This is a genomic window from Psychrobacter sp. 4Bb, assembly GCF_002836735.1.
GTDB lineage: Bacteria > Pseudomonadota > Gammaproteobacteria > Pseudomonadales > Moraxellaceae > Psychrobacter.
On sequence record NZ_PJAS01000075.1, the window covers coordinates 1 to 57,671 of the forward strand.

The 57,671-nt window shown below is 42.4% G+C and carries 48 protein-coding genes and 1 tRNA gene (1 of these 49 running past the window's edge); 30 read left to right on the forward strand and 19 right to left on the reverse strand.

The features are described 5' to 3' along the window. Positions 1-586: 586 nt before the first annotated feature. The 3 genes from CXF60_RS12740 to CXF60_RS12750 all read left to right on the forward strand — a co-directional run bounded on the left by CXF60_RS12740 (position 587) and on the right by CXF60_RS12750 (position 2,861). Complete coding sequence (locus CXF60_RS12740) at positions 587-1,546, forward strand: energy transducer TonB (protein ID WP_102092236.1); 960 nt, start codon at positions 587-589, stop codon at positions 1,544-1,546. 108 nt (positions 1,547-1,654) lie between these two features. Further along, positions 1,655-2,344: a MotA/TolQ/ExbB proton channel family protein gene (locus CXF60_RS12745; RefSeq protein ID WP_101205179.1), complete on the forward strand. Its 690-nt coding sequence runs from the start codon at positions 1,655-1,657 to the stop codon at positions 2,342-2,344. A gap of 115 nt (positions 2,345-2,459) precedes the next feature. Beyond that, positions 2,460-2,861, forward strand: coding sequence for an ExbD/TolR family protein (locus CXF60_RS12750; RefSeq protein WP_025651314.1), 402 nt, complete (start codon positions 2,460-2,462; stop codon positions 2,859-2,861). A gap of 225 nt (positions 2,862-3,086) precedes the next feature. Here CXF60_RS12750 and CXF60_RS12755 read toward each other — a convergent pair whose 3' ends face one another. Further along, positions 3,087-3,626 carry a DUF2799 domain-containing protein gene (locus CXF60_RS12755; protein ID WP_228707131.1) on the reverse strand — a complete coding sequence of 180 codons (540 nt, stop codon included), beginning with the start codon at positions 3,624-3,626 and terminating at the stop codon, positions 3,087-3,089. A 357-nt stretch (positions 3,627-3,983) separates the two neighbouring features. Here CXF60_RS12755 and CXF60_RS12760 point away from each other — a divergent pair, with 357 nt between their 5' ends. Both CXF60_RS12760 and topA read left to right on the forward strand, forming a co-directional pair. After that, a complete protein-coding gene (locus CXF60_RS12760) occupies positions 3,984-4,580 on the forward strand; it encodes a hypothetical protein (protein ID WP_102092237.1) in 597 nt (198 codons plus the stop codon). Between the two features lie 283 nt (positions 4,581-4,863). After that, positions 4,864-7,530 (forward strand): type I DNA topoisomerase, encoded by a 2,667-nt coding sequence (topA, locus tag CXF60_RS12765; protein ID WP_102092238.1) that lies wholly within the window; start codon positions 4,864-4,866, stop codon positions 7,528-7,530. A gap of 235 nt (positions 7,531-7,765) precedes the next feature. On the opposite strand, the gene CXF60_RS12770 is transcribed toward topA, so the two are convergent. Continuing rightward, positions 7,766-8,323 (reverse strand): superoxide dismutase family protein, encoded by a 558-nt coding sequence (locus tag CXF60_RS12770; RefSeq protein WP_057761216.1) that lies wholly within the window; start codon positions 8,321-8,323, stop codon positions 7,766-7,768. A 359-nt stretch (positions 8,324-8,682) separates the two neighbouring features. After that, a complete protein-coding gene (gene lon, locus CXF60_RS12775; RefSeq protein ID WP_228707132.1) occupies positions 8,683-11,286 on the reverse strand; it encodes an endopeptidase La in 2,604 nt (867 codons plus the stop codon). A gap of 434 nt (positions 11,287-11,720) precedes the next feature. Between lon and CXF60_RS12780 the strand changes: the two genes are divergently transcribed. Continuing rightward, positions 11,721-13,082, forward strand: a complete 1,362-nt coding sequence (locus CXF60_RS12780) for a Na+/H+ antiporter family protein (RefSeq protein WP_101205176.1) — start codon at positions 11,721-11,723, stop codon at positions 13,080-13,082. Between the two features lie 118 nt (positions 13,083-13,200). Here the strand turns inward: CXF60_RS12780 and CXF60_RS12785 are convergent, their stop codons facing one another. From CXF60_RS12785 to CXF60_RS12795, 3 genes are all read right to left on the reverse strand, one after another. Then, the gene (locus tag CXF60_RS12785; protein ID WP_101205175.1) at positions 13,201-13,617 is read right to left on the reverse strand and encodes a hypothetical protein; all 417 of its coding nucleotides are present in this window, start codon (positions 13,615-13,617) and stop codon (positions 13,201-13,203) included. A 157-nt stretch (positions 13,618-13,774) separates the two neighbouring features. Beyond that, positions 13,775-14,023, reverse strand: a complete 249-nt coding sequence (locus tag CXF60_RS12790) for a hypothetical protein (protein ID WP_102092239.1) — start codon at positions 14,021-14,023, stop codon at positions 13,775-13,777. After that, positions 14,023-14,733 (reverse strand): 5-formyltetrahydrofolate cyclo-ligase, encoded by a 711-nt coding sequence (locus tag CXF60_RS12795; RefSeq protein WP_228707133.1) that lies wholly within the window; start codon positions 14,731-14,733, stop codon positions 14,023-14,025. Before CXF60_RS12795 ends, CXF60_RS12790 begins: the two co-directional genes overlap by 1 nt. A 212-nt stretch (positions 14,734-14,945) precedes the next feature. On the opposite strand from CXF60_RS12795, the gene fumC reads away from it, so the two are divergent. Beyond that, the gene (fumC, locus tag CXF60_RS12800; RefSeq protein ID WP_102092240.1) at positions 14,946-16,349 is read left to right on the forward strand and encodes a class II fumarate hydratase; all 1,404 of its coding nucleotides are present in this window, start codon (positions 14,946-14,948) and stop codon (positions 16,347-16,349) included. Positions 16,350-16,724: 375 nt separating this feature from the next. Next, positions 16,725-17,093: a hypothetical protein gene (locus CXF60_RS12805; protein WP_228707134.1), complete on the forward strand. Its 369-nt coding sequence runs from the start codon at positions 16,725-16,727 to the stop codon at positions 17,091-17,093. A 94-nt stretch (positions 17,094-17,187) separates the two neighbouring features. On the opposite strand, the gene CXF60_RS12810 is transcribed toward CXF60_RS12805, so the two are convergent. The 5 genes from CXF60_RS12810 to CXF60_RS12830 all read right to left on the reverse strand — a co-directional run bounded on the left by CXF60_RS12810 (position 17,188) and on the right by CXF60_RS12830 (position 23,194). Then, a complete protein-coding gene (locus CXF60_RS12810) occupies positions 17,188-18,000 on the reverse strand; it encodes a MipA/OmpV family protein (protein WP_102092242.1) in 813 nt (270 codons plus the stop codon). Positions 18,001-18,147: 147 nt separating this feature from the next. Continuing rightward, a complete protein-coding gene (locus CXF60_RS12815) occupies positions 18,148-19,233 on the reverse strand; it encodes a rhomboid family intramembrane serine protease (RefSeq protein WP_102092243.1) in 1,086 nt (361 codons plus the stop codon). A 106-nt stretch (positions 19,234-19,339) separates the two neighbouring features. Next, positions 19,340-20,527: an alpha-hydroxy acid oxidase gene (locus CXF60_RS12820; RefSeq protein ID WP_102092244.1), complete on the reverse strand. Its 1,188-nt coding sequence runs from the start codon at positions 20,525-20,527 to the stop codon at positions 19,340-19,342. 94 nt (positions 20,528-20,621) lie between these two features. Next, positions 20,622-22,391 (reverse strand): L-lactate permease, encoded by a 1,770-nt coding sequence (locus CXF60_RS12825; RefSeq protein ID WP_102092245.1) that lies wholly within the window; start codon positions 22,389-22,391, stop codon positions 20,622-20,624. A 488-nt stretch (positions 22,392-22,879) separates the two neighbouring features. Then, the gene (locus CXF60_RS12830; RefSeq protein ID WP_102092246.1) at positions 22,880-23,194 is read right to left on the reverse strand and encodes a glutaredoxin family protein; all 315 of its coding nucleotides are present in this window, start codon (positions 23,192-23,194) and stop codon (positions 22,880-22,882) included. A 297-nt stretch (positions 23,195-23,491) separates the two neighbouring features. Between CXF60_RS12830 and mtgA the strand changes: the two genes are divergently transcribed. The 6 genes from mtgA (at position 23,492) to CXF60_RS12855 (ending at position 28,009) form a co-directional block, all read left to right on the forward strand. After that, the gene (mtgA, locus tag CXF60_RS12835; protein WP_102092247.1) at positions 23,492-24,178 is read left to right on the forward strand and encodes a monofunctional biosynthetic peptidoglycan transglycosylase; all 687 of its coding nucleotides are present in this window, start codon (positions 23,492-23,494) and stop codon (positions 24,176-24,178) included. Positions 24,179-24,390: 212 nt separating this feature from the next. Then, positions 24,391-26,535 (forward strand): polyphosphate kinase 1, encoded by a 2,145-nt coding sequence (ppk1, locus tag CXF60_RS12840; RefSeq protein WP_228707140.1) that lies wholly within the window; start codon positions 24,391-24,393, stop codon positions 26,533-26,535. Positions 26,536-26,851: 316 nt separating this feature from the next. Then, positions 26,852-27,022: a hypothetical protein gene (locus CXF60_RS14505; RefSeq protein ID WP_180958152.1), complete on the forward strand. Its 171-nt coding sequence runs from the start codon at positions 26,852-26,854 to the stop codon at positions 27,020-27,022. 63 nt (positions 27,023-27,085) lie between these two features. Next, on the forward strand, positions 27,086-27,343 hold the full coding sequence (locus CXF60_RS12845) for a hypothetical protein (protein WP_102092249.1): 258 nt from the start codon (positions 27,086-27,088) through the stop codon (positions 27,341-27,343). Positions 27,344-27,409: 66 nt separating this feature from the next. Continuing rightward, the gene (locus tag CXF60_RS12850; protein WP_102092250.1) at positions 27,410-27,736 is read left to right on the forward strand and encodes a hypothetical protein; all 327 of its coding nucleotides are present in this window, start codon (positions 27,410-27,412) and stop codon (positions 27,734-27,736) included. A gap of 72 nt (positions 27,737-27,808) precedes the next feature. Then, positions 27,809-28,009, forward strand: coding sequence for a hypothetical protein (locus tag CXF60_RS12855; RefSeq protein WP_102092251.1), 201 nt, complete (start codon positions 27,809-27,811; stop codon positions 28,007-28,009). A gap of 178 nt (positions 28,010-28,187) precedes the next feature. Here the strand turns inward: CXF60_RS12855 and CXF60_RS12860 are convergent, their stop codons facing one another. After that, positions 28,188-28,985, reverse strand: a complete 798-nt coding sequence (locus CXF60_RS12860) for a MiaE family protein (protein ID WP_180958153.1) — start codon at positions 28,983-28,985, stop codon at positions 28,188-28,190. A 494-nt stretch (positions 28,986-29,479) separates the two neighbouring features. On the opposite strand from CXF60_RS12860, the gene CXF60_RS12865 reads away from it, so the two are divergent. From CXF60_RS12865 to CXF60_RS12920, 12 genes are all read left to right on the forward strand, one after another. After that, the gene (locus CXF60_RS12865; protein WP_102092252.1) at positions 29,480-31,678 is read left to right on the forward strand and encodes a malate synthase G; all 2,199 of its coding nucleotides are present in this window, start codon (positions 29,480-29,482) and stop codon (positions 31,676-31,678) included. Between the two features lie 611 nt (positions 31,679-32,289). Continuing rightward, positions 32,290-33,399 carry a porin gene (locus CXF60_RS12870; RefSeq protein ID WP_102077670.1) on the forward strand — a complete coding sequence of 370 codons (1,110 nt, stop codon included), beginning with the start codon at positions 32,290-32,292 and terminating at the stop codon, positions 33,397-33,399. Positions 33,400-33,698: 299 nt separating this feature from the next. Then, positions 33,699-34,835 carry a porin gene (locus tag CXF60_RS12875; RefSeq protein WP_068036869.1) on the forward strand — a complete coding sequence of 379 codons (1,137 nt, stop codon included), beginning with the start codon at positions 33,699-33,701 and terminating at the stop codon, positions 34,833-34,835. Positions 34,836-35,065: 230 nt separating this feature from the next. Then, positions 35,066-36,700: a CTP synthase gene (locus CXF60_RS12880; protein ID WP_057761184.1), complete on the forward strand. Its 1,635-nt coding sequence runs from the start codon at positions 35,066-35,068 to the stop codon at positions 36,698-36,700. Between the two features lie 215 nt (positions 36,701-36,915). Further along, on the forward strand, positions 36,916-37,791 hold the full coding sequence (gene kdsA, locus CXF60_RS12885; RefSeq protein ID WP_102092253.1) for a 3-deoxy-8-phosphooctulonate synthase: 876 nt from the start codon (positions 36,916-36,918) through the stop codon (positions 37,789-37,791). A gap of 27 nt (positions 37,792-37,818) precedes the next feature. Further along, positions 37,819-38,076, forward strand: coding sequence for a heavy-metal-associated domain-containing protein (locus CXF60_RS12890; protein WP_102092254.1), 258 nt, complete (start codon positions 37,819-37,821; stop codon positions 38,074-38,076). Positions 38,077-38,330: 254 nt separating this feature from the next. Further along, on the forward strand, positions 38,331-38,555 hold the full coding sequence (locus CXF60_RS12895) for a heavy-metal-associated domain-containing protein (protein WP_057761178.1): 225 nt from the start codon (positions 38,331-38,333) through the stop codon (positions 38,553-38,555). 245 nt (positions 38,556-38,800) lie between these two features. After that, positions 38,801-41,161 (forward strand): heavy metal translocating P-type ATPase, encoded by a 2,361-nt coding sequence (locus CXF60_RS12900; protein WP_102092255.1) that lies wholly within the window; start codon positions 38,801-38,803, stop codon positions 41,159-41,161. Between the two features lie 323 nt (positions 41,162-41,484). Further along, entirely contained in the window at positions 41,485-42,801 is a 1,317-nt protein-coding gene (gene eno, locus CXF60_RS12905; protein ID WP_057761174.1) for a phosphopyruvate hydratase, read from the forward strand. Positions 42,802-42,967: 166 nt separating this feature from the next. After that, entirely contained in the window at positions 42,968-43,276 is a 309-nt protein-coding gene (locus CXF60_RS12910; RefSeq protein ID WP_057761172.1) for an FtsB family cell division protein, read from the forward strand. Positions 43,277-43,479: 203 nt separating this feature from the next. After that, positions 43,480-44,208 carry a 2-C-methyl-D-erythritol 4-phosphate cytidylyltransferase gene (ispD, locus tag CXF60_RS12915; RefSeq protein WP_228707135.1) on the forward strand — a complete coding sequence of 243 codons (729 nt, stop codon included), beginning with the start codon at positions 43,480-43,482 and terminating at the stop codon, positions 44,206-44,208. 430 nt (positions 44,209-44,638) lie between these two features. Further along, on the forward strand, positions 44,639-45,250 hold the full coding sequence (locus CXF60_RS12920; RefSeq protein ID WP_102092257.1) for a BLUF domain-containing protein: 612 nt from the start codon (positions 44,639-44,641) through the stop codon (positions 45,248-45,250). A gap of 239 nt (positions 45,251-45,489) precedes the next feature. On the opposite strand, the gene CXF60_RS12925 is transcribed toward CXF60_RS12920, so the two are convergent. The 4 genes from CXF60_RS12925 to pyrC form a co-directional block, all read right to left on the reverse strand. Beyond that, positions 45,490-45,565 (reverse strand) — tRNA-Glu (locus tag CXF60_RS12925). Positions 45,566-45,617: 52 nt separating this feature from the next. Further along, positions 45,618-45,815, reverse strand: coding sequence for a hypothetical protein (locus CXF60_RS14345; RefSeq protein ID WP_134292217.1), 198 nt, complete (start codon positions 45,813-45,815; stop codon positions 45,618-45,620). 281 nt (positions 45,816-46,096) lie between these two features. Beyond that, positions 46,097-46,756: a ribonuclease T gene (gene rnt, locus CXF60_RS12930; protein ID WP_101206451.1), complete on the reverse strand. Its 660-nt coding sequence runs from the start codon at positions 46,754-46,756 to the stop codon at positions 46,097-46,099. Positions 46,757-47,047: 291 nt separating this feature from the next. After that, a complete protein-coding gene (gene pyrC / locus CXF60_RS12935; RefSeq protein WP_102092258.1) occupies positions 47,048-48,118 on the reverse strand; it encodes a dihydroorotase in 1,071 nt (356 codons plus the stop codon). Positions 48,119-48,453: 335 nt separating this feature from the next. Between pyrC and CXF60_RS12940 the strand changes: the two genes are divergently transcribed. Continuing rightward, entirely contained in the window at positions 48,454-49,692 is a 1,239-nt protein-coding gene (locus CXF60_RS12940; RefSeq protein WP_057761167.1) for an argininosuccinate synthase, read from the forward strand. 147 nt (positions 49,693-49,839) lie between these two features. Here CXF60_RS12940 and CXF60_RS12945 read toward each other — a convergent pair whose 3' ends face one another. After that, the gene (locus tag CXF60_RS12945) at positions 49,840-51,108 is read right to left on the reverse strand and encodes a hypothetical protein (RefSeq protein ID WP_102092259.1); all 1,269 of its coding nucleotides are present in this window, start codon (positions 51,106-51,108) and stop codon (positions 49,840-49,842) included. A gap of 140 nt (positions 51,109-51,248) precedes the next feature. Here CXF60_RS12945 and CXF60_RS12950 point away from each other — a divergent pair, with 140 nt between their 5' ends. Further along, the gene (locus CXF60_RS12950) at positions 51,249-51,764 is read left to right on the forward strand and encodes a L,D-transpeptidase (RefSeq protein ID WP_102092260.1); all 516 of its coding nucleotides are present in this window, start codon (positions 51,249-51,251) and stop codon (positions 51,762-51,764) included. A gap of 148 nt (positions 51,765-51,912) precedes the next feature. Here the strand turns inward: CXF60_RS12950 and CXF60_RS12955 are convergent, their stop codons facing one another. Together CXF60_RS12955 and CXF60_RS12960 are read right to left on the reverse strand one after the other, a co-directional pair. Beyond that, positions 51,913-53,511 (reverse strand): CYTH and CHAD domain-containing protein, encoded by a 1,599-nt coding sequence (locus CXF60_RS12955; protein ID WP_102092261.1) that lies wholly within the window; start codon positions 53,509-53,511, stop codon positions 51,913-51,915. 153 nt (positions 53,512-53,664) lie between these two features. After that, positions 53,665-55,251 (reverse strand): isocitrate lyase, encoded by a 1,587-nt coding sequence (locus CXF60_RS12960; RefSeq protein WP_101206309.1) that lies wholly within the window; start codon positions 55,249-55,251, stop codon positions 53,665-53,667. Positions 55,252-55,934: 683 nt separating this feature from the next. Here CXF60_RS12960 and CXF60_RS12965 point away from each other — a divergent pair. Together CXF60_RS12965 and CXF60_RS12970 are read left to right on the forward strand one after the other, a co-directional pair. Continuing rightward, on the forward strand, positions 55,935-56,924 hold the full coding sequence (locus tag CXF60_RS12965) for a LysR family transcriptional regulator (RefSeq protein WP_057761159.1): 990 nt from the start codon (positions 55,935-55,937) through the stop codon (positions 56,922-56,924). A gap of 403 nt (positions 56,925-57,327) precedes the next feature. Beyond that, on the forward strand, positions 57,328-57,671 hold the 5' end (the start) of the coding sequence (locus CXF60_RS12970; protein WP_102092262.1) for an NAD-dependent succinate-semialdehyde dehydrogenase. Its footprint extends 1,030 nt past the window's final position; 344 of the gene's 1,374 nt are visible here — the first part of the coding sequence; its start codon is at positions 57,328-57,330; the stop codon falls past the right edge of the window.

The following is a 57,671-nucleotide window of genomic DNA, read 5'->3' on the forward strand; positions in this document are numbered from 1 at the left end:
TTAAGTCTGAACGATGCTTGAGATAAAAAGCATAAAATAAATAGTCTACTTAGGGCGTGTCCTCAATTCAAACGAGTATCCTCTAAATGGGCTAAAAACAGCTAAATTTTGCCAAACATCGTCAAATAGTTGGTCAATATCTCGATATTATCTGCACTATTTTCCTCGTTTGACGGCAATTTATCTCATTTTTATCACCATTTTTAAAATGAGGACACGCTCTAGTACCACTCACTAATTTTTTATACGAATAGTTTTTATAAAAATAGTATGGGTAGACAGTACAGCGGTTATAATAAAGTAGTTGAGACTCATTATCAATATAAATGATAATGGTTTTTATTAACAGCACTTGTTATATTAAACGCAACGTATCATTTGATGTAAAGATAAGATTCATAGTAGTGAGGTATAAAAGTAGGTAACGTTCATAGAAATAAGCGTTCTGATAAATAAGGCTACTAAGCAATGTCACGTGTCAGAGATGTATTAAATAGCGAAAATATTGTAAATTATTATTGATAATAATTATCGTTTGCATTATTATCTACGCCATTCTACTCTGAGTAATAAACATTAGGCTGTTATGAGTTCAACGGATTTAGACGCGCCACCACTTAAATCGTTATTGCTAGCTATTGTTGCAGTCTTAGGACTCCATGTGCTTGCCGCAATTGCACTAGTGGCAATAAAAACGCCTGAACTCAAACCTGAGCCAAAAAAAGAGATGTCACCACTTGAGATAAAGTTTGTGTCATTACCGGCAAAAACGCTCTCAACTGAAGTAGAAAAGCAAACAGTCACAGCCAAAAAAGAAGTACAGCCTGAGGTACAAGTTCAGCCAGTGCCGCAACCTGAACCAAAGCCTAAAGAGCCGGTTAGAAAACCAAAAGAGACACCAGTAAAACCAAAAGAGCCTGTTGTAAAAAATATAGAGCCGAAAGTGACGCCTGTGATAGCGTCAGAAAAGCCTCGTCCTGATACCAGTCAAAAAGTAGCCCCAAAAGAGCCGCTACCGAAACCAAAGGTTGATAACTCAGCAGCTGAAGCACAACGTCAAGCAGCTGCCCAAGCTGAATCAGAGCGCCAAGCCAGAAAGGCTGAGCAAGAAGCGCAAGCTAGGGCAGAACAAGAAGCCAAAAGAGTCGCTGATGTCAGAGCTGCCGCTCAAGCGAAGGCTGCCGCAGAGGCCGCCGCTGCACAAGCAAGAGCTGAGGCAGAAGCAGCAGCTGCTTTAGCACAGAGTAATGAGCCTGTGAGCTTCACTGCTAGCTCAGCCAACTGGGCATCTGCGCCAAACTTTAGTTTTCCTGAGCGCGCTGCCCGTAGAGCTCGTTCTGGTGATACGCTCAACGTTGTCTTGGTATTACGAGTCAACAAACAAGGCGGCATCGATAACGTGCGAGTTGCTCAATCATCAGGTAATCCGCTAGTAGACAAAGAAGCCCGACGTCAAGTGCGATCTGGCAAGTTCAAACCCTTTACTAAGAATGGCGTACCCGTGGTAGGTGATGTAACCCTACCGATCAGTTACGCGGTTCCTTGATAGCTCATACTTTATAACAACGTATTTATTAATCATTTTTCATTATAAAACTAAACATGGTATTTACCTCAGTATCATGTAATGGCATTACACATTAAGGAGTCTGACATGGACTTTATGCAATACTGGCAGATCAGCGACATGGTGACAAAAACGTTGTTCTTTTTGTTGCTTGCGTTATCTATTCTCTCTTGGGTGACAGGTATCGTCCGCGTATTGCAAAGCCGTAAGCTGGCGACCAATGTAGCAGATGATTTGAGTCAGCAATTACAAGCCAAACAGTCTGACTTGGCTGGTACTGATGCTGCCACTCGCCGCTTGGTGACTGAGCAGACTTTGCTCAAGCATATCGGTCGCTATCGCTTTGCTAGTGAGCGCGGTCTGCCAATTCTTGGTACGACGGCAGCGATTGCACCGTTCATCGGCTTGTTTGGTACGGTATGGGGTATTTTCCATGCCTTGCACAATATCGGTATGAGTGGTCAGGCAGGATTGGGGCAGGTTGCAGGGCCAGTCGGTGAAGCTCTAATTATGACAGGTCTTGGTATTGCAGTAGCGATTCCAGCCGTGGTGTTTTACAACCTTGCAGTACGTATCAATCGCCGCATAATGTACCAAGCCAACGACAGAGCGCATGATCTATTGGCGCAATCAACGGGTCTTGTGGATACTACCAAGGTAACCGCGAGCCATGCTGCTAGCGCCTCACAAGTGCACGCTGCACCAAGCAGTCGTTCAACGACGAGCGAGACTCAGCATACCAATAACTACAGTAATTCTGTGCCAAAGCAGCTATAGATAGTGTTGATCTTGCAAGCATTAAATCTGCCAGCGCTAGGTCTGTAAAGGCTCAAACGACAGGTCAAAAAACGGCTTGGCTGTGTGAAAATAACCAAAAGCATTGAGAGTAACTATGGCATTTCAATTGGGTGATGATGACGTACGAAGCATGGATGAGATGAACCTCATTCCGCTGATCGATATCATGCTGGTATTGATGATTATATTTTTATTGACAGCGACCGTGCTGAATCCGACGGTGCCTTTAGATTTGCCAGAGACTAGTGCCGCGCTCAATGAAACGCCGCCAGAAGCGATCCAAGTCAGCATTGATAAGGACGCGGGAATATTCTGGGATAGCGACCCAATCAGCATGGAAGAGTTAGAGACACGCTTGCAGCAACAAGGCGCGACTGGTAAGAATCCAGCAGTACAGTTACGTGCAGATAAAGAAGGCAAGTACGATACGGTTGCTCAAGTTTTGGCAGCGGCAAGTAACGCTGGACTGACCAAAATCGCATTTGTGAATGAGTAGCTTAGTAGCTAAATACTGAATAACTTAAGCATTGAATAGTTTAATCACTGTGAGTTAGTACTAGTAGCTTTAACTTTATATGAGAAAACTGGCTAGATAAATCAATAGCCCAACCAGCAAGACAACCAACACCGCTATAATAAAAACAATTAAAATAATAAAATTTTCTCCAACCTCATTAACTACTTAAACCTCAAATTAAGTCGTTAGTGAGGTTTTCTTTTTTTACCAGCCGTAGCCAAATGGACGATAGCCGTAACCGAAGCCTGCATGTCTGTAGCCAAATGGGTAAGGTGAGCGTAAGTAGTCGAGATCGCGCTGACGAATATAATAGTAGCGCCCTTGAGAGTAAGCTTCTTCTAACTTCTCAATACCTTCTAACGGACAGACAGGTTGCCAGTCATAGCCTTCGCGGCCGAGCTTATAAGCATTCAGCTCGGTACAGTAGTTTTTGAGACCTTGTTGACGGCCTTGCTCCCATTGGATACGGTTAGGGCTAGCACCGCCGACACTAGCGCAGCTATTGGTATAGTGACCGAAGTAGGCACCTGAACGCCCTTGCGAGCCATCAGCGTAGCCAACTTCTTGCCAGTTACTGCTTTGACATTGCTGCGGCGTTAGGCTCTGAGTCGTGGCACAGCCTGATAATGTCAGTACGACCGCGCCAAGTAGCGATAGACTCATGCCTGTTTTGCTAATGACTCTACTCATCAGCTTGCGAGCGTGATAAGCGCCCGATGAGTTTGACTCAATAAGATAATTCATAATAAACCTGCGCGCGTTTAAAATTATGGTTTATCATAGCACTTTTTTGAGCTAACCACTTTTCATATCTGGTTTTTATAGCGTACTGTGCTCGGTAAGTTTATATACGCTAAATAATTGATTTTATAGTATAACTAGCTAAATTATCATATGCTTTGAAAGCACTTGCTGTACCGCAATTGGACGACAACGCTTGATTTTTAATGGTTCGTGCTCATTATAAGCCCTTATATATCGTTGTTTAATATCCTGCTAACCGCAAAACTATATGTACTATTTATAAATAACGGTTCATTAGCGATATTTACCGCTATATCTCTTAGTATCTTTTTCATTTAGTCAAAAGGCCAGACCATCATGGGAACATTGATTGGCGTTATCATTGTACTATTCGTATTAGGGAGTATGATGGCGCTCAAACCGAACGGTATCGATCAGCGTTTGGATAAGCTGCGTATGACCGCGCGTCGTTTACAACTCAATCCAAAGCTCGTTTCGTGCCCTGACTGGATCAAAGGCCGTGATAATGAGTATGGCCGCGGTATGCTTGGACAATACTGCCTGATATTTGAAGACACTAAACTGCCGCATACCCGTTATCAAGTGATTGATGGACAGTGGCGACCAGACAGCGGTTTTGTTGATACCAGTACAGATGATAAGACGCTTACTATTCCCAGTGCGATTCGTTCTAGTCAAATCAGCAATAATCCAGTAGTCAAAAAGACTGACTTTAGCTTGGATCAAGTGCCGTTGGAGCTGCCAGTAAGTATCGAACCGTTTGTTAAAGGTCTATTGACCAAGGCCAATAGCATTATTATTTATTGGGAAGATATTGCTTATGTACGTCCAGCATCTAATCCTACGTACCATCAAAAACGGATTGAAGCGGACTTATTAGTGCTCAAAGAAAACCTTGAGAAGTGGGCGCTACAGATGCAAAAACAAGCATAAACCTAGTAAAGCGTTTTTTCGTCTCCATTAAAGGGCAATATGCAAGCGGTTTGTCATATTCCAATTATTTAAAGTTGACAGTTTAACACTTAGCAGTGTAACGTCTTTATAACTATATCTTTATTTTATGGTTATTATTTGTTTTATAACCTTTTTTATCAGCAGCGATTATTACTATAAATAGCTGAACCATGGTCAAACCATGAGTATCCGCTTCCATAAATTGCCGTGCTGCTGAATTTAACCTTACTTTTAATTTACTTATATTATGGTGTCGTCAAACATGGCAAAAACCACAACCAAAAAAAGTCCAGCACCAGCTGCTGACAGCCCAAAGGGTAAGTCTTTGGTGATTGTAGAATCACCAGCCAAGGCAAAAACGATTAATAAATACCTTGGTGATGACTTTATCGTACGCTCAAGTATCGGTCACGTCCGTGATTTGCCGGTCAGTGCGAGCAAAAGCGCAAAGAAAGCAACAACCGCTAAAAAAGATGACAGTCTGACCAAAGAAGAAAAAGCGCAACAAGCACTGGTACGCCGCATGGGTATAGATCCAGAGCATGATTGGGCGGCAGTCTATGAAGTACTACCGAACAAAACCAAAGTCATCAAAGAGCTTAAAGCATTAGCCAAAGATGCTGACAAAATCTATCTAGCAACGGATATGGATAGAGAAGGGGAAGCGATTGCTTGGCATCTAAAAGAAGTCATCGGTGGCCCTGATAGCAAGTATCAACGTGTGGTCTTTAACGAGATTACCAAGTCAGCTATTCAAAGTGCGTTTAAACAGCCTTCAAAATTAGACATTGACCGCGTGAATGCGCAACAAGCGCGTCGATTCTTGGACCGTGTTGTCGGCTTTATGGTATCGCCACTATTATGGCAAAAGATTGCTCGCGGACTGTCTGCAGGCCGTGTACAGTCAGTCGCTATGCGCTTGGTCGTTGAGCGTGAGCATGAGATTCGAGCTTTTATTCCAGAAGAGTACTGGCAGATTCATGCGGACACGCACATTGCTAATGGTAAAGCCAAAAAGACCTCAGACGCTGAGCAAATTGGCATTCGATTAGAGGCGACCAAACAAGGTGGCAAAACGCTAAAGCTTGGTAATAAAGAGCAAACCGATAAAGTCCTAGAGATACTCAAAGCAAGCGATTTTATCGTCAAAGAGCGTGAAGAGAAACCAACGCAATCACGTCCAAGCGCGCCATTTATTACTTCAACCTTACAACAGGCTGCTAGCACGCGCTTAGGGTTCTCTGTTAAGAAAACCATGATTTTGGCGCAGCGTTTATACGAAGCGGGTCATATTACTTATATGCGTACCGATTCGACATTCTTATCAGGTGACGCGCTTGCTGCTGTCCGTGGTCATATCGAAGACAGCTATGGCGCAAAGTACGTACCAGAAAAACCAAATTTCTATGGTAACAAGCAGGGCGCACAAGAGGCGCATGAAGCGATTCGTCCTTCTAACGTCAATATGAAGTCAACGCAGCTCAAAGGTGTTGAGCGGGATGCAATACGTCTATACGAGCTAATCTGGCGTCAATTTGTAGCGTGTCAGATGTTACCTGCCAAATATTTATCAGTGAACCTGTTTGTAGGCGCAGATGATATCGAGCTAAAAGCCCGTGGTCGTACCATGGTATTTGATGGCTTTACTAAAGTCATGCCACCAGCGAAGACTGATGACACCTTACTGCCTGATGTCAAAAAAGGCGATAAGCTAAATCTAGATAAGCTAGATCCAAGTCAACACTTTACTAAGCCTGCACCTCGCTATACTGAAGCAAGCCTAGTAAAAGAGCTTGAGAAAAAAGGCATCGGTCGTCCATCGACGTATGCTTCAATTATCTCGACTATTCAAGATCGCGGTTATGTGAAGCTTGAAAATAAGCGTCTGTTTGCCGAAAAAATGGGTGATATTGTCACCGATAGATTGACGGCTAGTTTCCCAGACTTAATGGATTATACCTTTACTGCTGCGTTAGAGGACAAGCTCGATCACGTGGCAGAAGGTGATCAAGATTGGAAAGATGTGCTTGATAATTTCTATGGTGAGTTTAAAACCACTCTAGAGCGTGCCAAAGAAAAAGACGGTATGCGTCCAAACGATCCAACTGACGTGCCTGATGTCCATTGTGATATTTGCGATCGTCCGATGCAGTTGCGTACAGGGTCAACAGGTGTATTCTTGGGCTGTACTGGCTATAACTTGCCGCCAAAAGAGCGCTGTAAAGGTACCAAAAATCTAATGCCAGTCGAAGCATTCGCCAATCTAGATGATGCGGAAGGTGATGACGAAGCGGCAGAAGTTAAAGATTTGATGGAGAAAAAACGCTGTCCGAAATGTGGCACGGCGATGAATGGTTACATCGTAGATGGTGGTCTCAAACTACACATTTGCGGTAACAACCCTGATTGCGATGGTTATATTCTAGAAGAAGGCAAGTTTGAAGTTCCAGGCTCAGATGCACCAACTATTGACTGTAATAAGTGCGATGGGCAGATGGAGCTTAAGACAGGACGCTTTGGTCCGTACTTTGCTTGCCAGAACTGTGATAATACTCGTAAAGTACTAAAAACAGGCGAAGCAGCGCCGCCTCGTATGGATCCAATCCATCTGCCAGAGCTAAAGTCGACCAAGCATGATGATTATTTCATTTTGCGTGAAGGGGCGGCTGGGATGTTCTTAGCAGCGTCTAAGTTCCCGAAAGTGCGCGAGACACGTCCGCCAAAGCTGGCTGAGCTACGAGAAATTAAAGATAAAATGGAAGACAAGTTCCAGTATCTGTTTGCAGGGCCAGATGAAGATCCTGAAGGTAACCCAACCATCTTGCGCTGGTCACGTAAGAAAAAAGAGCAGTATATCGGCTCTGAAAAAAACGGCAAGGCCACACGTTGGGGTGTGTACTGGCGTAAAGGTGAATGGGTAGAAGAGTAACTATTGTGAAATCCAATATAGTGTTTTTATAGCGTCAGACTCATTTGATGTACTACAGGTACGATTTGCATTGGTCTTTCTTGTATTAGCTTTATATTGGCTTCAACGAACCTAATAGTTACTTCCAATAAAAAACCCTCTTATAATTTAAGAGGGTTTTTTTGTGCTTATAAGATTTCTTTTAAGCCATTTCTACGTTTGCAAACCTAGCTTAAGTCTATAGGTTTGGACAGTATTAGTTTTTTACGATGATACCGCAACCAATACGATCGCCTGCATTACCTGAAGGCTGACTGGTATAGTCGTCAACGCCAGCATGTACGATAAAGGCCAAACGATTTACGCTGTATTTACCTGCTTCAGTCGCTGCGATTTTCTTATTCACATAGTTAATAGTAGCAACACCATCTTCATTAGCAGTTAAGTTTGGCAAGTCACCAGCATGACCATTCATGTCATCTGGATTAGAGTGTGGCTTGTTGTCTGGGTTGAAGTGACCGCCTGCTGCTTTACCCATGACGTCACAGCTACCTGTTTCGTGGATATGTAATGAGACAGTTCTACCTGGCTGTAAGTTAGTGAGTTTACCGTAAACTTGGACGCCGCCATCAACTGGACGTAAGAAAACTTGACCGACTTCTTTCTTCTTACCATCTACTGTTTGTATGGTTGATTTTAGCGTTGGCTGTGCTAAAGGATTGCCTGTTTGCATTTGGCTTTCTACCGTTTGGCAACCAGTCATTGCTAACGCTGAACCGCATAATAGGGTACTTGCAAGTAATGTCTTATTCATTATTATCTCCAATTGTTTGAGTTGTTATTTTTAATCTTCATTAAAGCCACGAATATCTATCGTTATTGTTCTATAAAATCGTTGTCAATATTCGTTAACATCGGAGTCAGTATAGCCAAGCTAACTCTATATTTATTCATCAAATGCGCAACAATCAGTTAATAAATGTAAGTATTGTATGGGTTTGAAAAACGAAGTAGCATAAATAATTTTGAAATTAAATGGCTTTAAATGTGTGAGAACCCTATTAAGAAGGCTACGAACTGCAAGCAAATGAATAATAAACAGGCATAAAAAAGCCGCCCATCATTGTGATAAGCGGCTTCTTAATCTATAGGAGGAGTTTAATAAAAATTCAATTAATTGTGCAGTGCTTTACCAGAGGTTTTATCAACAGTCACTTTGGCAGGTTTGATTGGTGTTGGCATACTCACCAAAGCAACCTTTAAGATTTCCTCAATTGTGGCAACTGGCTGAATGGTTAGGCCTTCTTTCACGTTATCAGGGATATCAGCCAAATCTCGCTCATTGGTCGCTGGGATCAAGACGTGCTTGATACCGCCGCGATGTGCCGCCAGCAACTTCTCTTTAAGGCCGCCGATACGTAGGATTTTACCGCGTAAGGTAATCTCACCTGTCATCGCAATATCTGGACGGATAGCGATACCTGTCAACGCAGAGACGAGCGCTGTCGTCAGTGCACCACCAGCAGATGGGCCGTCTTTTGGCGTGGCACCTTCTGGCATATGGACATGGACGTCTGTTGTTTTAAATGTCTCGTAGTCGATACCTAAGCTGTCACCGCGAGCACGAACCACGCTCATGGCTGCGCGAATAGACTCTTTCATCACATCGCCGAGTGAACCAGTAAAGCTAAGCTCACCTTTACCTTTCATGCCGACTGCTTCGATGGTCAATAACTCACCACCGACTTGTGTCCAAGCAAGTCCAGTAATACGACCAATCTCAGGCTCTTCTTCAGCCAGACCGTAGTCATACTGATGTACACCTAGATAGTCATCGATGTTTTTGTCATCGACTGTCACTAGCTGACGTTCTGCTTTTTTCGGAGCACGCGCGCCATGAGTTTCAACCGAACCGCGAACCACTTTACGGCAGATCTTGTTCACTTCACGCTCAAGGTTACGCACACCTGCTTCACGGGTATAGCTACGCACGATACTGTGCAAAGCTGCTTCAACAATCTCAATTTCACCTTCTTTAAGACCGTTTTGCTTAATCGCTTTTGGCACGAGGTACTTCTGTGCGATATTGACCTTTTCTTCTTCGGTATAACCAGGTAAGCGAATGACTTCCATACGGTCAAGCAGCGCAGGCGGAATATCCATACTGTTAGCAGTACAGATAAACATCACTTGCGACAAATCTAAGTCCATATCTAAATAATGGTCGTTAAACGTATCGTTCTGTGATGGGTCCAATACTTCAAGCAACGCTGATGCTGGATCACCGCGGAAGTCTTGCGCCATCTTATCGATTTCATCCAATAAGAACAGCGGGTTTTTGACTTCTACCTTGGCAAGTGACTGAACAATTTTACCTGGCATCGCACCGATATAGGTACGGCGATGACCACGAATCTCTGCTTCATCACGTACGCCACCAAGCGCCATACGCACAAACTTACGACCCGTGGCACGGGCGATAGATTCGCCTAATGAAGTTTTACCAACACCTGGAGGACCGACGAGACATAAAATCGGGCCACGAAGTTTTTTCACGCGTGACTGCACGGCGAGATATTCTAAGATGCGGTCTTTTACATCTTGTAGACCGTAGTGGTCTTCGTCTAATACTGTTTTGGCTTTGTCTAAATTGATAGATACTTTGGTCGTCGCATTCCACGGCGTGTCCAAAATCCATTCAATATAGTTGCGTACCACTGACGATTCGCTTGATGCAGGTGGCATCATTTTGAGCTTTTTAAACTCTTGCTCAGCTTTTTTGCGCACATCTTCCGGCAGGTCAGCATCTTCTAAACGCTGCTCTAACTCAGCAACATCATCTTCACCATCGAACGCACCGTCATTCATATCTGACAGCTCATTTTTGATGGCTTTCATCTTCTCGTTCAAGAAGTATTCGCGCTGATTGTCTTCCATTTGCTGACGGACAGCATCTTGAATATCTTGTTCGATATTTTGCTCAGCACTTTGCTTGACTAGATATTCAGTCAAAGTGTTGATATGCGTTTTGATATCGTCTTCTTCTAAGAAAGACTGTTTGATATCAAGATCCATCGACACACGAGTTGAGATGAAATAAACCAACTCAAGCAAGTCGTCAATACGTTTGGCCACACGAGTCAGCTCACGTGCATTACGAAGTCGCGCATCTGCATAGCTTTCAAATAATGTAGTTAACGCTTGAATGGTGTTTTTCTGTTGGCTCTCATCCATGCTGACATCGAGGTCGGCACGTTCAAATCTCGCCATTAATAAATCATCATGACCTTCTATGTTATCGACACGAGCGCGGTATTGACCTTCGATCAATACCTTGATGCAGTTCTCATCGCTGTCATGTGGCATAGTGCTGACGATGCGACACACCGTACCGTACTGATACAAGTTATCTTGATCAATATCTTCGGTCAGTGAGTCTTTTTGCGCGACTACCAGTACTTTGTTGCCATACTCAGCCTGTGCCAACTCAACCGCTTTCACCGATGGCGCGCGTCCCACAAACAATGCAATCTGCATATGTGGATAGACGACGACGTCGCGTAATGCCAGCAATGGCAAATAGTTTTCATCTTCATTGTCTTTAACAGCGTCAGATGAGGCATTTAACGCATCCGTAGATGAGCTTTCTGTCTCATTATTCGCGTCAGCACTGATGTTAGCGTCAGTGTCAATATTTACATCAGACGTCGTGTCAGTGTTCAGGGCAGATGATACATCGATGTCGATGTTGTCTTTATCAATATTATGTTCACTCATATGTTTTTCCTCGTTCCCCAGACTTGTAAAGTCAAGTTCGTGGTTCATGTTTAGATAAATGGTGCTCACGAAAAAAATTGCAAGGCTGATTGGTGAAGTCGTCTGCTTATCTTTGTTAAATAGTTATCTGAGCGTCCAGTTATTAATGCAATTAATGTGGGTAACGATGTATCGTCAATGGTATGACTGGTCTATGAATAATAAAGACAGTCAGAAATTATAGAAGAGGGTTTAGATGTATAGGTGATATTTGGCTACCTATGATGATGTCTAATTGGTTCTATGCGTAGGCTTTATACCCAAAATAAGGTAAACTGGCGCGCGTCTAAAACAGGCTCTCATATTGAGACGTTTTAGACAACAGGGCGATATTCATTAGTTTCAATATTCATAGGTCTCACTAAGACCAAAGTATAAAGAACAAGGGGCAACACATGGCCATCAATGCAGTATTGCTAGCAGTTATTATTATGCTAGGACTGTCACTTTCGCGAGTGCACGTGGTGCTCAGCTTATTAATCGGCGCGCTGGCAGGTGGACTGCTAGCCGGTCTCGGCATTACTGATACGCTCAATGCTTTTCAAGAAGGCATCCGTAATGGCGCAGAAATTGCGCTGTCGTATGCACTGCTTGGGGCGTTTGCGGTAGCGATTGCTCATTCGGGCTTGCCGCAATCGTTGGCAGGCGCGGTCATCAAGCGTATTGATGCTGCTGGCACGAGTGGCATGATTAAGTACATGCTGTTTGCAGGCCTCATTACCATGAGCTGCTTTAGCCAAAACTTAATCCCTATTCATATTGCCTTTATTCCATTACTGGTACCGCCACTATTATTAGCATTTAATCGCATGCAGATCGATAGACGCCTGATTGCTTGTCTGATTACTTTTGGACTGGTCACCACCTATATGTTTATTCCTTATGGCTTTGGTGACATCTACCTCAATCAGATTATGCTAAAAAACGTGGGTGAAGCGGGTATTGATGTTGCCAATATTTCTGTGGTGCAAGCCATGGCGATTCCTGCGTTAGGTATGCTAATTGGTTTGCTGGTTGCCGTATTTATCAGCTACCGTAAGCCACGTGCATATCAGCAGATTGCAATAGATCAGCAAGCGCATGATGCCGTAGTAGAAGGTGATGCATTAAGCAAAACTGCCGCTGGTGCACAGTCGCAAAGCAAGCTAAAGACGCTAGTAGCACTGGCTGCTATCGTGACTGCTTTTGTGGTGCAGTTATATACTGATTCGCTACTACTTGGCTCAATGTTTGGCTTTGGCGTGTTTATGGCGACGGGCGTGGTGAAGTGGCGTGATGCTGATGGCGTCTTTAATGACGGTATCAAGCTGATGGCGATGATTGGCTTTATTATGATTACCGCGCAGGGTTTTGCTGAGGTAATGAAAGCCACTGAGCAAATTCAGCCATTAGTCGATGGGGCAGCGTCACTGTTCGCTGGTAATAAGGCAATGGCCGCATTTATTATGCTATTGATTGGTTTGATTGTGACCATGGGCATTGGTTCTTCATTTTCTACCATTCCTATTTTGGCTGCGATTTATGTACCGCTATGTATCTCGTTAGGGTTTTCGCCATTGGCTACTGTGGCGATTATCGGTACGGCTGGCGCGCTAGGTGATGCGGGTTCGCCTGCGTCAGATTCGACATTGGGGCCAACCTCTGGTCTAAACATCGACGGTCAACATGACCATATCAAAGACAGTGTGATACCAACATTTTTGCATTACAATATTCCGCTACTGGCATTTGGTTGGATTGCAGCGATGGTGTTGTAGGTGATTTGGTCAGCCCTTTAAATCAATCCAAGTACCCAACAAAAAAGACGCTTATCGGTAAGCGTCTTTTCTTGCATTAGTTATAGGACTGTTAGAGTAATTAAATTAAACGGTTCTCTTAAGTACCGATATCTTGCTTTATACTTTCTATATTTTTGCGCAACAGATATACGAAAAACAGCGTAATGAAGGGGTCATAAACATGATCTAGTCTCAAATCGCCATTGATGTATTCAACAATAGCCAACGCAAACAAAGACAGCAGAATAAAAGAAAAGCATTGAGATATAGGAACCAAAAAACGTAGAAAAGATGTGCTGCTAGAGGGCTTTATATGACGTATTTCAATATGGGTGCTAAGTGCGAAGGTATAAAATGCTGCAAGCGCTAGCAAAAAGGTTCTTAGTTCAGCAAAATCAAAGCCGTTGTAATCATAAATATAAGCCGAAGGCGTGGCCAAGAGTAATAGCACGAACAGATAAAAACAAACTTGTAGCGAAGAGGGCGACATAAACTCTTTTTTTACTTTGTCCACGATCAACGACCTATACTGTAATGATAATTATTTGCGATAATTATAGTTTATAGGCCATGTAGAAACAATAGTTTGGCAATAAAAAGCAAGCATCGATCAAATCAAACCACTCTATAACCGCGTTTCTTCAAATTATGCTCTATTAGTTATATATGTGTTATTCATCAAAATCTTTTATCTCACCATTCAAACTACTCAAAAACGCATCACTTTGCGCGAGCAAAGCATTTAAGCGATCTTCATTGACGAGCCGTGTCATTTCATCAGAGCTAAACGGTTGTTCTTGACTGTAGTAGCGCAGCTCTCTAGCGTCCTCATTGCCCAGTGTTTGCAAATATTCATCCACACTGTCTGCACTGGAATCAGCAGCGCTAGAGTCTTTTTCAAATTGTTTATCGTCTTTCATTAAAACCACCTTATGCCGCTTGGGGTAATTAAGCCATCTAACGGCACATCCCACGGTTGACGCGCTAATTGCTCAACCACTTGAAAATCATAACACCAGCCTATCTTTAACGGCCTTGAAATCCCTGATCGATAGTTGTTACCAAGCGTCGTATCATAGAACCCGCCACCCATGCCCATACGATTACCGTTTAGATCAACCGCGACTAACGGGCAAATAATCACGTCTAGTTCTGCCGCCCAGAGCAGAGCACGGCTGTGGTTTTGTTTCATACCTAAGTGATGAATGCGAGTGGGGACATTGACCAGTTTTGAATGATAGACAGGCACAAAGCGCAATCGTTTATCATCATTACCATTGCTAGTACGGCCAAGTGAGCCGACGACTGGTAAGTAAGGAAAATAGCCTAAGCGTTGACACCAGTCTAATATTGGCTGAGTGGGTAGCTCACCAAATCCATCATAATAAAGCCCAATGCGTGCATGTGTAGGCAATCGCTGCTGTAGTTTGGTTAGATGTAAGCTCGCAGACTGAGCAAATTGTCTACGTTCTCCATCGCTCAACTGGCGGCGTTGTCGAGTAAAGTGCCGTCTAGGCGGATTGCTGATGACAGGTTCGGATAATTCAGCGTCTTTTGAGTCCGCATTATTTGAATCAAAGTTATTTGACTCAGGTCGTATTGGTTTAGGGTGCATAATTTTAGAGTGCATAGGTATCTTATCCAATGAAGTATCAGATTGGTGATGACAGGCGTTTTTAGACATTCGTTTTTAGGCATCGCTCAAGGCTATTTGTGAATATTCAACACGCCTTAGTCATGCTATCATAACGCCACTTTACATCGTATTTCCGTTTATGTGCAGCAGCTGTTGCACTTTTTATCGTTCAGTTATCTAACAACAAACCAGTAAAGAGGGTAGTTATGTCGACACAGAATCAGGCAACTCGTACCGAAAAAGACACCATGGGCAACGTGGAAGTCCCAGCTGACGCTTATTGGGGTGCGCAAACTCAGCGTAGCCGCGAAAACTTTAAAATCGGTGGCGAGACGTTGCCGCGTCCGATGATTGAAGCAATGGCATTGGTCAAAAAAGCCGCTGCGATTACTAATGCAAGCCTAGAGCGTATCGAAGGCGACAAGCGTGATCTTATCGTACAAGCCGCTGACGAAATCATCAATGGTGGTCTGGTCGATCAGTTCCCATTGGTTGTATGGCAGACAGGTTCTGGTACGCAGTCAAACATGAACATGAACGAAGTATTGGCCAACCGTGCTAACGAAATTGCTGGTTCTGAGCGTGGCAGCTACACGCCCATTCACCCAAATGACCATGTGAACCATGCACAGTCTACCAACGACAGCTTCCCAACGGCGATTCGTGTGGCTGCTGCTCGTCAAATCAACAGCTTACTGATTCCAGCGGTAAAAGCCCTACGCGATACGCTAGCGGCAAAAGCCAAAGAATTCGATAGCATCGTAAAAATCGGTCGTACGCATTTACAAGACGCGACGCCTTTGACTTTAGGCCAAGAGTTCAGCGGCTATGTGAGCCAACTTGACCATTCATTGACTCGTATCGACAACGCGCTACAAGGTCTATATGAATTGCCACTAGGCGGTACTGCGGTTGGTACTGGTCTAAACGCCCATCCTGACTATGCAGTAAAATCAGCTGAGCAACTAGCGACTTTGACTGGCTTGCCATTCGTTACGTCACCAAACAAATTTGAAGCACTAGCGGCTCGTGATGCAGAAGTATTTGCGTCAGGCGCACTAAAAACGCTAGCGGGCAGCTTAAACAAAATCGCTAACGACGTACGTTGGTTGGCTTCAGGTCCTCGTTGTGGTCTTGGCGAGTTGACGATTCCTGAAAATGAGCCAGGCTCTTCTATCATGCCAGGCAAAGTAAACCCAACGCAGTCAGAAGCAATGACCATGGTTGTCGCTCAGGTCATGGGTAACGACACAACTATCAGCATGGCTGGCGCGTCAGGTAACTTTGAGCTAAACGTGTATAAGCCAGTTATCGCCTTTAACTTGTTACAGTCTATCAAACTGCTTGGCGATGCTTGCAACAGCTTCAACGAGAACTGTGCCGTGGGTATCGAGCCAGTAAAAGACAAAATCGATGATTTCTTACACAATTCACTGATGCTAGTAACGTCATTGAACCGTCATGTTGGCTATGAAAACGCAGCTAAAATCGCTAAGACTGCTTATAAAGAAAACAAAACTTTGAAGCAAGTTGCGGTTGAGCTAGAGCTACTAACTGAAGCTCAGTTCGATGAGTGGGTAATTCCTGCTGATATGGTACATCCTAAGTAAGCAGTAGACCAAGCAGTAGATCAAGTAGTGACCTGCTACGGCTTCAGGCTCGCTTAATGTACGATAAGTACCATTTACACTCGTCTTTCTGGTAGCAGCGTCATATTTGTTCGACTGAGAATTTAGAGATAAAAAGACCTTGTCACTTCTTATATTAGAATGTGGCAAGGTCTTTTTTTTGCTTTCTAATTTGGCTATGTTTTTTTATTCATCCACACCAGTAAGATGCCACCGCAGTTAGAGCTATATTAGACCCCTTTATTTTTAAGCGAATATAAAATGATAGTAAATCTACGTGACTATATAAAGCAATTCACCACGTCTCAACAAGTTGGAATTTATATTATATTTTTTTTAATTTATTTAGGTTTGTTTATGAAAATTTGGGGCTTTAATATGATGACTGATAAGTTAGCCGAAGATCCAAGTAATTTCAAACAAGGATGTATGTATTATGAAAGTACATTTATTGATAAAAAAATAAATATGAAGATTTTGACTGTATCTATAGATGGCTATAAAGGTAAAGATATTCATATTTTTGCGAGTAGCTTTCCTCGTAATAAAAACTGGAAAGGTAATGATTACAAGGCTTTCGACAGTTTTTTAGAAACTGAAAAGAACAAGTGCCATCCTATAGAATATATAGAGATTCCTTTATTAATAGGACGTAAGATTTTTATCTACAATTATTTAGGTGATTTTGGTAACACCATGAGTCCCTCCAATATCACCAAGGACTGATACTATGACGATTGTTAAAACTAGAGTGTTAAATAAAAAAGACCTTACCACATCACGCGGTAAGGTCTTTTTTATATCAAACTTCTAAGCTCAACTAGAATTTATAAAGCAAACCAAGTGTCGTCGCCGCTTCAGTACGTGAATCTACCATTGGGCTATCGTACTGCTCATTTGGTACATAGCTCACGCTTTGATTGGCGAATCCTGCCCAGCGCTCATTAAAGTCATAGTTGGCACTGATATTGATATACGGATTTAGGCTTGAGTTAGATTTATAAGCGTCAACGCCTGTCTCTGCTGACTCTTTTTCACTGACACCATAGTAGTATTCATTGTAGTCAGCATCATGATATTCAAAGCCAATACTTGGATAGACCGTCAGCTTGCCTCTAGTAATTCTAGAAAGGTAGGTCAAGCGAGCCGTGTTACCGCCACTACGATCTAATACATCAGCACCTATCTGCGCGCGGATGCCACCGATAGCCGTACGACGCTGATAGCTTAGACCTGCTTCTGCTGATGATTTACGCTCATCCAAACCTTGCAGTGCGCCATTGGCATCATCAGGCTCAAACTCAGAACCCGCAAGCTTGGCATAAGCAGATAACTGATTGACACCATCATTGATCAGATACGCACCAGCTTGCGCACCGCGTACATAGACTTTATTGTTGTCATAAAATGCACCTGGTAGCACGCGCACTTCAGTACTGTCTTCGAGATCATAGGCTGATTTGACCGCCATGACATTGACCCCAACGCTAAGCTCAGCATCTTTGTCAGTCGGCAAGTTGTCATTAAAAAGTGCGGCGTTAGACAGGCTAGCCACACTAAATAGTGCAGTAGCGGTGAACGCGCTAAACATAGTACGTGTAGAGATATTAGGTAGCGCTGCAAGTTTTAACATAATTGGATCTCGTAAGTGAGTATAAATAACTGAGTGGTGCGGTTAAGCAAAGCGTGTTCAAAAGAGTAAGCAGTAAAATAAATCAGTAATGTTGGTCAGGATGCTGTTTTTGGAGTCTATATAGCAATGATAGATAAGTATGAGCATTTACTCAATGGCTTTTAGTACTTGCAGTAACTGTTGGTGGATATCTTGCCACCACCAGACAAAACCAATGCTGATAAGTAACATCGCAAGCCATGGTAAGAGCTGCCAAATAATAGAAGGCTTTTTAAGTGCTTCGGGTTCAATACTATTATGAACAGCTTCATGACTTAACGGTGGATTGTTAGCAGTAACGCTGTCGGCACTATTGTTAGTATATATGTCTGCCGTATTCGCTTCATTGTTGGCAAACGCAGTATCTTGCTCGGTTGAATTGGTATCAATATGCGGTGACTGGTCGATAGAAGTGGCATCATACGGACTTTGATTATCAGGTTGATTATGATACTGGCCACTATACTGACTGTTATATGATGGGTTATCGTGAGCGCTGTATGAATAGTTGGTTTGATAAGCGTTTAATGTGCGCTGCTGCTGAATCGCTGCGTTTTGTATAGCGACTGCTAGACGCTGACGGTAGCCAATCGCAAAAGCTAAGGCAATAACAAGCCCTGTGATCGCGCCGCCGATATGACCAGCATTATCGATACCCGGTACGGCAAAGCCATAAACCAAGTTGATCGCCATGATGATGATCAAGCTCTTGAGATTGAGTACCATGCCATTGACCGATATTTTAAACAGGGCAGCGATCAGTAACGCCGCACCGATACCCATGATACCACCAGAAGCTCCCGCTGATAGGCCGGGCTGTCCCGTACCATCCAAAATACTTTGCCACGTCACATAGCTATTGAGCAAGTTGCCACCGATGGCTGCCAACAAAAACAATGCCAAAAACTTGGCTGAGCCAAACAGCGGCTCGGCAATCTGCCCAAAGAAATACATGGCAAAGCCATTAAATAGTAGATGCATGAGACCAATGTGCAAAAACGCACTACTGGCCAAGCGCCATGGGTCATCCATCATCGTTAAGGGTAAGGCGTTGGCACCCCATTTAACTAACGCTTCAGTTGACGGGTTATTGGCATCGACGCCCGTGACTAGCTGCATGACAAATAGCCCGATAAAGCTGGCTAATAGCAGGGTAGTGACGGGCGCTGTTTTTAATAATTGTTGAATGGTCATAAAGGCTAACTGTCATCAAAAAGTTATAGAGACAGTATAAAGGGTATGAGCAAATTATGTTATGTGTAGCCGGTTTTAAACGTTGATTGTTCTACAATCAGCCGCTCTAAAAACGACCCACTTTGAGGTTTTCATACGTGCCTTTTACCAAGATATTATCCGTGACAGTATTGATATCGGTATGACCACAGAATGCCATGGATATATCACACTCTTTATAGATGATTTCAAGCGCGCGGCGCACCCCATCTTCACCATACGCCCCTAATCCATAGAGAAAAGAGCGACCAATCATCGTGCCTTTTGCCCCCAGTGCAATGGCCTTTAGTACATCTTGACCAGAGCGAACGCCACTGTCTAGCCATACCTCGATATCGCTGTCTTCTGCATGGACAGCTTGCACGATGTCCGATAGAGCAGAGATAGAAGATAACGCGCCATCCAATTGACGCCCACCATGGTTTGAGACGACTAGGGCATCTGCGCCACTACGAGCAGCCATGATCGCATCTTCAGGCTCCATGATACCTTTTATGATAAGTTTACCGCCCCACATGTCTTTGATACGCGCCACATCATCCCAGCTCAGACGCGGGTCAAATTGCTCTGCCGTCCAAGCAGAGAGTGATGACAGATCCTCTACATTTTGTGCATGACCGACGATATTGCCAAACGTGCGGCGTTTGGTGCCTAGCATATTCATACACCACTGCGGCTTGGTCATGAGGTTTAGGATATTGGTCAGTGTTGGTTTGGGCGGCGCTGATAGACCATTTTTGATATCTTTGTGGCGTTGTCCGAGCACTTGCAAATCTGCTGTGAGAATCAATGCTGAGCAATTGGCTTCTTTGGCACGGCGAATGAGATTGGCCATAAAGTCCTGATCACGCATGACATAGAGCTGAAACCAGAACGGCTTACTGGTATGAGTGGCAACATCCTCGATAGAGCAGATACTCATGGTCGAGAGTGAAAAGGGCACGCCAAACTGCTCTGCTGCTTGTGCCGCTTTGATCTCACCATCTGCCCACATCATGCCCGTAAAGCCCGTTGGCGCAATCGCGACTGGCATCTTGACTGGCTCACCAATCATACTCGTTGCCAGACTGCGGTTATCCATATCGACCAATACGCGCTGGCGCAGCTTGATACGGTCAAAGTCAGTCTCGTTATTACGATAAGTGGTCTCAGTCCACGAGCCTGAATCGACATAGTCATAGAACATACGCGGCACTTTGCGCTCAGCGACACGGCGCAGATCTTCGATTTCGGTGATTTTAGTTAAGTCTTTCATAGGTTTATCTCTTATTGCTGTTATGTTTTAACTAGAAGGCAACCTTAACCTAACGCTACTAGATCTAGTTTAATAGCGTCAGCTTGCCTGATTATCATCCATTCAGTTTTCTACGGGAAAATTTGCCACAAAAAGACATCAGTCCAAAGAATGTTATGGGCCAGAGAACGGCTAAAGCCCACCACCATATTTGACCGAAGATGATAGCCATACCGATCAAACCTGCTTGCACGACATAATAAATCATCGCTAGCAGTGTTTTGCGAATCACATAGCCTTCTTTATCCACCAAGCCGACTACTGCGCAAGCAGCTACCACATTATGCACCGAAATCATGTTACCAGCCGCACCACCCACAGCTTGCAAGGCTATTACTTGTGCTGCAAGGTCGCTATTGAGTCCGATCTGATTGGCTGTTGACCATTGAAAATATGAAAACATCATATTGCTAATAGTATTTGAACCGGCGATGAAAGCACCCATTGCCCCAATCCATGGAGACACTAGCGGCCACGCATTTTGAAAAGCATCGGCAGCACTTTCAGCCAGTAATATTGGCATAGCCGGTAGCGCAGTAGCGACTTCAGCGGCTGAGCCTGAATTAATGAATACTTGTACCATAGGCACCGAGAATAGCAAAGCTGGTGCGGCAGCAACCATGGTCTTTGCCGAGTTACTCCAACTGCGCTTTACCGCTTGGCTATTCATTTTGAACAGTAAAATACATAATAAAGAAGTAATAATTAGAATGCTACCAGGAGAATAGGCGAGCTGTATCTTACTAGAGATTGTTGTACCAAAAAGATTAGTAAGGCTAATGGTTGTTAAATCCCCTACCAGAAAAGCTTTGAGTGGTGCAATCACTCGAGTTATGACCAATAAGGCAATCACAATGAAATAGGGCGAAAATGCACGAATTAAAGAGAACTTTGGGGTTGCTGAATCATCATATTTTACCTCGTCTAAAGTACCCAGCCAGTCTTTGTCCCATTTTGCGCGAGGGGCAAAATCAAAAGTATCTTTAGGCATCAAAAAACCACGCTTAGCAGCGGGAAGTACAATTAACAACCCAATGAAACCGCCAATGAGTGAAGGGAACTCAGGCCCTAGAAATTTAGCAACCAAAAAATAAGGAATAGTAAAGCAAAGACCTGCAAAAATGGCAAATGGCCATACTTTAAGCCCTTCTATGAAGGAGCGTTTTTCACCAAAGAACCTTGTCAAAAAAGCACTTAAAATTAAAGGTATCAAAAACCCAATAAGCGCATGTACAAGGCCTACGTTAGCTGTAATCTGTAATAAATAATTTTCGGCAGTAGTAGGGGCAATGGACTGTGCTAAATCTTGTTTATCAGTAATACCAGACCAAACGCCAAGTAGTAGAGGCGTACCAACTGCACCGAATGATACGGGTGTAGATTGAATGATAAGAATAACCATGACCGATGCCATCGCTGGAAAGCCTAAAGCCAACAACAGCGGAGCACCCACTGCAGATGGTGTTCCGAATCCTGATGAACCTTCTACTAAAGAGCAGAACAACCATGCCACAATGATCGCTTGGACGCGCCTATCAGGTGAAATATCCATAAAGCCCTTACGTATGGCGACAAGAGCGCCGCTTTCTTTCAGCGTATTCAGCAGTAAAATAGCTGCGAATACAATGAATAAAATAGTAAGTGCCACAATAATCCCATTAACAGTAGCAGCCGCTACCTGAGCAGCACTAGCGTGCCAAATGAAAAAGGCTAGCAGAGCTGTCACCAAATAGGCAATACTCATAGCTATCTTAGCTGGCAGGCGCATAACTATGAGTAGTATGAATACAACGAGAATTGGCGCTAAGGCTAAGAAAGTGTACATAATTAACAGTCCTTATTGTTATTAACAGTCCTTATTGTTGTGTATACCAGCTTATTTTTTACTGGTTTTAAAGTCATACTAAGTTATTACTATAGTCAATACACTCTAAAAATGTCATAGCGCTACTGGGATGAATTTTGCGCAGCCTCTGGGAACGCAGCACGCAAGTAAAATTTATACCAGTAGCGCGTTTAAATCCATAACAGTTTTACATTCAGCTAACTATATTTATTAAGGCGTGTTAAACACGCCCTAATAGTTGCTCTTAGGTGCTTTCGCTGAGAATTGTATGTATATGATTTAACAGAGTGCAAGGTTAGAGAGTTGAGATTATTGATCAGTAAATCATTAGCATTAGTATAATCAATTTACCAAACAGAATATAAAAGTAGTCTAGCAAATATTGAAATACCATACTAGCTAAAATTAGCGGTAGATATTCTAATATAAGAAATTTAAAAGCTCTATAACATCAAAACAAAGTGCCGTTAGTTGTGAGCTAACAGTTGCTGTAAATCCATGACTGAAAATGGATAGTCTAATCGTTTTGATGGAGTCAAAATCACAGGGATAGACGTGGCAAAATCCATCATCAGCGCCTCATCAAAGTCTGCAATATCGATATGTTGGTAACTAATTAGTTGTACCGCCTGAAACTGAGTGACTATTTGTTCAGCGATATCACATAAATGACAGCCCGAGGTGCCCAGTAGCCACCATTGATTGTTATTTTCAGTGGTGTTGAGGCTTGGATTTGCTGCAATAACACGCGCTCGTAATACTTCTATATTATCATCGTACATGGTTAGTCTCTTATCTTCATACTGATTGCAAAGCGCTGATGCTCAGCACGCGCTTATTTAAAACATGAAATACTTTAACGGTCATTACATCATAAAGAAGTGGGGTAAATAATGACAGCGATTGTGAGATTAGGTAAGATGACCTGCTATTGATCGTTATTAATGACTAATGCTCAACAGTTAATGATTGGCTATATATAGCCCGTTTACAATCATTGATTCTTAGTTGATGTCTCATAGTCATTGATAGAGTATCAACCTTATCTTATTACTTTTTTAACCACTCGGATATCGCGCATGGCAAGTTTTGGCACATTTATCAAACGTCTGTTATTGGCAATTATGCTATTGGTTGTCGCATTCCATATATTGGTCGTTGGGCTACTATTAATTTGGAAAACGCAGCCAATTAACAACAGTATGTTTATGTTGACGCATCGCCTAACGGGCGGCACAGTCACTCAGACATGGGCTGAATATGATGCAATTGCCAAATCTGCCAAGCAAGCGGCGATTGTGAGTGAAGACTCGACGTTTAGTCAGCACAGTGGTTTTGACTTTAAAGGTATCAAAGCCGCGCAAAAGAAAAATGAAGAGACAGGTAAAATGTCTGCTGGTGGCTCAACGATTACTCAGCAATTGGCAAAGAACTTGTTCCTCACCTCGCATCGCTCTTATGTGCGTAAAGCTGAAGAGGCTGTCATCACTGTGATGATTGAGACGCTATGGGACAAACAGCGCATTATGACCGCTTACCTAAATGTGGCGGAGTTTGGCAACGGTATTTATGGTATAGACGCGGCAGCGCATCATTATTTCGATAAGTCTGCGGCCAACCTAAACCGAGATGAGTCAGCGCTTCTGATTGCGATGCTTACCAATCCAAAGTACTACGAAGACAATCAAGGCGATAAGCGTTTGCGTAACAAGCAACGTATTATCAAAAAACGCATGAAAAATGCGGTATTACCGCAAGCGTCTTAATCTTTTAAAAGAAGCCTTAACAACAAGAATAACGGGAAAGAATAATAGTTAATAACCTTTAAGACGATAGTATAAAGACGACGGCGTATCGATAACGCAAAAGGAGTAGTAACGTGGTAGAGATAAATAATAATCAGAACAGCGGTGATATGAACGAGATGATCGACGTTAATAGTGTGAGTGAAGATGGCAACGAAAACGTTAATAAAAATATGAGCGTAAGCAGTAACTATAATGATCTGACCGACATCGACTGGCAACGCTCAGAAGACGGCAGCTATTCACCCAGCAGTTATATCAATCGAGATTTGTCTTTATTACAGTTTCATCTGCGAGTATTAGCGCAGGCATCTAGTTCACGTCACCCATTGCTTGAACGCTTATTTTTCTTGATTATTTTTTCATCCAATCTTGATGAGTTTTTTGAGATTCGTGTCGCTGGTATCATGCAAAAGCTTAACATTGGTGATGTATCTACCAGTGCTCATGGCATGCGTCCTAGCGAAGTGTTAAACGAGATATCTATTATCACTCATGCTGCAATCAGCGAACAGTACCGTATTCTCAATGAGGATATCCTGCCAGCACTTGCGCTCGAAGATATTCGCTACCTCAAACGTGATGAGCTAAACGCTGAGCAGTCTGCATGGATGAAGCGCTATTTTACGGAGCAAGTCGTACCCGTATTGACGCCGATTAGTATTGATCCGGCACATCCATTCCCGCGTCTTGTAAATAAAAGCTTAAACTTTATCGCTACATTAGAAGGCAAAGACGCCTTTGGACGTGATATCAACTTGGCGATTGTGCCTGCGCCGCGCAGTCTACCGCGTGTGATTCGTCTGCCAGATGAGCTAACTGGTGGTAAAGAGCATCATGTGATGCTATCCGCTATTATTCATGAGCATATCGGTGAGCTATTTCCTGGGATGAGTGTGACAGGCTGTCATCAATTTAGGCTGACACGTAATGCCGATTTAGACTTGGCTGATGATGTTGAAGACATTGCCAAAGCACTAGAAGGCGAGCTTGAAAACCGTCGCTTTGGTGATAAGGTGCGCCTTGAGGTCACAACCGATTGCCCAACACATATCAGTGAGTATCTGCTTAATGAGTTTGAGTTGCATGACAATCAGCTATACCGTGTCAATGGCCCTGTGAATCTGACGCGCTTGCTATTTGACTTTAATATTCCTGCGCTGCGCTATCAGCCATTTACTCATGTAGTGCCAAAGGCATTTCGCCGAGAAATGGATAAGTCAGATAAATCGACCAGTATGTTTGCTGCCATGCGTAAAAGCGATGTGTTAGTTCATCATCCTTTTCATGCGTTCTCACCGATTATTAATTTACTTTGGCAAGCGGCCAGCGATCCTAAAGTATTGGCAATTAAACAGACTTTATATCGTTCAGGCACCAATTCGGAAATCGTCAAAGCACTTGCCGCCGCCGCTCGTAATGGCAAAGAAGTCACGGCTGTTATTGAGCTGCGTGCGCGTTTTGATGAAGCGTCTAATATCGCAGTTGCTAACTATCTACAAGAAGCAGGCGCGGTCGTGGTCTACGGTATCGTAGGTTACAAGACCCATGCCAAGCTCATGCTAATCGTACGCCGCGAGGACGATCGAATCCGTCGTTATGTTCATTTAGGCACTGGTAACTATCACGCGGCCAATGCCAAAGTCTATACGGACTATGGTCTGTTTAGCGCCGATCCTGATATCTCAGAGGACGTTCATAAAATATTCCAAGAGTTAACCGGCATGGGTAAGCCTGCCAACCTCAAAAAACTATTACATGCACCGTTTACTTTGCATGAGAAATTGATGAGCTTTATCGATGATGAAATCGCTCATACCAAAGCGGGTAAACGTGCTCATATCATTATAAAAGCCAATGCGCTCACTGAGCGCCGCCTCATTGATAAATTATATGATGCCTCGCAGGCAGGCGTTAAGATTGAGCTGATTTTACGGTCTATGTGTTGTTTACGTCCGCAAGTAAAAGGACTCTCTGAAAATATTACAGTACGTTCTGTTATCGGTCGGTTTTTGGAGCATACGCGCGTTTATTATTTCTATAATAATGGCGATGAGCGTCTATACTGCGGTAGTGCAGACTGGATGGATCGTAACCTATTCCATCGCGTAGAAGTGGCGTTCCCGATTGAGAACAAGAAACTGTTTAAGCAGATTTATCAAGATGGCTTGATTAACTACTTACAGGATAATACGCAAGCGTGGACACTTGATGGCACTGGCGTTTGGCAGCAGCTACAGCCAGCAGCAGGTGAGGAGCCACATGTCGCACAAGAGCATTTACTAAAAACAATTAATCGTGTCGAGGAATCTAGCTAATCCGTAAAAGCACCTTTAGGTGATAATCAACTATTCGATTATCTATCTAACCAAGCACTGGTAAATACTGGTGCTTGGTTTTTTTGTGCTCACCAATTGCAAAAGTTACAAACTGACTTGCAACCTCACAATTATTCACATATTGATACGGCAGTACACTGGTGCATTACCCAAGGTCATACCTATAATTAATATCAATTCCGACGCTACTTGAGAAGTATTGGTTGCTCATTTAAGCGTTGGTATAATCTCGAAACATATATCTATTTAATATTCCAAAACCACGTAATCAAATCATAATAATAGGAAATAAACCATGAGTACTACTAACGATGACAATTCAGATATCAAGCAAGCTGCAGAACAGGTAAATGGTCAGGAAGTTGGGAAGAACTTAGCAGAGAATAAAAAAGTCGACGCTCCTGAATCATTAAGCGAAGAAGAGCAAACGCCTTTTATCGATGATGATCTACGTACTGATAAGTAATCTACGACATCAATCACCGACCTAATATACGATAATAACCAATAATAAAGCGAGGGATACGCCATGACTATGCAAGAACCAGTAGCAACGGAAACAGAAGAAAGAGTAATCGTGGATGACCCTGCTGCTAACGAATTAGAAAACCCTAAAGATAGCTATGCAGGCCGCAAGCACAAGCCTGAAATAGATGGCCCTGAGCAAGACTCACAAGAGACTGACGAGGTGTATGCTGATCCACGTAAAGAAGAGAATCTTCCTGCAGGTGGCAAGAACGCAGCAGAACTAAGTGCTTATGACTTGAGCCGAAAAGGTAATGAGTAAAGGACTATAGATAACAGCGGGCCAACCAAATCGATAAAATTATAAATATAAAAAGAGGATATGATAATGCAAGCCAAAGACTCAGCAATAGACAAGACAAAGGTACTAGGATCTGACGATCATAGTGCAATTGAAAGAAATACTACTGAGAACAAAGGGACTGATACTTTTGATGAATCTGTGGTCGACTCAGAACACGTAAATGATAATGACAATCCAGCGCGCCAACCAGATCGCCGTGATCAAGAGGGCAGTACCGCGTTTGATGACAATATCAATGAAGATACTGTCGGTAGTGCAGCACCGAAGAGTGAAGGTATTAATGATCTAAATCGTTATGCCAATATCGATAACGCACAGACTCGTATTTTAAATCCTGATGAGAAAGATTAAACAGGAGTAAATTTCGAAAGGTATATAGTGTTCCTTGGGTTAGACGAGTAATTATTATAGTAGGGAGTACCAATGAATAACTCAAATAATGAAAGCGTCAATAGTGATCATAACTTAAAAGATGCAGATGACAATAATGGTATTGTCCCTGATGATGCATTACAAAAAGCAAATCCAGCCGCAGCAGAAAAGGCTACGGAAGATCATGATCCGCATAATGTCGCTAAAAGTAATAAACAGTATGACAGTCCATTGATGGAAGATAAAAAGTAAAAACTCACTACATCAATAGCTATTAGTATTTGTACATAAATACGCATTTGTACATAAACAGAAAGGCACTGTGTTTGGTAAGAGTATATAACTCGTATCAAACACAGTGCCTTTTTTGCTTACTATATTTTTACTTTCGACATTATATAGGTAGACATATTTAGGTAAGGCGTGGGTTTTAAGCAGGTGTACCACTATGAAAACGTAGCTCAGCATCTGGGCTACTTATTAATTCAGCCTCTACTTCCTTAAAGAAAGCAACTCGCTCATCGATATTCTCATCTGATAATGATTGAGCGAGTGCAAGATAATCTTCGAAATGACGACTCTCTGACTTGAGTAGATAACGATAATACTTCGCTAAGCGTTCATCATCAATGACTTCGGCCAACGCGGCAAAACGTTCACAAGAGCGTGCCTCAATAAATGCCCCAATTATTAATACATCAACCATCGCTGCTGGCTCGTAAGTGCGTTTGTGCTTCAACATACCCTTAGCATAGCGCCCAGCACTCAGATATTTCCACTCTTGACCGCGCTCATTCATGATACCTAGTACTTGCTCGTAGTGCAGCATCTCTTCACGTATCAGCTGCGCCAGTTTACGTTGCAAGTCATACGAGAACTCATAACGAAATATCAAATTCATGGCAGTGCCAGCGGCCTTTTTTTCGCAGTTAGCGTGGTCTTGAATGATCATAGGTAGGTTTGCAATCGCGGCATCTACCCAAGATTGCGTGGTTCGAGCACCTAAAAAGTTATAAACAGGAGATAAGTCTACCTTTATAGGAGTGCGCAGATGCGTAATATCGATACTGTCTTCTTCAGGCAGCTCTTTTTCGATTAAATCTGTTTCGGCACTATTATTTACAGTTTGAGAGATATTTTCTTCGACAGAATTTTTCTCAATGCCCTTGTCATCTATAGTATTTGCTGTTGATTGTAATGTTGCGAGGTCTTGTTGATTGATAGTCATAGTCTAAGGAAGCTTTATTTATGAATAGTAATACCAGTAATTATATCGTTAGTCTGACCTAGATACGATGCTAAATAACCGACAGTCACCAATAGGTATTTATTAATAGATAACGGTTAAGCATAATTAAAGGTATCAATGATTACTTACTGTTTATATTAATTTTGCTGCATCTAATTTCTAGATGATGATTATAGCTCCTAGAGTAGGCCACTTATAGACTATCATTATTAAACAGCCTAAGTATTTACTTAGTGAATGGTGTTTCCTTGTTAATTTTATTATTTGATAGTAGGATGAGATTTTGCTCTTTAAGCATTTCGTTTTACTAGAACATCAAATTTGTAGATATATCTTCTCAGAAAAATTAGAGAATCAAAGATTCCACAATGAATGAGATATGAACGTTTAAACCTCCCAAGATTAAAAAATCTTAAACAGTTACTGTCACAACTCAGTATTAGTACCCCTCACGAACAGATAAGGATAACAATATGAGCCAGTCTTCTAACACCAATCGTATTCAAAAAGGCAGTCTTGCCATCGATCAGCAGTTATATGACTTTATTGAAAACGAAGTGCTACCGAAAGTCGGTGTGGATTCAGACGATTATTGGTCAGGTTTCGAAAAGGTTATTAAAGAATTTACCCCGCGCAATAAAGCGTTGCTTGCGACTCGTGACAAGATTCAAGCGCAGATTGACCAGTGGCACCTAGATAATCCTGCAAAAGATGGCGAAATCGACTATCCAGCTTATAAGACATTCCTACAAGAAATTGGTTATTTGCTACCTGAAGGCGAAGCATTTACGGTTGATACCAAAAACGTCGATGATGAAATTGCGCACATTGCAGGGCCGCAGCTAGTCGTACCAGTTCGTAATGCTCGTTATGCGCTTAACGCGACCAATGCGCGTTGGGGTAGCTTATACGATGCTTTGTATGGCACCGATGTTATCAGTAGTGACAATGGCCAAGAAGCGGGTGGTAGCTATAATCCTACTCGCGGTGCCGCTGTTGTCGCTTACGCCAAAGCGTTCTTAGATGAGCACTTCACACTAGCATCAGGCTCTTACAATGATGTGACTGGCTTTAAAGTACTCGATGGCAAGCTCGAGGTCGTACAAAGTGATAGCAGTACCGAGCTAAAAGATACGGCTAAGTTTGTTGGCTTTGTCGGGGAAGCTGAAGCTCCTACAGGTGTACTGTTAAAGAACAACGGCTTGCATGCTGAGATTCAAATCGATAGTAATCATCCAGTGGGTAAAGACGATCCAGCAAATATCAAGGATGTACTGCTTGAATCTGCCATGACAGCTATTCAGGATTGTGAAGATTCAGTCGCTGCGGTAGATGCAGAAGAAAAAGTCGAAGTCTATCGTAATTGGCTTGGCTTAATGAATAGCGACCTACAAGAAACCTTTGAAAAAGGCGGCAAGACGCGTACACGTAAGCAAAACCCAGATCGTGAATATAACACGCCAGATGGTGGCAAGCTGATCTTGCCAGGTCGTTCGCTATTATTAATTCGTAACGTCGGTCACTTAATGCAGAACCCTGCCATCTTAGTCGATCTAGGCGATGGTCAAGAGCAGATATTTGAAGGCTTAATGGATGGCTTAATCACGCCACTATTATCACTTAATGATATCAAAGGCAAAAACGAGCTATCAAACTCGCGTCAAGGCTCAATGTATATCGTGAAGCCAAAAATGCATGGCCCTGAAGAAGTTAAAATGGCCAATGACTTATTTAATGCATCAGAGGATCTATTAGGTCTAGAGCGCAATACGCTTAAAATCGGCATCATGGACGAAGAGCGCCGTATGACGGTGAACTTAAAAGAAGCAATCCGCCAAGCTAAAGAGCGCGTTATCTTTATTAACACAGGTTTCTTAGATCGTACTGGTGATGAGATGCATACCAGCATGAATGCAGGTCCATTTGTACCAAAAGGCGAGATGAAATCGCAAGCATGGCAGCCTGCTTACGAGCAGTGGAACGTCGATATCGGTCTAGAGACAGGCCTACAAGGTCGCGCGCAAATCGGTAAGGGTATGTGGGCTAAGCCTGATGAAATGAAAGAGATGATGGATACTAAGGCTGCTCATCCTAAGTCTGGTGCTAGCACTGCGTGGGTACCATCACCAACGGGCGCTACCTTGCATAGCATACACTATCATCAAGTAAGCGTGGCTGATGTACAAGACACGCTAAAATCACGCGAGCGTGCTAGCTTGGATGACATCTTGACCATTCCATTGGCAAAAAATACCAATTGGACAGAAGAAGAGAAGCAGCAAGAGCTTGAAAATAATGCTCAAGGTATCTTAGGGTATGTGGTACGTTGGGTAAACCAAGGCGTAGGCTGTTCCAAAGTACCTGATATCAATGATGTTGGCTTGATGGAAGATCGTGCTACCTTACGTATCTCTAGCCAGCATATTGCCAATTGGTTACATCATGATGTGGTAAGCGAGCAGCAAGTGATGGACACAATGAAACGTATGGCAAAAGTCGTCGATGAGCAAAATGCAGGCGATAGTGATTACCAGCCAATGGCAGATAACTTTGATAACTCTTATGCATTTAAAGCAGCCTGTGATTTGGTCTTTAAAGGACGCGAGCAGCCTAGTGGTTATACTGAACCATTGTTGCATCAAGCGCGCCTTGATCTAAAAGCCAATGCTTAGAGAGGCCGGCTTAGCAATGGGTATTTTAGCGTATGCTGAAGCCTAAGGTGTAGTATCTAATCTTGCTCGTTTGTAACGCTAAATATGTCATAAATACGCTGGTCGATTCTTCATAAGCGCTATTTATTTATCAATGGATAGCGCTATTTCTTGGGCAATTATTTTGTTTTTATTAAAATATTTTAATACTATAAGTAATGATATTAATCAATAAAAGCGCTATCTGCTTGAGTAGATAGCGCTTTTTTTTGTAGCTATTTGGATTTTATAGGTGACTTGTCATTTGATACTGGGGGTATCGAAAAAGCGAAAAAATATGTTGCAAATTATGTCAAAGTTGTTATGCTTGTACTCGAAGTATGAGTTTGGTAACGGATGTTACGCAATGGAGTGATAAAGACCAAACGTTACATGGCAGTTGCGTTGTTTAATCCCAGTCATGTGTGTCATGGTTTTTTACCTTACTGTAATAGAAATTCGCCACACTTGTTTCTGACTAATCTCGGTAGCCAGTTACACATTATATCTTTGAGGATTTGTGACGATACCATTATGGGCGCCAGCTAATAATAGCTTGCTCATTACTAAAATTGTAAAGTGGAGATACCCCCATGAAAAAACTACTTTTAGCGACAGCAATCGCCGCCCTATCTGTATCTGCAGCACAGGCAGCACCTACCGTTTATGGTAAAGTATTCGTTACTACTGATTACGTTAATGCTGAAATTGATGGTCAGAATATGGATAATAATAACAGAATTAATGAAGACAACGGTTCATTACAAGTTAATTCTAATATTTCACGTTTAGGCTTCAGAGGCTCTGAAGCGATAACGGCCAACACTGACGTAATTTACCAATTAGAGTACGGCGTTAAAGTTGATGATAGTGGTAGCGATAACATTGGCTTCAAAAGTCGTGATACTTATTTAGGTTTAAAAAATAAAGACTTCGGTGAATTCCGCTTTGGTCGTAACTACACAGTCATTGACTATATCAATAACGTATCAGTTAATGAAGGTTATTGGGATAATCTTGGCTCTAGTACTCTGAACAACAACGACAGCTTTGCTAATATTTTGACCCCGACCGTTGGTAACCGTATCAATAATTCAATCGTTTGGAAAGCGCCTAAATACAATGACCTACCATTAGCGCTTGCGCTGATGTATGGTGCTGATGAAGACTTTATATCTGAGAGTGATCGTGACGCAGGCTATGGTGCCTCATTGATGTTTGATCCAGGTACAGGCATTACCGCTGGTATTGCTTATGAGCAAGACATGAGTGTTAGTGGTGATATTATCCGTGGCAGTGCTAGCGTCGATTTAGGTAAATATATCGCAGCTCCTGTAAAGTTAGGCGTTCTATATCAAGAAGCTGACTATGCCGGTACTACTACTGCAACAGAGGACGGTTTAGTGGTGAGTGCTGAAATGGGTCTTTCGAATTTTGCCCGTCCAGCCTCTGTTTATATTCAGTATGACAAAACCGACAATATCAGTGGTCTTGAGAATAATGACTCAAATCAAGTCGTTGTAGGTGGCAAATATGCGTTTAAAAATAATATGATCGCTCATGCCTATGCTGGTCTAAATTCAGCGGAATTAAACAATGGTCGTTTTGGTTCGAGAGACGAAGACGGCAATGTTAATGAAATCGACTTACGTGGTGATATTGATGTACTCGCTATCGGTGGCGGTCTAGAATACTTATTCTAATCTAACCATTAGAATCTAAATAAAAAACTCATCCTTCGGGGTGGGTTTTTTTGTTTTGTAATCAATACTGTGTCTTGAACAACAGCGTGTCTTAAATAACAGAATCCGTAAAATTAATAATAACATTTGTGTAAATTTTGGTTTTTTCACCTTACTGTAATATTTGGTTGGTAAAGTTGTGTCTAAGTAATGCTTCTAGCTCATATATATAAATGTTCTATAGGGTAGTCACCCTGCCATTATATATATCGGCCAATCTTAACCAATTTATCAAAAAAATTGTAAAGTGGAGATGTCTTTTGAAAAAACTATTTTTAGCCTCATCAGTCGCAATGCTATTAGTATCTACAGCTCAAGCGGCACCGACTGTTTATGGCAAAGCATTTGTTACCGCCAACTATGTCAATGCTTCATTCGAACGAGAAGCTATGGACGATAGTAGTATAAGCATTAATGAAGACAACAGTTCAGTAGAAATCGCATCAAAATCTTCACGTATTGGTTTCAAAGGTTCTGAAGCCATGACTGCCAATACTGATGTGATCTACCAATTAGAGTATGGAATCAAGGTTGATGATAGTGGCAGCAGTAACATCGGTTTTAAAAGCCGTGATACTTATCTGGGTCTAAAGAATAAAGACCTTGGCGAATTCCGCTTTGGTCGTAACTACTCAGTCGTTGATTATATCGATAATGTCACGGTCAATGAAGGTTACTGGGACAATGTGGGTGCTAGTAGTTTAAGCAAAAATACACTAGCCAATGCTTTAACCTTAGCTGATGGTTACCGAGTTAATAACTCTATCGTCTGGAAAGCGCCTAAATACAATGAGTTACCATTAGAGCTTGCGTTGCAGTATGGTGCTGATGAAGACTTTATATCTGACGATAATAGTCGTGACAGCGGCTATGGTGCCTCATTACTATTTAATCCAGGCAATGGCTTTACGGCTGGTGTTGCTTATCAGAGTGATCTGGCTACTAAAAATCCCAGTAGTACTAATACGGGCGGCGATATGATCCGTGGGACGGCTACTGTCGATCTAAGTAATTATGTTGCTTATCCAGTAAAAGTGGGCGCTCTATACCAACAAGCTGATTTTGATGATACTAATGAAACTGAAAAAGGATTGATATTAAGTGCTGAGATGGGTCTAAGTAACCTCGCTCGTCCAGCCTCAATATATGCACAGTACAATAAAACGGATAACTTAAGAGGCATTAATGAAAATAATTCAGATCAAATCGTCGTAGGCGGTAAATATAGCTTTAGAAAGAATATAATTGCACATGCTTATGTCGGTAATAACACTGCAGACTTAAAAAATGATCTTTTCATTGCTGGTCAAGATGACGGTGATAAAGATATTCTTGTCAGAGCGCGTGGTGATGCTAGCGTCTTCGTGGTCGGTGCTGGTCTAGAATACAAATTCTAATCTAAACATTAGAAAACGTATTATAAAAAACTCATCCTTCGGGGTGAGTTTTTTTGTTGTGACCTTTTTAAAGCCGCAGTGGGTTATAATAGCTACGTATTTACGATGATTACGCACTTATGACAATTAAGCGTTAAAAACTGAGTGTTTTAAAGAGTTTGCGCTTTTGCCCTATATTTTGTGGCGTATTTTTAGTAAAATCCTTCTTTACCAATTACCGACAGAGTACTATGACCAAGTTTATATTCGTGACCGGTGGGGTAGTGTCCTCACTAGGAAAAGGTATCACCGCAGCTTCTCTTGCAGCGGTCTTAGAAGCACGTGGCGTGACTGTCACGATGACCAAAATGGATCCGTATATTAACGTCGATCCAGGTACAATGAGTCCGTTTCAGCATGGTGAGGTATTCGTCACCGAAGATGGCGCAGAGACCGATCTAGATTTGGGTTATTACGAGCGCTTCTTGCGTCACTCAAAAATGAGTAAGAGTAATAACTTTACCAGTGGCCGTATTTATCAGAATGTGTTGAATAAAGAACGCCGTGGTGAATATCTAGGCGGTACTGTACAGGTTATTCCACATATTACTGATGAAATCAAAAACAAAATCCTTGCCAGTGGCGAAGGGTATGATATCGCTATTATCGAAATTGGCGGTACGGTTGGTGATATCGAGTCACTACCATTCATGGAAGCCGTACGTCAGATGCAAGTAGAGCTTGGCCGTAATAGAGCCATGCTAATGCATCTTACTTTAGTACCGTATATTGCTAGTGCGGGTGAGACCAAAACTAAGCCAACGCAGCATTCAGTAAAAGAGCTACGCTCTATTGGCCTACAGCCTGATATCTTAATCTGCCGCTCTGACCATCACATCTCACAAGACAACCGTCGCAAGATTGCGCTGTTTACCAACGTTGAAGAGCGTGCAGTCATTATGTGTGAAGATGCACAGAGTATCTATCAGATACCGCGTACATTGCACGAGCAAGATCTTGATGATTTAATCTGTGAGCGTTTCGGTCTTGATGTGCCTGAAGCTGATTTGAGCGATTGGGATAAAGTGGTTGAAGCACAGTTGAATCCAGAAGGAACAGTGACTGTTGCGATGGTTGGTAAATATGTCGAGCTTCCAGATGCTTATAAGTCTATTAACGAAGCATTGCTACATGCAGGTATCACGCATAAAGTAGACGTGAAGATTGACTACATCGATGCTGAACGTCTAGAAGATGACGATACTTTGCTTGCGCAGCTAAACGATGCTGATGCTATCTTAGTACCAGGCGGTTTCGGTGAGCGCGGTACTATGGGTAAAATAAAAGCCATTACTTATGCTCGTGAAAACAACGTTCCGTATCTAGGCATTTGTCTTGGTATGCAGTTGGCTGTGATTGAGTATGCGCGTAATGTACTTAACATTAATGCGAACTCTTCTGAATTTGATCGTAAGACAGCTGAGCCTATCATTGGTCTGATCACTGAATGGTTAGATGAGCGCGGCGAGCTGCAGATTCGTAGTGATGATTCAGACCTTGGTGGCACGATGCGCCTAGGCGCACAGCAAGCAGAGCTAGTTTCTGGCAGTAAGCTAAGCCAAATTTACGGTGCGAGCAATATCACTGAGCGTCATCGCCATCGCTATGAGATGAACAACCGTTATATCGAGCCGTTAGAGCAAGCAGGTATGACCATCTCTGGTTATTCTGCCAAGCAGCATTTGGTAGAGTCGGTTGAGATTTCTGAGCACCCATGGTTCGTTGCTGTACAGTTTCATCCAGAGTTCACTAGCTCACCACGTGGTGGTCATCCACTATTTAATAGCTTTGTAAAAGCAGCGAAGAACCATAACGAAGCGAAATAGCTCTCAAAATGTAATCTATGTTGAAAGCATTTATTATAAAAAAGACTGATCTTCGGATTGGTCTTTTTTTTGTTTAATTCAGGCTGTTTGTTGTTATTAATCAGCAATCATCTTTACTAATGACGTCTAATTACGCTTGCATACTTTTTTTAATTAGCCTATCGGTTACAATATGGGACAGACATATTAATAACAAAATAAGAGGTAATGGCTTCATGGAAAACTTATTGACCGCACAATCACATATCACGCTCAACACTCCTAACAACGATACGATTAACATTGGTAACGACCAGCCTTTTGTATTGTTCGGTGGTATGAATGTTTTAGAATCTAAAGAATTGGCATTTGAGATTGCTGAGCAGTATGTTGATATCTGCAAGCGCTTGGGTATTGGCTATGTTTTTAAAGCGAGCTTTGATAAGGCCAATCGTTCAAGTCTGCATTCGTATCGTGGGCCTGGTTTAGAGCAAGGTATCGATTGGTTAGGTCAGATCAAAGAAAAATTCCAAGTACCGATTATCACCGATGTGCATGAACCACATCAAGCAGCACCAGTCGCTGAGGTGGCTGATATTATTCAGCTACCTGCATTTTTGTCGCGTCAGACAGACCTAGTGCATGCGATGGCAAAAACAGATGCCATTATTAATATCAAAAAGGCGCAGTTTTTGGCTCCTCACGAGATGCGTCATATCGTCAATAAGTGCCTAGAAGGTGGTAATGATAAATTGATACTTTGTGAGCGTGGTAGTGCCTTTGGCTATAATAATTTGGTAGTGGATATGCTTGGTTTTGATACTATGAAGCAGATGGATATACCGGTATTCTTTGACGTGACGCATAGCTTACAACAGCCAGGTGCACGTAGTGATAGTGCTGGTGGACGTCGTGAGCAGATTACAACGCTTGCCCGTGCAGGTATGGCTACAGGGTTGGCAGGGTTATTTTTAGAAGCGCATCCAAACCCAGAAACTGCAAAGTGTGATGGTCCATGTGCGCTGCGTATGAGCCAACTAGAGCCGTTCTTACGTCAACTTAAGCAAATTGATGATTTGGTCAAAGGTTTTGAAGTATTGGATACTCATTGATACGGTACGTAATAAGAGGGCTATACAATGGCAATTCAAATGGCACAAGTAAGCATCGAAAATATCGATGATGCAGAAGGCTTAGATAGTGTAATGACCGCGCTTAAGAATATCTCAGGCGTGACGGCTATTAATTTGGATCCCAAGCATAATGTCGCAACAGTAAGCTATGATGATACAGATACTAGTATCCATGCCTTAACAGCAGCGATTAGTATGGTGGACTATGTGACTCAGCCATTTCCGATTGATTCACCGCAGAACCCGCACCATAATGATTTATAATTAAAAATAGCTATTGCTATAAATTTGTTGATGCGCTCTTTTACGTTTTTATTAATAAGTTACTGTCTCGTTAATAGCATCTCGTTAATAAAGCAACAACCAAACAGTCTTGTTGTCGAGGATAATAGGGCTTATGCTTATTTAATGTAGCTTTGATAGTTGCTCTTACTTTGATAACTTAAAAAGTGTCAAAGTAAGTATTAACAGAATCACTATTAGAGTTACTCATTACTAATAAAAATAAGGAGCCCAATATGGCAGATCAAACACGTATTATTAAAATTGACGGTATGACTTGTGGCGGATGCGTAGCAAGCGTACATACGGCAACAGCCGATATTGATGGATTAGAGACTATTACTGTTGACCTCGCTGATAACCTAGCGACGATAACCTTTGATGATAGCAAAACCAGTGCAGAGGCTATTGCTTCAGCTATTGATGATGCCGGATTTGAGGCGACAGTTGCTAACTCATAAATCTCATCACTTATTTACAAAACCAGCTAACATGTTATTACAAGCATGATAGCTGGTTTTTTAATGATTAACGATTATGAGCATTGATACATTGATACATTGATACATTAAGATATTGCTACTTTGTCTAAAATACTCATACTGAATACAATATAACCCAATTGCTTTATTTGAATTGTTTGCCCACCCACGGATATTTTATCGTGGTTCCTACAAATTTATAGGCACCATGACGAGTTTTATTTATGAACGATACCACCCGTACTACCAAAGATGAGTCTTATGATGTCGAAACTGATGTTGAGTCCAACACGCCACTTACACCGCAACGCGCGCATTTGCAATTGGCGATTGATGGCATGACTTGTCAGGCCTGCGCCTCAAGAATCGAGAAGGTGCTTAACAAAAAGCCTGCGGTGTATGAGGTAAGTGTGAGTTTTGCTGGCGAGACTGCCAATGTTGATTATGATCCAACCCAGACGACGCCCGAACAGGTGACAGAGTGGGTAAATAAAACAGGCTTTGTGGCTAATGTGCAGGCAGCCGATAGCTTATTTGCTCAGACTGACGAAGATACTGCCACTCAATATCCATGGCGTTTGATCGGATTATGGGTTTGTTTGGTGCCATTTTTAGTGGGTATGGCAGGTATGTTGACGGGTTCTGGTATGGCGTGGATGCCGCCAGTCTGGGTTCAGTTTATTTTAGCGACTGTAGTACAGTTTGGTTTGGCATTGCCGTTTTATAAGAGCGCATGGGCATCTATAAAAGGTGGCCTTGCCAATATGGATGTGCTGGTGGTCATTGGTACAATGACGATATGGGCGTATTCGACTTATCTTTGGCTCACGCATGGCGATGGTACTTTAAACAGTCTATTGCAAAGTGGGCATTTGGGCGAACACGGTGCGAGTAATAGCCCAGCCGTATATTTTGAAGCAGGGGTGATGGTCATTGCCTTTGTACGTACAGGTAAATATCTTGAGGAACGTACCAAGAAGCACAGCCTAAACAGTATTGATTTATTATTGTCATTGACACCTGATGAAGTAGAGCAGCAGCAGCCAAATGGTGAATTTCATAATATTGCGTTATCTGATGTACAAGTAGGTGACGTCCTACGTGCAAAACAAGGCAGCCGTGTCGCTACGGATGGTACCGTCATAGAAGGCAGCGGCTGGTGCGTGGAGAGTCATTTAACTGGCGAGTCGGTAGCTCTCAAAAAAGAACAAGGCGATGGATTGCTGGCAGGTGCTTTGGTAGAGAATGGTAGTCTACTGTATCGTGTCAGTGCAAAGGGCAGTGATACGAAACTCGGCGATATGGTACAAGCGTTGAGTGATGCACAAGGTTCAAAAGCCAATCTAGCGCGTCTCGCGGATCGAGTAACGGCTATTTTTGTTCCTATAGTAGTAACGATTGCATTGATCACCTTTGGGGTTACATGGTGGCTAACAGGTATGGTTGATACTGCACTAATGCACGCGGTATCGGTATTGGTTATTGCTTGTCCTTGTGCGCTTGGTTTGGCCACGCCAGCGGCGATCATGGCTGGTATGGGCGTTGCCGCGCGTCATGGTGTTTGGTTCAAAGATGCGCAAAGTCTTGAGGCAGCAGGTAATATCGATACGGTAGTACTCGATAAAACAGGTACATTAACTATTGGTAAACCTACTATCGTCGATCATGTCATGGTTGATAAATCGCTTGCTGTGGACGATGTATTGCAGATTGCCGCCAGTGTCGAGGCGCATGCCAGTCATCCACTAGCAACTGCTCTGGTAAACACAGCTAAAGACCGTCAACTGTCTCTATTTAATGTGACTGACATCAGTGTGATAAAAGGCGCTGGTATACAAGCAAATATCGAAGGTCTTGGGCTGATAAAAGTGGGTACGGCAGAGTTTGCGAACTTGACGTTGCCAAGATTTATGCCAAAAGTATGGCAAATTGCCAGTACCGTTGCGATTAGTATCAATGATGAGCCATTAGGTGCATTTGCCTTAGCTGATGATTTAAAGGCAGATACGCCGCAAGCAATCAATGCACTACAAGATGCGGGTATCAATGTGATCTTGATGAGTGGTGATAAGCAGTCCGTTGTCGATCATGTAGCAGGGCAGTTGGGTATTGATAAGGCTTATGGCAAGATGAGCCCGCGTGACAAGGCCAGTCAAATTGCACTATTGCAGACTGCTGGTCATAAGGTAGCGATGGCAGGAGACGGCGTCAACGATGCGCCAGCAATGGCCACCGCTGATGCCAGTTTTGCAATGTTTGAAGGGACTGATGTCGCGCAGCACAGCGCTTCTGCACGTCTCATGGGTGAGTCGCTCATGCATATCGATGCGGCACAAAAAATCGCTCAAGCAACGCTACGCAATATTAAACAAAATCTGTTTTTTGCCTTTATTTATAACTGTCTTGGTATTCCGCTTGCTGCATTTGGGTTTTTAAATCCGATGATTGCTGCCGCTGCTATGGCGCTTAGCTCCATCTCAGTACTCATGAATGCACTACGATTGACACGGTTTAAGACAGAGGTTGAGCTAGATAATACGATATCAACCTCTCATACGGATAAAGAGCATTTAGCAAAAGGATAGCTATCATATTTGCTTTAAGCTTCTATAAATATAAAACAGATAGCCATCGCATATATGTATCTCTAAGATTGTTTTTATGACGGCAAGTCGGTGTAAGATAAGGGAAGTTTGGTAAAATATATGCTATGATGCCAAGCACTATAGCCGACTATTAATCTGCTTGATACACCTCTAATTGCTGGGTAACTATAGCCACAAGATGGAAAGGTATGAAGGGTTTTTAGGATTACGCGCTATATGATATTTTGCTTTATCTTTTTTGTATGCTAGCTGCCGTTATTTATCTCACAAACTTGGCATGACCAAAGGAATTAACAGACATTATGTACGCTGAAGAAACCAACAACGTCACCGCAATTAAAGACATTCGCGCTCGTGAAATTTTAGACTCGCGCGGCAACCCAACTATCGAAGCTGATGTTATCTTAGCTGACGGTACTGTCGGCCGTGCTGCTGCTCCAAGTGGCGCATCAACAGGCTCACGTGAAGCGCTTGAGCTACGTGATGGCGACAAGACCCGCTTTATGGGTAAAGGCGTCAAAAAAGCCGTTTCTAATGTCAACAGTCAAATCCGCAGTGCCTTGATTGACAAAGATGTGACTGAGCAACAGGCCATTGATGATGCCATGATTGCGCTAGATGGTACAGAAAACAAAGAAAGCTTGGGTGCTAATGCTATGCTAGCTGTGTCACTTGCGACAGCCAAAGCGGCAGCCAAGTCACAGAATCTACCATTACATCAGTACATTGCCAATCTACGCAATCAAACGTCGTTGACCATGCCTGTGCCGATGATGAACATCTTGAACGGTGGTGAGCACGCGGACAACACAGTTGATATCCAAGAGTTTATGATTGAGCCTGTGGGCTTCACTAGCTTCTCAGAAGCGCTGCGTGCTGGTACAGAGATTTTCCATAGCTTAAAGTCAGTATTGAAATCACAAGGTCTCAACACTGCCGTTGGTGATGAAGGTGGTTTTGCACCTAACCTACGTAGTAACGAAGAAGCCATCACGGTTATCATGCAGGCGATTGAACAAGTCGGCTACAAAGCTGGTGAAGATATTCATCTTGCGCTAGATTGTGCGGCTAGTGAGTTTTACAAAAACGGTCAATACGTTTTGGCAGGCGAAGGTAACAAAGCCTTTGATAGCCAAGGGTTCTCAGATTACCTAGTTGGGCTGGCACGTCAGTATCCTATTATCTCTATCGAAGATGGTCTTGATGAGTCAGATTGGGATGGTTGGAAGTATCTGACCGAACAAATTGGCGATAAAGTCCAATTGGTTGGGGATGATTTGTTCGTAACCAATCCTGCAATCTTGCAAGAAGGTATCGATAAACATATTGCCAATGCAATTTTGATTAAATTTAACCAAATTGGCACCTTGTCAGAAACGCTAGATGCGATTTATATGGCTAAGAAAAATGGCTATGCAACCATCATTTCACATCGTTCAGGTGAAACGGAAGACAGCACCATCGCAGACTTGGCAGTTGGTACAGCGGCAGGCCAGATCAAAACTGGCTCACTCTGTCGTTCAGACCGCGTAGCGAAGTACAACCAATTGCTACGTATCGAGCAGCAAGTACGTGCAAGCTATCGTGGCCGTGAAGAATTTATCGGTCTACGTGGCTAAAAGTTTGACTGGATCTTTGGCGTATAATATATGTTAAGTAATGTACGCTAAAAAGCCTAAACTCATCAGCTGAAGTCAATATTTGGGCGATATATAATCATTTGTATATCGCCTAATCAGCTTAAATTTTACTATCCTCTTTTATACCGTTTGGCGTTATCACCTTATGAAATATTTTAGCCAATTTATACTACTTGCTTTAGCCGTTGCAGTGCTTTTAGGATTGCAATATCAGTATTGGTTGGGTGAAAATGGCCGTTTTGAACACAATAAGTTGACAGCTCAAATTGAAGAGCAACAACGTTTGAATGACAATCAAGTTGCAGCAAACAACTTACTACGCACCGATGTCCAAGACTTAAAAACGGGGCTTGAGGCCGTAGAAGAGCATGCTCGCTTAGATTTAGGTTTAATCAAACCGAATGAGACTTTTGTCCAAGTATCCACCGCACCAACCACGCACAGCAACTATTAGCTTTATAAATACACTAGCTTTCACGAATACACTAGCTTTCACGAATACACTAGCTTTCACGAATACACTAATTTTTACGACATGAATTAATTTTCATGATGCAGCATCATAATGTTGTTATCTGACATCATTCATCATACTTAACACCTGCTTTATTCCTCTTTACATATACTGTCATGGGCTCAAACCATGAGTACACCACTATGAATACAACCCCTAATATACATGCCATGATCGTCGCAGCTGGTCGCGGTAGCCGTTTTGGTGCATCTATCGCCAAGCAATATACAATGCTAGAAGGTCAGACGCTGTTGCAGCATAGCGTGGCACGACTTGCTTGTAGCGATTACATCGATAGGTGTCTATTGGTCATATCAGCCGATGACAGCACGGCTCAACAATTAGAGTTTGCACTTCCTGTACGCTATGCAGTCGGCGGAGCAGAGCGTTGGCAGTCAGTACAGGCAGGTGTTGAAGCGATTAGTCAGACAGGTGCTGATGATTCAGATTTGGTGCTTATTCACGATGCAGCACGTCCTGCTGTACCAAGTTCAGATATCGATCAAGTGATTGAAGCAGCGATGCTGGAGCCTTACGGCGCTATTCTAGCGACACCAGTGGCCGATACGTTAAAAGCTTCCTATCAGCAAGCTACCTCCGCAGAAGAGAGTCGTCCACATTCTTATACCAAATCTACTATTGATCGTAGTAATATATGGCAAGCACAAACCCCGCAAGTATTCCGCTTAGGTCAATTAAGAAAAGTCCTAAATCATGTGTTTGAACATCAGCTAAGCATCACAGATGAAGCCAGTGCTTTTGAACAACTAGGTTTACCAATACGCTTAGTCTCTGGTAGTCGCCAGAATATAAAACTGACCTATCCTGATGATGCGGTACTGTTAACAGCGATTATGGCGCTTCAGTCTTAGTTTCAACTCTGCTTCCGCTAACGAGCATCAGTTTTACTCCTTTTATACTTAATGGTGGCCATGATAAGAATTATGGCTTCAGTAGCCACTATATCCTCGTTAGACTTTTCTGTACTATTCTTAAAAATTAATGAATCCAAAAATCAACTATTACTAAAGCCTATACCCAGAATATATATAATCTACTTTGGAATATAATATGGTTATTACATATGTTTTTGTGTCTGAGCGGGCCTATGTCCAGTAATAGGTTGCTTTAATGACCAAACTAACCTATGATGTAACTAACTTAATACAATTAATATAAAAACTTATAAAATCAATAATATATCAGACCGATTCATTACGCTTAGTTATGTTGTCTCTATATTTTTTCTGAAGTTAGTATGATTGTTTTAGCGACATTTACCTGATAATAGGGAGAAGCTGATTGTCAACAATCAACGATTCAACAAACCCAGTAACGACAGATCTCTGCCAGCTTGTATATATAAGCCGGATTACCTCTACTGGTCTTTCAAGTCCTAGCACGCTTAATGATATCTCAGAGACCGCGGTTGAACGCAATCAAATAGATAATGTCACCGGTATTCTTTGCTATGGCAATGGCTACTTTTTACAGTGCGTCGAAGGATCAGAGCAGGCACTAACCAACCTAAAAAATCGTTTGTTGGTAGATGATCGACATAAAGAGTTAAAGATTTTAGATTTTTCTGAAATTACCAAACGTCGTTTTGCCAGTTGGTCATTACGTTCGATTACCCTTGAGCGTTGGATGACTAAAGAGCCTGAGCTTAAAAAGTTAATGCCATTTAAGCCGTATGAGTGGGATTCTAATGAGTGGCAGAAGTTCTTAGACATATTGCAGGGCTACTATGAAGAGCAAACAAGAAGAACAGGTAACGTTGATACGCCTCCTGTCAAATACAGTACGCTAGGGGTGACTCTAAGTAAAGTTGTAGGGCAGCATCAGGCGTTCTTTTTGATCCAGACGATATTGGGATTAATGATAGTTGCTACGTTGCTATGGTTGCTGCTGTAATCGATAAATATGAATAAAGTTCCCATTGAGCCAAGCTATATTTACAATTAATAAGACAACCAAAAGAAAAAGCCAGCATTCAATTAATGCTGGCTTTTTTATTTAGAAGAATAAGTTGGCTTTTAATGACAGACATAAAAAAACCCAGTTCATAATAAATCATGAACTGGGTTTTTGGTGGTACGCTTGTTAGTCTAATCTAATGCTAAGCAATAGTGCTAACAAGTGACGCCAAATAGTGGCGTCCCCAGGGGGATTCGAACCCCCGTTACCGCCGTGAAAGGGCGGTGTCCTAGGCCTCTAGACGATGGGGACTAGTAACAACACTTCAACTGCTTTCACCATTTATGCTGAAGTGGTGCGTATTTTAATAGCGACGGCGCTTCCTGTCAAGCCTTTTTCTACGTCTTTTTAAAATTAAATATCTTTTTTTAATTGCGCGACGAGGATGTAGGTCATTTCGCTTTAAATGATAGCGAATCCATAAAGAAGTACAGGCGCTAATCGTCAATGCGAGCAGCATATAACCGAGAATGGTGCCCCATAACTTGAGCTGTGGATCCATAATAAAGTCCCTCCTATTAATCTTGATAGTGCTTGCTATCAAGACAGTGTGAGCAACTTGAACCATCTATAGGATATAACTACATCGCTTAAGAGTGATATTTTATCATCAGACCGTTATTCATATCGAATAAAACAACTACGTTTTTCATCACGAAAATAGTTCCGTCTATTTATTATGATATCAATCATATCCCTATTGATTGCCAAATCAAGATGTCAAAGTCATCAAGTATTACAAATAGCACTATTATGTATGATTGGCAATATAAGATATGTGACTTATTGACTGTCGCTATCAGCTGACTCTTCTTTCGCGTCTTCATTGTGCAGCGCATTGGCCAACATAGGGTAGTTATTCAGTATATGACAGAATAGCTCAGCAGTCTTTTGAGTGTCATACAGAGCTGAGTGAGCATTCTTACCATCGAACTCTAACCCTGCTGCTTTACAAGCGCGCGCTAGGACAGTTTGACCAAACGCCAATGCTGATAAGGTAACGGTATCAAATACTGAAAAGTTATGAAATGGATTGTGGTTTTTGCTATTGGTTCGTAGCACAGCTGCATTTAAAAAAGCCAAGTCAAAATGGGCATTATGTCCAATTAGGACACACTGACGGCATTCTTCATCACGGCGTACGTCTTTTAACCCTTTAAAGATGCGGCGCAAGGCTGTTTTTTCATCTTCTGCAATGGCTTTACGCATTGGGTTTTTAGGATCAATGCCGGTAAAGGCAAGCGCACTTGGCTCTAAGTTTGCGCCTTCAAAAGGCTCAATATGAGCGTTGAAAGCTTCACCTGGATAAAATACACCTTGCTCATTTAGTAAGACGGGAATGCAGGCAATTTCTAACAGTGCATCCGTCTGGGCATTGAAACCTGCTGTTTCCACATCGACGACGACAGGCAAGAACTTACGAAAGCGGTCTTTTAATGCCATAGGTGCTTGCTCATCTGTCGCTGAAGCTACATCTTCAGCGGAAGTGCTTAGAGTCGCATTAAGACTGGCAGATTTAGGGTTTGATAAGTCTTCGTCAGGCAAGGTCGCTATGTTTTGATTGGTCATATAAAGTTAAATCACTTTTATCAGTCGTACTAATATATTGAATAAGAAATAAGCATCCTATGATACTAACTGCACCTTTAGTACAAAGAAATCTACTACAAAGGTATCATTAGTATCATAGGATAAAATAATAGGTCATTTATTGAATGCTAAGCTTTGTGAGCATTAAGCCTTGACTGACCAAGGTAGCGTCTCACCTGCCATCAAGGGCGTCAATGATGCACCATCAAAATAAGGATAGTCAGTCGGTACTTGCATAGGCGTGTTGACAAGTGTGATCGTGCTTTCATTTAGAGGTAAGCCGTAGAACTGAGCGCCAAAACGACTGGCAAAACCCTCTAACTTATCTATTTTTCCAACACTATCAAAGGCGGTCGCATACAAAGGCAGCGCCGTGGCTGCGCTATAGCAACCTGCACAGCCACAAGCGGCTTCTTTTTTGTCTGTCGCATGTGGCGCAGAGTCAGTACCTAAAAAGAACTTTGGATTACCACTAGTGGCCACATCTAATAGCACTTTCTGGTGGCTCTCACGTTTTAAGATAGGTAGGCAATAAAAGTGCGGTTTGATGCCACCAACCAATAGATGATTGCGGTTAAACATCAAGTGCTGCGGCGTGATAGTCGCAGCAACATGGTTACCTTGTGACAATACAAAATCTGCCGCATCGCTGGTAGTGATGTGCTCTACTACTATTTTCAATGTAGGAAATTTCACGATAATTTGTGCCAACACTTCATCTAAGAAACGCTTTTCACGATCAAAAATATCTATATGGTCTTGTGTCACTTCGCCATGTATCAGTAGTGGCAGGTTGTACTTTTCTAATGCTTCAAAGACATCGACACAGGCATTAATATTGGTGACACCATCTGCAGAATTGGTAGTTGCTCCAGCAGGATAGAGTTTGACAGCTTGTACGATACCTGACTGCGCTGCCAACTCAATATCTTGGGCAGTGGTATTATCCGTTAAGTATAGAGTCATACGTGGATCAAAAGCTGACTTGCGCTCAAGACTTAAATCACTTGCTGCTAATTGCTCCATGATACGTGCGCGGTAAGCAATCGCATCCTGCGCATTTTTGACTGGAGGCACAAGGTTTGGCATACAGATGACACGGTTAAAGCTGCCTGCTGCATGAGGTACGGTCGTGCTCAAGGCGAGATCGTCACGCAAATGAATATGCCAGTCATCTGGCTGAAGGATGGTCAATTCTCTAATCGAATCAGTCATAGTGTCAAAGCGCTCTATATCGTCAAATAAAGGAAACAAAAGGGAGTGTTACTGTGGGTCTATCATAACAGATTTGCCCACTTGACTAAATATAAGGCTAGATATCTGTACATAATTCATCGGGCTGAGATGAATATCTTGTCGTTAAATGATGTTTAAATTCTAGTGGCAAAAATGAGGTTGACTAGAATTTAAGTCAAAAGCGCACGCCTTATGGCAGTTAGACTTTTGCCCATAGTAAATATGATGTACACTGAGCAGGTAATTATCGTTCGACTTGCTTTCGATTTGATCGTCGCCTTTTCTAAAACTATATTTCATAATGGGAGTTCTTCATGGCTCAACTTGATCCAAAAAATATCAATAAAATCGTCTTGGCTTATTCAGGTGGTCTTGATACCTCAATCATCGCTAAATGGCTACAAGAAACCTATGATGCGGAAGTAATCACCTTTACCGCTGATATCGGTCAAGGCGAAGAAGTTGAGCCAGCACGAGCCAAAGCTCAAGCAATGGGTATCAAGCATATCCATATCGAAGATTTGCGTGAAGAGTTCGCTCGTGATTATGTATTCCCTATGTTCCGTGCCAATGCTATCTACGAAGGTGAGTACTTGCTGGGTACGTCTATTGCTCGTCCATTGATTGCCAAGCGCTTGGTTGAGATTGCTAAAGAGCATAACGCCGATGCCATCAGCCATGGTGCGACTGGTAAAGGCAATGACCAAGTTCGTTTTGAGCTAGGTGCTGTCGCTTTGTCACCAGATGTAGTAACTATTGCTCCTTGGCGTGAGTGGGATCTATCAAGCCGCGAAAGCTTGATGAAATATGCTGAAGAGCATGACATCGCAATTGATTATGCGGGCAATAAGAAAAAATCTCCTTACTCAATGGATGCGAATTTACTGCATATCTCTTATGAAGGCGGTGTTCTAGAAGAACCGTATACTGAAGCAGAAGATGACATGTGGCGCTGGTCTGTCAGCCCAGAAGAAGCACCTGATGAAGCGCAATATCTAGAACTAGAATACGAAAAAGGCGACATCGTTGCTATCGATGGTGAAGCACTTAAGCCTTATGAAGTCATGATTAAGCTGAACGAAATCGGCGGCAAACATGGTATCGGCCGTTTAGATATCGTTGAAAACCGTTACGTAGGCATGAAGTCACGTGGTTGCTACGAGACGCCAGCGGGCACGATTATGCTAAAAGCGCATCGCGGTATCGAATCACTAACGCTTGATCGTGAAGCTGCCCATCTAAAAGATGAGCTAATGCCACGCTACGCAAAAATCATCTACAATGGCTATTGGTTCAGCCCTGAGCGTATGATGCTACAAGCATTGATTGACAAATCACAAGAATACGTCAACGGTACTGTACGTGTAAAACTGTATAAAGGTAGCGTGAGCGTTGTTGGCCGTAAATCTGACGATTCATTGTTTGATGAAAAAATCGCTACTTTCGAAGATGATGCGGGCGCTTATGATCAAAAAGACGCAGAAGGCTTTATCCGTCTAAATGGCCTACGTTTAGCTATCGAAGCTAGCCGTGGTCGCGATTTATCTAAGTAAGTTTTTTGGCTGCTGATAGCCAATTCGTAACTTAGATCGCACAACAAAAAAGAGGCTCTATATTAATAGGGCCTCTTTTTTTTTATGGCTAATAAATGATTGTTAAAACCATCGCTTTGAGGGTAGCTATTTCAAAAGTAAAAGGTTTTACTCAGCTGTTTCTGTCTCTACAACGTCAGATTCATCTTCGTCTACCATTACAATGGCTACATCTTGCTGTTGGCGCTCATCAATGGCATCTTGTTCTAATACTTCTTCAGTTGCCAGGATAGCACCGTCAGATTTTTGCGATTGGTATTTCAAGGTAGCGAGTGCACCAAGGACACCAACGACAAGTATGATGATAAGAATGACAGGATTTTTCCATAGTGGTGTAGAAGCCTCATACTCGATGGGCTTTTCACTAGTGGTGGTCGGTGTATTGTCGTTATTGCCGCCGATTAACCCCAAACTTACCAAAGGCGGTTTGGGCGGATTGGCTGGTTCAGAGTTAACACGTAGTCGATTTCGACTGAGATAGATATCTGATATTTTGGCTAATTGTAGCAGCCAGCGTTGATGTGGTAAGGCAACGGCATGCATTTCCGTAAATACTAGCATATCATTGTGACGACCCTGCTGTAGATTGTCAGGTGAGCGTCCAATGGCTTTTAGATAATTGCCTGTCGCCATTTGCATATCTTGCACAGGTTCATAGTTTTCAGGTTTGAATCCAGTCAGCTCATACCAGTAAGGATCAAAAGGAGGTGGAGTGCTTGATAACTGCTCAGTATTTAGTAATGTACGCTCCGCGTTACTTTCTGAGTTGTTCTCTATCGCTTCAGCAGCTTCAGTAGTTGATTCGGGTAGGTCACTGTTGCTTTCTGTCTCAGCAGATGAGGTATGCGTGTGCTCTGGGCTAAATCGGGCTGCTGATAAAAACTGTGGTTGTAGCGCAAACCATTTATTGATCTCATCACTGTCTAGTTGACTGTATTCTGTCAGGATAGCCAATTCACGCAGCACAATCACGCATAAAGAGGTAAGTAGAGTTTGAGCCTGCTGCGTCGTTGCATCGATCTTTTCAGCGATATGTTCGCTTGCCTTTATGACACGGGCATTATCACTAAATACAGCATCTGCCGCATCGTGACGATGGTAGAGTGTGGCGCTAATGGTGGCAAAGTTCATTGAGTTATACTGTCGTAACTCTTTGACAGCACTACGACCAAACAGCTTTTTGCTGACTGCTTGTCCCTGATGACGCTGTTGATAGGCGAGCAGCGCACTTATGATGGCTTGTAGACTGGCATCCACCCCTAAGCGAGCTTGCGGTAGAGAGAGCTGTGCCGCATCGGCCAAAAGTGACAGCATAGGCTGGGTATCATGATATAAAAAATCATACATCGACACACGTGTCGGTGAAATAGTCGTCATAATCTGCTAGCATCAAAAAGTGTGCCCCTATATTACGGTGCCAAATGTCTTGATACAATCCCTTGATAATAGAAATTTTCAATCATTTTACTAATAACCTTGATAGTAATCTGATGAATGACTGATAGTCGGAAGCATTTATGACCAATAATAAGACGCTTGATAAACAACTCGTGATTAATATCGCTGAGCAAACATTAACGATGTACCAGCAGCAGACTGAGGTTGCGAGATACGTAGTCTCCACTGCAAAGAATGGTATTGGTAGTCAGCAGGATAGTGGTTGCACGCCGCTTGGTAGGCATGTCATTGAACAAAAAATAGGTGGTAGCGAGCCTATGAATGCGGTATTTGTCGGGCGTGTGCCGACAGGTGAGATATACGATGCAAATCTTGGTGAGCTACATCCAAAGCGTGACTGGATATTGAGCCGTATTCTTTGGTTAAGCGGTCTTGAGGAAGGGTTAAACAAAGGTAGCAATGGCCAAGGTGGTTGCGATACTTATGAGCGCTATATCTATATTCATGGTACACCAGATACTGAACCAATGAGTATTCCGCTATCACATGGCTGTATCCGTATGCGTAATCAAGATATTGTAGAATTATTTGAGCAAGTGGAGGAGGGTACGCCCGTTACGATCGTTGTTGACTAGGTCGTGTTGCACACAAATTTAGCCATAGCGCTGACAGAAACTATTTAAACACAATAAAAAAAGACAGCTAGTTATATAACAAGCTGTCTTTTTTATGGAGTGGTTTTACTTTATGAAAGTAGTATCCGTCATAAAAATGATATTACTATTACCAAAACGTTGAGCTGTCCGCAAATTTTGCTAAACGTGCATCAATATGACTCTGGTCATCAGTCAGTATGGCAGCGAACCAACCCGCACCATATAAAGCATTAGTATCTGTTGTTGATTTTAACTCATAAAACTGCTGATATTGATTATCATCGTTTAGTTGTTCTAACGCTTTTTGCGCTTTTATCAGCCTTTTTAGCCAACGTTTGGTTTTCTTTTTAGCTTTTTTCTTACTTAGTAAAGGCGTAGAAAATTCACTGATGTAACGCAAATCTCTTAACTGATTAAGCAGGTCGCTTTCAGGTTGGTTATTATCAGCAACATCTATGCTTACATTTGTGTCATCGCTCACAAGCTCAGCAACACTTACTTCATCACTTACTTCGTCAGCTTCTTTATTGGTTTTAAGGCATTTCTTATATTGTTTAGAAAGGACTTTCGTTAGCTTATCGCGGGCAAGCTGATCAGTCTGAGGTTCAATGCTGGGGTCGCTCATAGTAAAGGCAATCAGCTCTAGTAAGGTTATCTGAAAGTCATTAGCTTGCAGCGTATTGATGGGTGTGATTTTGATATCTTCGATATCTGTTGTCCAGTCGACGGCAGGCGCGCCACATGCTTGTAGCTCAGGTTCGATCTGTGCATTGATATAAGCAAGTTGATAGTATTCGCTAAGTAAGGTTGCAGTTTGCTTTAGTATTGGCAACCATTCAGGGTTAATTTCATCAGAGAAGTCGGTAAATGCTTTCAACGCAGTACGCAAGCGATCAATACCAATCCGCAACTGTAGAATATGATCGTCATCTATACTGCCAGCGACGATAGCACTGCTATTTGATAGTATCTGTAATAAGCAATTGTGTACGACCGCACGTATAAAGGCAGGTGCACTGCTGTCTTTGTGTATTTGCAATTGACTTAGGTTTGCGTTGACCGCTGGACTGTGTTTTTGTCCGTTAATAAGTAAGCTACCGTTTTCAGCTTTGGTAACGGTAGATAGACACAGCTTATAGCGCTTGCACCATGTTTTGGCAGTCGTAAATAGAAAATCTAAATCTCCTGACACCAGTTCAAACTCTATCTCTTGAATGGCTTTGCGTAGCGAGTCATCAGTACCATGGATGATTTCTCCCTGATCGTAAGCCATTTCGATGCAATTATCGGTTTCATCTTCATTACTTTCTGTTAGCAACCGCGTAGTGCGCTCGACGTCAGTAACATAAAGTCGTGTTAGCGTCTTTACTAACTTTTTGAGTTTAAAGTCAGCCAATGCTGCAGCGATTGGAGTGTCTTGATATATCGTTAAATCAGGCATCAGCTCATTATTATCGAGCATCGTTTGTACTTGCTCATTATCGAGTACGGCATTGTGCTCCAAGCGTGCCGCGATACCATCACCACCAGCTTTAATGGTTTGAACCCATGTATCACCTTCTTTGCGAATACGCAGACCGATACCTGCCTGTGCAAGCTGTTGGTCAGGCGTATCGTAATAATGTGCAGCCAGTTGCGTCACTTGTGAGGATTTAACGTGCGTTTGACGCATTAATCCCTTTAGTCGTGACTCTGGTACCAAAAACTTCAGCTCTATCTCTTGCATATTAGCTCCTAATAATTCTGACTGATGGCTCTGATCGATGGTTGTGATAAACCATTATTAGTCTACCATTCTCTGATTATTTAAACCGCAATAAAAAACCGCCCTACATGATGTAGGGCGGTTTTTTGATAAATACTGCTAGTCTGTCGGTTATTAGAACTGGTTCATCGTGTTCTTGCCGCCGCCAGCTTTCAGAGCGTTATCGCCTGAGAAGATTTCTTTGTGGTCATCGCCAAGGTCAGAACCAGCCATTGCTTGGTGCTTAACACAAGAGATACCTTCGCGGATTTCTTTACGCTGTACGCCAGCTGCATAAGCAAGCATGCCTTCTTCACCGAAGTAGCCTTTAGCAAGTTCATGAACGCTAAGAGCAGTCGTGTGGTAAGTCGGTAGCGTGATTAAGTGATGGAATACACCAGCTTCACGTGACGCGTCACGCTGGAAGTTTTTAGCGGCTACGTCAGCTGCTGCATCAAGTTCAGTACCGTCGTAATCAGCACTCATCAAGTCATCTTTATTGTATGCAGAGATGTCCTTACCTTCTTCTTCCCACTGAGCGATAACTTGCTTACGGAAGTTAAGCGTCCAGTTGAATGATGGGCTGTTGTTGTATACAAGCTTGGCTTTAGGCTGTTGCTCTTTAATACGGTCAACCATCATTTTGATGTGTTCTACGTCTGGAGTCGGTGTTTCGATCCATAGTAGGTCAGCGCCGTTTTCTAGAGCAGTTACGCAGTCAAGTACAACACGGTCAATGTTAGTCTCTTCACGGAACTGATATAGACCGTTAGGTAGACGAACTGGGCGTACTAGTTTGCCATTGTGCTTAAGTAGGCTGTCATTTTCTTGAGCATTTTCTAGCGTTACTTCTTCCATTTCGATGAAATCGATGTATTTAGAAGCAAGGTCACCTGGCTCATTTGATACTGGAATTTTTTGCGTTAGTGATGCGCCTTCAGAGTCAGTACGAGCGACGATAACGCCGTCTTCAACACCAAGCTCTAGGAATGCATAACGGATAGCGTTTAGCTTAGAGATGAAGTCTTCATGCGGTACAGTTACTTTACCAGCCTGGTGACCACATTGCTTAGCGTCAGATACTTGGTTTTCAACCTGAATAGCACAAGCACCAGCTTCGATCATTTGCTTAGTCAATAGGTAAGTAGCTTCTTCATTACCGAAACCTGCATCGATATCAGCGATGATTGGCACAACATGTGAATCAAAGTTTTCAATTTTTTCTAGGATAGCAGAAGTATCTTGGCCAGCTTCTTCAGCAGCGTTTAGCTCACGGAAGTAGTCGTTCAATACTTTAGCATCTGCTTGACGTAAGAAGGTGTAGATTTCTTCGATTAGCTTAGGTACTGACGTCTTTTCGTGCATAGATTGGTCAGGTAGTGGACCAAACTCAGAGCGTAGAGCAGCTACCATCCAACCTGAAAGATAGATATAAGTTTTAGAGGTCGTACCGAAATATTTTTTCTTAGCGTACATAGTTTGCTGTGCAACAAAACCATGCCATGCACCTAAAGACTGCGTGTACTGAGACGTATCATTGTCATAATCTTCCATGTCTTGACGCATGATTTTTGCAGTATATTTTGCGATATCCAAACCCGTCTTGAAACGGTTTTGTGACATCATACGTGCAGCATCAACTTCGCTAATGTTCTGCCAGTTGCCGTGCTTTTGCTTTAATTCACGTACTAAGTCGATCGCTGATTTATATGCAGTTGACATCTATAGTCTCCTTGGTGGGGTGTAAAAACAAATAAGTTAATTGTTAAAATAATGGGTCTGTCGCTTTACTAAAATCTTTGTACTAAAAAGTAATATTCAAAATTTGGTCTATCATTTATCTATTGAAGCTCTATTTACCCTAAACAAACCGCTAGGCTATTACAAGAAATTTGCTGAACTCAACAGTTGAAAATAATTGCTGGTTTATAAATATTTATCGATTCTCACTATATGTCTAAAAGGTATCTGAATACTTAATAGCCAGTGATGTCATAATTGGTAGCAAGAGATGTTACAATAATGAGGCCAATTAACCGTATTTAACGACTGATAAAAACCATTAATATATTACTTAGCGACAATATTTAATCGGATAAAAACAGCTTATGAACTCAAAGTTCACTATCCATGCTGCAAATCCTTTATAGAACTCACTATAACCACCTTACCAAGATTTATCTAATTTATGATAGTTATCTTTGGTATTTCTGTATGATATAATGTTTATATAACAAGGTCTTACGATAGGTTGAATGAGTTATAATGCAGATCTATCAGGAAAAACTAGAACCAAATTAGTAAAAAATAATGAAATTATGCTGTGATAGTGCACAAGTCACCGTAGCAGCACTACAAATGCCAGCCTTAATATGGCGTTTATTCAAAAGCCAAGAGAACCAAATATGAATTTGCAGCGGGTTGATTTAAATTTATTAGTCCATCTAGATGTGTTGCTACGAGAAAAAAACGTTACTCGAGCAGCCGAGCAGCTTGGAATTACTCAGCCTGCTATGAGTAATATCTTGCGCCGTTTGCGTAAGCTGTTTAATGATCCATTATTGGTACGCTCATCTGAGGGTATGACGCCAACTGAACGCGCTCTTGAGCTACAGCCACGTATCCGCGAGATACTCGCTGACTTGACTCAGGTGTTGGAGCCGCGTACCGAATTCCGCCCTTATAGTACCTCTCGTGTGTTCCGTATCATGACATCGGATTATGCTGAAGCGACCCTAGTACCTAAGCTGGTAAAAGCACTACGTTCTGAAGCACCTAATGTGATTTTGGACTTTTTGACTCCATCAGACGTCTCTTATCGAGATATGGAGCAGGGACGAGTTGATTTAGCGATTAACCGTTTTAACGAGATACCTCAAAGTTTCCATCAGGTTCTAGTATGGCGTGATACTTTTAGCTGCCTATTATCTTCTGACAGTCCTTATGCCAATCGTTTTAATCTGAAAAACTACCTTAAAGCACAGCACGTTTGGGTATCTAAAACAGGGATGGGCGTGGGCTTTGGGGTCAATCCAGAAAAATCTGGTGGACTAGGGTCTATCGATCAGGCCTTGCAGCGCCTTGGTCAAAAACGCCAAATCAGTGTCTTTACTCGACATTATCAAATGCCTGCTATGCTTGCAGCAAATAAAGATTTGATAGCGACTTTGCCCACGCGTGTGGCAAGGATGCAGGCAAATAACGACAGCATTATGATGGAAGATCCACCGTTTTTTATTCCTGAGTTTGAGCTTACGATGGCATGGTCTCCTTTGTTGCAGCATCACCCAGCCCATCGCTGGTTACGTCAGTTAATTATGCATGTGGCACGACAAGTCGTCGCTGAAGAAGAAAATCCGCCACAAGAGATACCGGTTATTAATCATTTGTTTTGATTGGTTTGTGTGAGTTGAATCTATCTTTTATTAGAGCGAAATGTTGCTGATTATCTGAATTTTTAGTAAGAGTATTTTTCTTTATCTCCCACTCTATATAGTTATTAGACCAGCCACTAGGCTGGTTTTTTTATGTCATAAGGGTTAATAGTTAGTATATCGAATTTAGCTTTACTTAATAAGTCAGTCACACTATTAACATCTTCAACACACTTCACAATATATTGTAAAACTCTTTATTAAATAGCTTGTTAAGATAACGGCAGATAGAAAACGAGCTACCAATAGGTTGTGCTATCGACGTAAATTTAATAACTAAAACTGTCACAGTAAAATAACTACAAGTGACAGTAAACCCGATTATAAATCCTAAATATAAATTCGAATAATAAGGACAGTAACCATGTCAGACATTACTACTATTAACCCAACCACGGGCGAAGAAATCAGTAACTACAATTATATGAGCAATGACGAAGTCAACAAGATTGTCGATGCTTCACATAACGCATTTCTAGAATGGCGTACAGTGAGTCACGAAGAACGTGGCCGTATCATCAAGTCTATTGGTGATAAGCTGATGGAATATAAAGAAGAGCTGGCTAAGCTGATGACTGAAGAGCGCGGTAAGTTGTATAGCCAGAGCATGCAAGAGATTGATCTCTGTAAAGCCATCTGTGATTACACTGCTGAAAATGGCGTCGCTTCTTTGGCTGATGATGTACGCGATATCGAAAGCATGAAGAA

Bases quoted from the DNA above. Each gene is read 5' to 3' on its own strand.
- CXF60_RS12740 (WP_102092236.1), top strand. From the start codon at position 587: ATGAGTTCAACGGATTTAGACGCGCCACCACTTAAATCGTTATTGCTA.
- CXF60_RS12745 (WP_101205179.1), top strand. From the start codon at position 1,655: ATGGACTTTATGCAATACTGGCAGATCAGCGACATGGTGACAAAAACG.
- CXF60_RS12750 (WP_025651314.1), top strand. From the start codon at position 2,460: ATGGCATTTCAATTGGGTGATGATGACGTACGAAGCATGGATGAGATG.
- CXF60_RS12755 (WP_228707131.1), bottom strand. From the start codon at position 3,626: ATGAATTATCTTATTGAGTCAAACTCATCGGGCGCTTATCACGCTCGC.
- CXF60_RS12760 (WP_102092237.1), top strand. From the start codon at position 3,984: ATGGGAACATTGATTGGCGTTATCATTGTACTATTCGTATTAGGGAGT.
- topA (WP_102092238.1), top strand. From the start codon at position 4,864: ATGGCAAAAACCACAACCAAAAAAAGTCCAGCACCAGCTGCTGACAGC.
- CXF60_RS12770 (WP_057761216.1), bottom strand. From the start codon at position 8,323: ATGAATAAGACATTACTTGCAAGTACCCTATTATGCGGTTCAGCGTTA.
- lon (WP_228707132.1), bottom strand. From the start codon at position 11,286: ATGAGTGAACATAATATTGATAAAGACAACATCGACATCGATGTATCA.
- CXF60_RS12780 (WP_101205176.1), top strand. From the start codon at position 11,721: ATGGCCATCAATGCAGTATTGCTAGCAGTTATTATTATGCTAGGACTG.
- CXF60_RS12790 (WP_102092239.1), bottom strand. From the start codon at position 14,023: ATGAAAGACGATAAACAATTTGAAAAAGACTCTAGCGCTGCTGATTCC.
- CXF60_RS12795 (WP_228707133.1), bottom strand. From the start codon at position 14,733: ATGCACTCTAAAATTATGCACCCTAAACCAATACGACCTGAGTCAAAT.
- fumC (WP_102092240.1), top strand. From the start codon at position 14,946: ATGTCGACACAGAATCAGGCAACTCGTACCGAAAAAGACACCATGGGC.
- CXF60_RS12805 (WP_228707134.1), top strand. From the start codon at position 16,725: ATGAAAATTTGGGGCTTTAATATGATGACTGATAAGTTAGCCGAAGAT.
- CXF60_RS12810 (WP_102092242.1), bottom strand. From the start codon at position 18,000: ATGTTAAAACTTGCAGCGCTACCTAATATCTCTACACGTACTATGTTT.
- CXF60_RS12815 (WP_102092243.1), bottom strand. From the start codon at position 19,233: ATGACCATTCAACAATTATTAAAAACAGCGCCCGTCACTACCCTGCTA.
- CXF60_RS12820 (WP_102092244.1), bottom strand. From the start codon at position 20,527: ATGAAAGACTTAACTAAAATCACCGAAATCGAAGATCTGCGCCGTGTC.
- CXF60_RS12825 (WP_102092245.1), bottom strand. From the start codon at position 22,391: ATGTACACTTTCTTAGCCTTAGCGCCAATTCTCGTTGTATTCATACTA.
- CXF60_RS12830 (WP_102092246.1), bottom strand. From the start codon at position 23,194: ATGTACGATGATAATATAGAAGTATTACGAGCGCGTGTTATTGCAGCA.
- mtgA (WP_102092247.1), top strand. From the start codon at position 23,492: ATGGCAAGTTTTGGCACATTTATCAAACGTCTGTTATTGGCAATTATG.
- ppk1 (WP_228707140.1), top strand. From the start codon at position 24,391: ATGAGCGTAAGCAGTAACTATAATGATCTGACCGACATCGACTGGCAA.
- CXF60_RS14505 (WP_180958152.1), top strand. From the start codon at position 26,852: ATGAGTACTACTAACGATGACAATTCAGATATCAAGCAAGCTGCAGAA.
- CXF60_RS12845 (WP_102092249.1), top strand. From the start codon at position 27,086: ATGACTATGCAAGAACCAGTAGCAACGGAAACAGAAGAAAGAGTAATC.
- CXF60_RS12850 (WP_102092250.1), top strand. From the start codon at position 27,410: ATGCAAGCCAAAGACTCAGCAATAGACAAGACAAAGGTACTAGGATCT.
- CXF60_RS12855 (WP_102092251.1), top strand. From the start codon at position 27,809: ATGAATAACTCAAATAATGAAAGCGTCAATAGTGATCATAACTTAAAA.
- CXF60_RS12860 (WP_180958153.1), bottom strand. From the start codon at position 28,985: ATGACTATCAATCAACAAGACCTCGCAACATTACAATCAACAGCAAAT.
- CXF60_RS12865 (WP_102092252.1), top strand. From the start codon at position 29,480: ATGAGCCAGTCTTCTAACACCAATCGTATTCAAAAAGGCAGTCTTGCC.
- CXF60_RS12870 (WP_102077670.1), top strand. From the start codon at position 32,290: ATGAAAAAACTACTTTTAGCGACAGCAATCGCCGCCCTATCTGTATCT.
- CXF60_RS12880 (WP_057761184.1), top strand. From the start codon at position 35,066: ATGACCAAGTTTATATTCGTGACCGGTGGGGTAGTGTCCTCACTAGGA.
- kdsA (WP_102092253.1), top strand. From the start codon at position 36,916: ATGGAAAACTTATTGACCGCACAATCACATATCACGCTCAACACTCCT.
- CXF60_RS12890 (WP_102092254.1), top strand. From the start codon at position 37,819: ATGGCAATTCAAATGGCACAAGTAAGCATCGAAAATATCGATGATGCA.
- CXF60_RS12895 (WP_057761178.1), top strand. From the start codon at position 38,331: ATGGCAGATCAAACACGTATTATTAAAATTGACGGTATGACTTGTGGC.
- CXF60_RS12900 (WP_102092255.1), top strand. From the start codon at position 38,801: ATGAACGATACCACCCGTACTACCAAAGATGAGTCTTATGATGTCGAA.
- eno (WP_057761174.1), top strand. From the start codon at position 41,485: ATGTACGCTGAAGAAACCAACAACGTCACCGCAATTAAAGACATTCGC.
- CXF60_RS12910 (WP_057761172.1), top strand. From the start codon at position 42,968: ATGAAATATTTTAGCCAATTTATACTACTTGCTTTAGCCGTTGCAGTG.
- ispD (WP_228707135.1), top strand. From the start codon at position 43,480: ATGAATACAACCCCTAATATACATGCCATGATCGTCGCAGCTGGTCGC.
- CXF60_RS14345 (WP_134292217.1), bottom strand. From the start codon at position 45,815: ATGGATCCACAGCTCAAGTTATGGGGCACCATTCTCGGTTATATGCTG.
- rnt (WP_101206451.1), bottom strand. From the start codon at position 46,756: ATGGCATTAAAAGACCGCTTTCGTAAGTTCTTGCCTGTCGTCGTCGAT.
- pyrC (WP_102092258.1), bottom strand. From the start codon at position 48,118: ATGACTGATTCGATTAGAGAATTGACCATCCTTCAGCCAGATGACTGG.
- CXF60_RS12940 (WP_057761167.1), top strand. From the start codon at position 48,454: ATGGCTCAACTTGATCCAAAAAATATCAATAAAATCGTCTTGGCTTAT.
- CXF60_RS12945 (WP_102092259.1), bottom strand. From the start codon at position 51,108: ATGACGACTATTTCACCGACACGTGTGTCGATGTATGATTTTTTATAT.
- CXF60_RS12950 (WP_102092260.1), top strand. From the start codon at position 51,249: ATGACCAATAATAAGACGCTTGATAAACAACTCGTGATTAATATCGCT.
- CXF60_RS12955 (WP_102092261.1), bottom strand. From the start codon at position 53,511: ATGCAAGAGATAGAGCTGAAGTTTTTGGTACCAGAGTCACGACTAAAG.
- CXF60_RS12960 (WP_101206309.1), bottom strand. From the start codon at position 55,251: ATGTCAACTGCATATAAATCAGCGATCGACTTAGTACGTGAATTAAAG.
- CXF60_RS12965 (WP_057761159.1), top strand. From the start codon at position 55,935: ATGAATTTGCAGCGGGTTGATTTAAATTTATTAGTCCATCTAGATGTG.